Genomic DNA, 48,742 nt, shown 5'->3' with positions numbered 1-48,742 from the left:
GCAATGAACCAATTCGCGATCCTCTACGAAGACCGGTTCACCAAATCGAGCACGTAAGATCCTCAATCAGCTTCACGAAATCGGTGAAGGTTCAATGAGCCTCACACACGGAAACTCGGACAGGCCCGGAAACGGACGTACGCCCGCACAAAAACGCTCTTCCAACGGGCGCAGGCCATGCCAACTCCTTTGCGAAGAATGGAGGGGTTTTCACGTATGCCCGTGCACTACGAACTGGTAATATCCACCGTCTTCTCCAAGACGTGTTGTGCATGGGTGGTTTGGTAGCCCCTGTTCACCTCACCAAAGGCCCTTGAGTGTTAGCGCACTCCGGGGCCTTTTTCTTTGCTTATCAACTGGGTTGAGCGTGCTCCCGCAGTTGATCAGGAAACTGGCAGCGGACTTCAGCCTTGATGCTGCTGAGCAAGCGCCAGTTACCAGATTCAAAACGCACGCGCCCGGCCACGATGGTGGGATGGATGCGCAACTTGTCTGCCAAAGCAATAGCGGCATCCATCGTGGGCGAACTGATCAAATCTGACGCCAATAATTCGGCGCGAGGAATCAGGATTTCTCGGGCGCCTTCGTCGGCTTCGCATTCCTCTTTGGTCTGCTGACGGATCTTGTCTTCAAGGTTGTCCGCGATGAAAGAACGATCCGCGTCCAAATGCTCTTTCACGTGTATCAGTTCGTGCAACAAAGCAAACCAGAAGTTATCGAGTCGGTTATGTCTCAGCGTCAATGCCACAACGGGGCGATCCCCATCAAGCATGGCCGCACCATCAAGATAAGTCTTGTTGAAGTGGTTCTCGAACACCAGAGCAATGCCCATGTCAGCCAAGAACTCTTGAGCCAGCCGGGGCCCTTGCTCAAAGCGAGAAAGACGTGCCAACTCTTTCAGACGTTCGTCGGTCAAGCTACCCTTCACGTACACTGACTTGAACTTGTTTTGGCGAGCTTTCTTGAGCACAGCCACATGCCAAGCCAGCAGCCCATAGTCATCCATCAGACGGCTGCCGCTTTGGTGCATTGGTGCACGCAGCCTTGCTTGCTGGGTCGGGTGTAGCTGGATGCCGCGCATGAAGGAACGAATCAATTCCTCGGCGTTGTCTTTGGCTTCTCGAAGCGTACCCCGGAAGCCTTCGAAGTAGCCGCGATTGAGCATGTCCTTGATGGGGAACTTGGTTGTGTCGTACGGGAGCGGATCGGTCAGATCAAACGTATCTCCGGACTCAGCAAGCAGCACATCCGCTGGGATTCCCAAGCCTTGATGCAACTTGCGGATCATGGCGAGGGTGAGCGGGCGCTTTCGTGCCAACACCTCAGAAACCTTGGGCAGCGAGCCCATGTAGGGCACCAGATCGACCTTCTTGAGTCCTAACTGATCCATTCGAAACCAAATGGCCTCAATCGGATCAGGGGCCACGGGCTCAACTTTGCTGCGCTCGTAAGACTCAATGACCAAGGCCAACAACTCCAATTCCGCTTCCTTGCTGGAGCCCGGCGCCAATTCTTCGTCCATCAAAGCCGACAGACGAACGACAGCCGCATCGTAATCACGCTGCGTCTTGATCACTTTCACCTGTTGCTTCATACCCGTTCCTTTCATTTACCGAGTCCAACTCAAAACTCCACCTTGTCGTACTCGGCATGTGTGCCAACCCACTCAATCAAGACCAAGCCGTTTTGGTACTTTGCCTTTATGACTAGTCGGTAAGCATTCCCTTTGATGTTGAAAATCACCTTGTTGTCTGCCAGAAAGCTGGCACTGGGATATCGATTCTTAATGTCCTGCGGACCTGTCCATTGACTGCGTTCAGCTTCGATGCGCCAAGCGTCAAGCGGCCCACGTGCGTCAGCGTGTTTGAGTTTGAATTCGTCGAGCTTGATGAGACCAAGTAGTTGCATGATGAGTCATGACTGTTTCCTCAGCCATGAGAGATGATACTTCCCTTTTTTAAAAAATCAATTCCAAAAAAAATGGGAAGTATCGCTATACACCTCCTCACGGTAGCGGCCAAAGTCACCTGTATGCGCGGAACAAGCAAACGTAAGGTGCGAGAAATTGCGTGCGCCACAGCGCCCGACGCACAATAGATCCTCTCGCCAGCGGGCACATCCGCTGCAAAAATATTGGTCAGATTGGCCTTCAGCGCTTGATAGACAAGCGCAAGCAGCTATCAAATTTAGAGTACCCGCTTGTCTTCTCTTCCTTCTCCCGCGCTGCCTCTCGCCCCCTCCCCCGCCCACACCGTCCTGCAGGACGTCTTCGGCTACAAGCAGTTCCGTGGCCCCCAGCAAGCCATCGTCGAGCATGTGATTGGCGGCAGCGACGCCCTGGTGCTCATGCCCACCGGCGGCGGCAAGAGCCTGTGCTACCAGGTGCCCGCCATCGTGCGCCAGCAGCAGGGGCGCGGGGTGAGCATCGTGATCTCGCCGCTGATTGCGCTGATGCATGACCAGGTGGGCGCGCTGCACGAGGCCGGGGTGGAGGCGGCGTTCCTCAACTCCACACTGAGCTACGACGAGGCGCAGGACGTGGAGTTTCGCCTGCAGACGGGCGAGATCACGCTGCTGTATGCCGCGCCCGAGCGGCTGAACACGCCACGTTTTCTGGGCCTGCTGGACAGCCTGTACAGCGGCGGCCACCTGAGCCTGTTTGCGATTGACGAAGCGCACTGCGTGAGCCAGTGGGGCCACGACTTCCGGCCCGAGTACCGGGCGCTCACGCTGCTGCACGAGCGCTACCCGCAGGTGCCGCGCATCGCGCTCACGGCCACGGCCGACGCGCTCACGCGCGAGGACATCGTCGAGCGGCTGCAGCTGGAGGATGCGCGGCTGTTCATCAGCAGCTTTGACCGGCCCAACATCCGCTACCGCATCGAAGAGAAGAAGGACGCCACCACGCAGCTGCTGCGCTTCATCGAGCGCGAGCACGCGGGCGAGGCGGGGGTGGTGTATTGCCAGTCCCGCAAGCGAGTGGAAGAACTGGCCGCCACGCTGTGCGACGCGGGCCTGACGGCCCTGCCCTACCACGCAGGCCTGGACACCAAGGTGCGCCAGAAGAACCAGGACCGCTTCCTGCGCGAGGAAGGCATCGTGATGGTGGCCACCATTGCGTTCGGCATGGGCATCGACAAGCCCGATGTGCGTTTTGTGGCGCACGTGGACATGCCCAAGAACATCGAGGGCTACTACCAGGAGACCGGGCGCGCAGGCCGCGACGGGCTGAACGCCGATGCATGGATGGCCTATGGCCTGAACGATGTGGTCAACCAGCGCCGCATGATCGACGAAAGCCCTGCGGGCGAGGAATTCAAGCAAGCGCTGCGCGGCAAGCTCGACGCACTGCTGGCCCTGGCCGAGGCCACCGACTGCCGCCGGGTGCGGCTGCTGGCCTACTTCGGCGAGCAGTCCACCCCCTGCGGCAACTGCGACAACTGCCTGAACCCACCGGCGGTGTGGGACGGCACGGACGCCGCACGCAAGCTGCTGTCCACCATCTACCGCGTGCACGCCGCCAGCGGGCTGACCTTTGGCACGGGCCACATCATGGACATCGTGCGCGGCAAGGACACCGAAAAAGTCCAGCAGTTCGGGCACGACAAGCTCTCGACCTTCGGCGTGGGCAAGGACTATTCCGAAGCGCAGCTGCGCGGCGTGCTGCGCCAGCTGCTGGCCACGGGCGCCGTGGGCCTGCACAAGGTGATGTTGGAGAGCGGCCACAGTTTTGACACCCTGAGCCTCACCGAAGGCTCGCGCGCCGTGCTCAAGGGCGAGGTGCCGGTGCAGCTGCGCGAATCCACCGCCGCCGCGCCAGCCAAGCGCGCACGCACCCGCAAGGGCACGGGCAGCGCGCCCCCGGCGGCGGCCGCCAACCTGGGCCCGGATGCGCAGGTGCGCTTTATCAACCTCAAGTCCTGGCGCGCCGAAGTGGCGCGCGAGCACAACCTGCCCGCGTATGTGATCTTCCACGACGCCACACTGGCGGCGATTGCCGAACGCAACCCCGCGTCGCTGGATGACCTGCAGGGCATCAGCGGCATGGGGGCGAAAAAGCTGGAGGCGTATGGGGTGGAGGTGCTGAGGGTGTGCACGCAATAACGGCAAGGCGTCCGTGCCCAGAGCCTGTGGACGATCTCCCAGGGGTCGCGCAGCGAGATCGTCAACAGGCGCTCAGGCCCGCCGCAGTTCAAAGTGACCCAACCCTTGCCCCAAAGCCTGGAGCTGCGCAGGCACCAGGGGCCAGCCGTTGGCCCCTGAGGTACGGCATTCCTGCAATACCCAGCGCGCCACACCCTGGGCTGCCAGGCTGGTGGCCAGCGCTTGCAGGTCTTGCAGCCCAAAAAGCCCTGCATGCCAGGTCGTGCGGCACTCGTGTGCCACACCACTGGCCTGCACCTGCTGCAGCGAGGCACAGGCGCGTGCACCGCTGCCCGGCGTGCCAGTGATGGCGTCGTACCGGTGCACCGGCCCCTTGATGTCCAGCCCCACCCAGTCGAGCAGGGGCAGCACCGCAGACAGGCGCTCGGGGTACATGCCCCCCGTGTGCAGTCCGGTCGCAAAACCCATCGCCCGCACCTCGGCCAGCGCGGCGGGCAAGGCGGCCTGCAGCGTGGGTTCGCCACCGGAGAACACCACGCCATCGAGCAGGCCCCGGCGGCTTTGCAGGAACTGCAGCGCCTGGGACCACGGCAGCGATGGCGGTGCGGTGGCGTCCAGCAGCTCCGGGTTGTGGCAATAGCCGCAGCGCCAGGGGCAGCCCTGGCAGTAGAAAACGGCCGCCAGACGGCCGGGGAAGTCGATGGTGGTCAGCGGCGTGAGGCCGCCCAGCCGCAGCCCGGGGGCGGGCAACGGCTGCCCCTGGGCATCAACAAGCGTTGCCGCAGCCACGGCGGGGCGCTTCCGCGAAGAAGCGGCGCTCGGCATGCTCGCCCTGTTTGCCCGTGTTGAAGCTCGCCACCGGGCGGTGGTAGCCCATCACGCGGGTCCAGACCTCGCAGGGCTGGCGCTCGGCATCGGTAAGCTGCACGGCGGCCAGGGCGGTGTGTTCGGCAGACGAAAAGTAACTCATGGTGTGCTCCTTGGGTTGAAATACTATTGTTTTGATAGCTATCAGTGCTTGATGGACAGGCGCCAGTGGCCAATTTCACCTGAATAGCCACATGCCTCAGAGACCCTGCCATCCGTTCGGGCTCAGCCCGCACGGATGAAGGGACGTGAAGCCTGAGGTCAGTCGCTCATCAGGCAATTTCATTCAGATTCACGCCGCCAGCGCCGCACGCTTGGCGACCAGACGCTCCTCGTCGCAGCGCGGGCAGAACGGGTGCTCTCCCGCCAGGTAGCCGTGGGTGGGGCAGATCGAGAACGTGGGCGTGACCGTGATGTAGGGCAGGCGAAAGCGCGTGAGCGCGCGCCGCACCAGATCGCGGCAGGCCGCACCGCTGGACAAACGCTCTCCCATGTACAGATGCAGCACGGTGCCGCCCGTGTATTTGGATTGCAGCGTCTCCTGGCGCATCAGGGCCTCGAACGGGTCGTCGGTGAAGCCCACGGGCAGTTGCGAGGAGTTGGTGTAGTAGGGCTGCTGCTCCGTGCCGGCCTGCAGGATGGCGGGCCAGCGCTTTTTGTCTTCCTTCGCGAAGCGGTAGGTGGTGCCCTCGGCGGGTGTGGCCTCCAGGTTGTAGAGGTGGCCGGTTTCCTCCTGGAAGGCGGTCATGCGCTCGCGCACGTGGTCGAGCAGGCGCACGGCAAACGCGTGGCCCCACTCGCTGGTGATGTCGTGCTGGTCCGCCGTGAAGTTGCGCACCATCTCGTTGATGCCATTCACACCCAGCGTGGAAAAGTGGTTGCGCAAGGTACCCAGGTAGCGCTTGGTGTAGGGGAACAAGCCCTGGTCCATGAGGCGCTGGATGAGCTTGCGCTTGGTCTCCAGGCTTTGTTTGCCCAGTTCCATCAAGCGGTCGAGCGCGGCGAGCAGCCCCGCCTCATCGCCCGCATGCTGGTAGCCCAGGCGCGCGCAGTTGATGGTGACCACACCCAGGCTGCCCGTCTGCTCGGCGCTGCCGAACAGGCCGTTGCCGCGCTTCAAGAGTTCACGCAAATCGAGTTGCAGGCGGCAGCACATGGAGCGCACCATGTTGGGCTCCAGCTCGGAGTTGATGAAGTTCTGGAAGTACGGCAGACCGTACTTGGCCGTCATCTCGAACAGCAGCTGCGCGTTCTCGCTCTCCCAGGGGAAGTCCTTGGTGATGTTGTAGGTGGGGATGGGGAAGGTGAACACCCGGCCCTTGGCATCGCCCGTGGTCATCACGTCGATATAGGCGCGGTTGATGAGGTCCATCTCGGCCTGCAGGTCGCCGTACGCGAAGGGCATCTCTTTGCCAGCGATCACGGGCACCTGCTCGCGCAGATCGTCTGGGCAGGTCCAGTCGAAGGTGAGGTTGGTGAACGGCGTCTGCGTGCCCCAGCGCGAGGGCACGTTGAGGTTGTAAACCAGCTCCTGGATGCACTGGCGCACCTGCGGGTAGTCCATGCCGTCCTTGCGCACGAAGGGTGCCATGTAGGTGTCGAACGACGAGAACGCCTGCGCACCGGCCCACTCGTTCTGCAGCGTGCCCAGGAAGTTCACGATCTGCCCCACAGCCGAACTCATGTGTCTGGGCGGCCCCGCCTCCACCTTGCCAGGCACGCCGTTGAGCCCCTCGTGCAGCAGCGTGCGCAGCGACCAGCCCGCGCAGTAGCCGCTGAGCATGTCGAGGTCGTGGATGTGCAGGTCGCCGCTCCTGTGCGCCTCGCCGATCTCGGGCGTGTAGACGTGCGACAGCCAGTAGTTGGCCGTGACCTTGCCCGCCACGTTCAGGATCAGCCCGCCCAGCGAATAGCCCTGGTTGGCGTTGGCGTTCACGCGCCAGTCGGCACGCGTGAGGTATTCGTTGATGGAGCTTTCCACATCGACCAGCGTCTGCTTGTCCCCGCGCAGCGTGGCGTGCTGCTCGCGGTAGACGATGTAGGCGCGCGCCGTGGCGAGATGGTTAGCGGCGATGAGCGTTTGCTCGGCCACGTCCTGGATCTGCTCGACGGTGGGCGCTTCGCCATGGAAGCGGTGGATCAGCACCTTGGTGACCTGCGCGGTGAGCAACGCGGCTTCTTCGGCGCCATATTCGCCCGAGGCCTGGCCCGCACTGGCCAGCGCAGCGCGGATGCGTTCGGCATCAAAAGGAACGCGCTGGCCGCTGCGCAACACAACATCGCGGGGCAGGGTGACAAGGGTGGGCACCATGGGTTCGACCAATCTATGGAACGGTTTAGAAACACTACCTATGGTGTCCACGATACCCATCAAACACTATAGGTAGTTTGATTCAACACAATCGGGGCGGTAAGCAGGGGTAAAAAAATGCCGGCACAGGGGCCGGCAGAAAGGAAGGTGCCGTCAGGCCCTACCGATGGATCAGAGGTGCATGCGCAGGCATGCAGTGGGGTGCAGGAGGGTGCTGCTCAATGGCAGGCGGCGGTTTCTTCCTCCTCGATGCGGGGATAAAAGTCGTGGTCTTCGCGCTGCATGCGCTCGAACACCCGGCGCAGCACCACATTGGCCTCGTCCCGAAAGCACTGCGCATCGCGGCGCACGTTCTCGGCCGTATTCCAGCGGCGCGCAAAGGCGTCGTAGGCGCTGGCAATCGAGGCCATCTCGCTCTGGTACTGGCGGCCCAGGCGCGCCAGTTCGGGGTTGCCACCGCGCTGCAGTGCGGGGTAGAGCACCTGGTCTTCCACGGCCAGGTGCAGCTTGATGGTGCCGCTCATGGCCACGATGCCCTGCGCGATGGCGCGGGCATTGCCTTCCACGCCCGCCTGGGCCAGGGCGCGCAAGGTGGCGATGCTGCGCAGGATGTCGGTGTGCTGGTGCTTGAATTTGTCGAGGTTCATGCTCACTCCTTGTGGGATGAATGAAGGGCCTGCGCTGTCGCCGAGGGTAGTGGCAGCAACGCGCGGCGCGGATCAGCGGCGGGACTCCGCCAGGTAGACCCCTGCGGTGGCTGCAGGGGCACGCGAACCGAACACACCGCTCACCACCTGCCAGGCCATGGCCAGCGCGCCAACGATGAACACCACGTCGCCGAAGGTGCGCACCCAGCGCAGCGTCTGGATGAAGGGCTGTTGCATGAACTCTTCGCCCCGGGCGTACCACAGGCCTTCGCTCACGCTGGCATGGAACTGGAACAGGGCAATGGGGAACAGGCTGGTGGCGATCATCAGCACCAGGCCGGCGTTGAGCCACCAGAAGCCCGTCTTCATGAGCCGCTCGCTGAACACCAGCTGCGGCCGGATGTAGCGCAGCACCAGCAGCGTGAAGCCAAGCGCCAGGAAGCCATACACCCCGAACAGCGCGGCGTGGGCATGCACCGGCGTGGTGTTCAGGCCCTGCACGTAGTACAGCGAGATGGGCGGGTTGATCATGAAGCCGAAGACACCCGCGCCCAGCATGTTCCAGAAGGCGACGGCCACGAAGCACATCAGCGGCCAGCGCAGGCGAGCCATCCAGGGCGTGCGGTGCTGCAGGCGCCAGTGTTCCCAGGCCTCGTGGCCCAGCACGACCAGCGGCACCACTTCGAGCGCGCTGAAGGCAGCGCCCACCGCCATCACCGGGGTGGTGGTGCCTGCAAAGTACAGGTGGTGGAAGGTGCCGGGCACACCACCCAGCATGAACAGCGAGGCCGAGGCCAGGCTGGCCGTGGTGGCCATGCGCACCGACACCAGCCCCAGCGTCGAGAAGATGAAGGCCAGCGCCGTGGTGGCGAAGACTTCGAAGAAGCCCTCCACCCACAGGTGCACCACCCACCAGCGCCAGTACTCCATCACCGACAGGTGGGTGCGTTCGCCGTAGAAGAAACCCGCGCCGTAGAACAGGCCGATGGCCACCACCGACGCCGTCAGCAGAGCCAGCAGGTTCTTGTCGCCGCCGGGGGAGCGCAGCGCCGGCACGATGCCGCGCAGCATGAGCACCAGCCAGAAGACGATGCCGGTGAACTTGCCGATCTGCCACAGGCGGCCCAGGTCCACGTATTCATAGCCCTGGTGGCCCAGCCAGAAGTTCCACTCGGGCGGCATGATCTGTGCGATGGCCAGGTAGTTGCCGACGAACGAGCCCACCACCACCACGACCAGCGCCCAGAACAGGATGTCCACACCGAGCTTCTGGTAGGCCGGGTCCTTGCCACCGTTGATGAGCGGCGCGAGGAACAGGCCCGCCGCCAGGAAGCCCGTGGCGATCCAGAACAGCGCGCTCTGGATGTGCCAGGTGCGCACCAGCGAATACGGGAACCACTGCGACACGTTGATGCCGTAGAACTGCTGGCCTTCCACCGTGTAGTGGGCCGTGAAGCCGCCCAGCAGCACCTGGAAGCTGAACAGCGCCACGATGAGGAACAAATACTTGCCCAGCCCGCGCTGCGACGGTGTGAGCGGCACGCGCGAGAGCGGGTCGTGCTGGGGTGGCGTGGGTTCCACCTCGTCGTGCTTGCGCAGGAAGGACCAGCCCCACACGAGGAAGCCCACGCCCGCCATCATCACGACCACGCTCATCACCGACCAGACCATGTTCTCGGCCGTGGGCTTGTTGCCTATGAGTGGCTCGTGCGGCCAGTTGTTGGTGTAGGTGGCCGTGGTGCCGGGGCGCTCGGTGGCGGCGGCCCAAGCCGTCCAGAAGAAGAAACCCGTCATCTGCGCGCGCCGCTCGGCGCTGGGCAGGGTGTTCTCCTTCATGGCGAAGTGCTCGCGGGTCTTGTGCAGCGCAGGCACGTCGCTGAAAAGCTGGTCGTAGTACAGCGCGGTCATCGCGATCGCGTCGGCCCGCACCGAGGACACCGTGGCCACGCCCGTCTCGGGGTTGTAGGTGTTGGCGCGGTACTCGGTCTTCATGCGGTCGCGCAGCACGGCCTGGGCTGGGGCGTCGAGCTCGGCAAAGGGCTTGCCGTGCGCACGCTCGGCGGCGACGTCAAGCCAGTTGAGCAGCTCGCGGTGCAGCCAGTCGGCCGTCCAGTCGGGTGCCTGGTAGGCGCCGTGGCCCCAGATGGAACCCAGCTGCATGCCGCCCACCGATTGCCACGCGGTCTGGCCGTCGAGGATGCTGTCGTGGGTGAAAAGCACTTCACCCCCTGCCGTGGCGATCTTCGCTGGGATGGGCGGCGCGGTGCGGTAGACCTCGGCGCCGTAGTAGCCCAGCAGGCTGAAGGTGACGATGAGCACGCCGATCAGCGTGAACCAGAGCTTGCGGTAGTTACCCATGGCGGGCCTCCTGCTTCAACAGAACAACAACGAAGGGGCGGCGCCAGCGCGCGCTGGCGGCATGGGGTCGAGGTCTTGTGGTCATGACTTTTTGGAACGAGTGAATCGGTGTCACTGCCCACATTGCAAGCGCCGAGCCAGGGCGCAGGCCCATCAAATCAACCAATTACACCAGTCGTGGTCTTTTTTACCATCCACATATAGGGTCTAATTCACCCATTAAAGGTAAATATCACTATGGACCACCGCCCCCTGCTGGCCGATCTGGCCACCGATCTGCCCCAGGCCGTGCGCCTGCAGCGGCTGGCGGACCACCTGCGCACACGCTTTCACTGCGGCGCCGTGGCGCTGCTGCAGCTGGAGGAAGACCACCTGCGCCCCGTGGCCGTGGAAGGCCTGGTGCGCGAGGCGCTGGGCCGGCGCTTTGTGGTCAGCCAGCACCCCCGGCTCGCGGCCATCCTGGCGCGGCGCGAGGTGACCTGCTTTGACCACGACAGCACCCTGCCCGACCCCTACGACGGCCTGCTCGACACCCTGGTGGGCGAGCCCCTGCCCGTGCACGACTGCATGGGCGTGAGCCTGTGGGTGGACGGCAAGGCCTGGGGGGTGCTGACGCTCGACGCACTGCAGACCGGCACCTTCGGCGACGCCGCACGCGCCGCGCTGGCCGACTGCAAGGTGCTGGTGGAGGCGGCCGTGCGCATCTCGCGGCTGGAGCGCGAGGTGCAGGCGCTGCGCAGCGCCCCACACACCCGCAGCGCCGACGACGAGCGCACCACCCGCGCGGGCGATGGCGACATGGAGATCGTTGGCCAGAGCGAGCCCCTGCTGCGCCTGCTGCACGAGCTAGAGGTGGTGGCGGGCTCGGACCTGCCCGTGTTGTTGCTGGGCGAAACTGGTGTGGGCAAGGAGCTGTTCGCGCGCCTGCTGCACCGCCAGTCCACGCGCCGCACCAAGCCCCTGGTGCACGTGAACTGTGCGGCGCTGCCCGAGTCCCTGGCCGAGAGCGAGCTCTTCGGCCACGTGCGCGGCGCGTTCTCCGGCGCGGTGGCCGATCGGCCGGGGCGCTTCGAGGCGGCCGAGGGCGGCACGCTGTTCCTCGACGAGGTGGGCGAGCTGCCGCTGGCCGTGCAGGCCAAGCTGCTGCGTACGCTGCAGAACGGCGAGATCCAGCGCCTGGGCGCCGACCGCCCGCGCCGCGTGGACGTGCGCGTGATCGCCGCCACCAACCGCAACCTGCGCGAGCAGGTACGCGATGGCGCGTTCCGCGCCGACCTGTACCACCGGCTGTCGGTGTACCCCGTGCCCATCCCGCCGCTGCGCGAACGGGGCAACGATGTGCTGCTGCTGGCAGGCCGTTTTCTGGAACTGAACCGCGCGCGCCTGGGGCTGCGCAGCCTGCGCTTGTCTGCCAGCGCACAGGACGCACTGCGCCGCTACCCCTGGCCGGGCAACATTCGCGAGCTGGAGCATGTGGTCAGCCGCGCCGCCCTCAAGGCCCTGAGCCGGGGCGTGAACCGCTCCGACATCGTGACGCTGGAGCCCGCGCTGCTGGACCTGGATGCGGATGCCGTGCACACACAGGCCGCGCCGCCAGATGCCGCAGCGCACACCACAGAGGCGAGTGCCACCATGCCCACCGCCCCCACCGGCCCGCTGCGCGAGGCCGTGGACGCCTGCCAGCGCACCAGCATCACCACCGCCCTGGCACAGCACCAGGGCAACTGGGCGCAGGCCGCGCGGGCGCTGGAGGTGGATGCGAGCAACCTGCACAAACTGGCGCGCAGGTTGGGCATCAAGTAGCTACTATTATTTTGATAGCTATTAAGGCAATACCATCGCGCGGAAGGGCCGTTTTTTTGCTCTAGCAAGCGCCCCCCATGGTCGCCGCAGCGCCACACCACGCCCCCTGTGCAACCCTGTGGCGGCCAGCCACAAGCGTGGGCCACAATGGCGCCATGCTGACCCTCCAAGACATCCGCGACGCCGCCACCCGCCTACAAGGCCAGGTGCTGGACACCCCCTGTGTCGAATCCAAGACACTCTCGCAGATCGTGGGCGCGCAGGTGTTCCTCAAGTTCGAGAACCTGCAGTTCACGGCCTCCTTCAAGGAGCGCGGCGCCTGCAACCGGCTCACGCTGCTGTCCGACGACGAACGCGCCCGTGGCGTGGTGGCTATGAGCGCGGGCAACCATGCCCAGGGCGTGGCCTACCACGCGCAGCGCCTGGGCCTGCGCGCGGTGATCGTCATGCCCCGCTTTACCCCCGCCGTGAAGGTAGAGCGCACACGCGGCTTTGGCGCCGAGGTGGTGCTGCACGGCGACACGCTGGAGGAAGCCCGCGCCCATGCCTATGCCTTGGCCGACGCGCAGGGCCTGACCTTTGTGCACCCCTACGACGACGAGGGCGTGGCCGCAGGCCAGGGCACGCTGGGCCTGGAGATGCTGCAGGCCGTGCCCGACCTGGACACGCTGGTGATCGCCGTGGGCGGCGGCGGCCTGATCTCGGGCGTGGCCACGGCCGCCAAGGCCATCAAGCCCGGCATCGAGATTGTGGGCGTGCAGACCACACGCTTCCCGGCCATGGTGAACGCGGTCAAGGGCACGCACCACCCGCAGGGCACCTCGACCATTGCCGAAGGCATTGCCGTGGGCACACCCGGCAAGATCACGCAGGAGATCGTCAAGCGCCTGGTGGACGACCTGGTGCTGGTGGACGAAGGCGACATCGAGCAGGCCGTGCTGATGCTGCTGGAGATTGAAAAAACCCTGGTCGAAGGCGCAGGCGCCGCCGGGCTGGCCGCCCTGGTGCGTTACCCCGAACGCTTCAAGGGGAAACGCGTGGGCCTGGTGCTGTGCGGCGGCAACATCGACCCGCTGCTGCTGGCGGCCATCATCGAGCGCGGCATGGTGCGGTCGGGGCGACTGGCCCGCATCAAGGTCAGCGCGCGCGACGTGCCCGGCGTGCTGGCGCGCATCACGGCCACCGTGGCCGACGCGGGCGCCAACATCGGCGAGGTGCATCACCAGCGTGCCTTCACCATGCTGGCCGCGCAGAATGTGGAGATCGAACTGGTGCTGCAAACCCGCAGCAAGGCCCATGTAGACGAGGTGCTGGAGCGGCTGCGCACGGCAGGCATGGAAGCTGCGCTGATGTGAACCCCACGCCCTGCTGGTGGCCCTGGTTCAGTGGACCAGTACGCAGGCGGCTAGAATTGCGCAAGTTTTCAGCATCTGGAGCCCCACCATGTCCGACCACAACACCTCTCACGCCCCTCAGACCGCAGCGCACGACCCCGTGGAAAACGTCGTGCCCTTGATGCCCGTGGTGCTTCCCGTGGTCGGCGGTGTGCTGATTTTCCTGCTGGCCTTCATCGCCGTGTTCATGGCCTGATCCGCCCGCAAGGCTGCCAAACGCCCCGCGCTGCGGGGCTTTTTTTTGCCCCGGCCTTTCGGCCGCCCCTGTTTCCACCTTCTGACCAGGAGCCCCCATGCGACCCGGACACGCCCTTGTTCTTTTTTCTGGAGGCCAGGACTCCACCACCTGCCTGGCCTGGGCACTGGAAAACTTCGCCCATGTGGAAACCATCGGCTTCGACTACGGCCAGCGCCACCACATCGAGCTGCAGGCACGGCAGACGGTGCTGTCGTCGCTGCGTGCGCAGTTTCCGCAGTGGAACGCGCGGCTGGGCGAGGACCACATGCTGGACCTGGCCGTGCTGGGCCACATCAGCGACACGGCACTGACGAGCGACACCGAGATCCAGATGACCGCCGCAGGCCTGCCCAACACTTTTGTTCCAGGGCGCAACCTGCTGTTCTTCCAGCTGGCGGCCGCCGTGGGCTACCGGCGGGGCCTGCACACCCTGGTGGGCGGCATGTGCGAAACCGATTTTTCGGGCTACCCCGATTGCCGCGACGACACGCTCAAGGCGCTGCAGGTCGCGGTGTCGCTGGGCATGGGACAGCGTTTCACCTTCGATACCCCACTCATGTGGCTGGACAAGGCCGAGACCTGGGAACTGGCCCGGGCCCTCGGTGGGCAGGCGCTGGTCGATCTGATCGTGAACGACTCGCACACCTGCTACCACGGCGTGCGCGACACGCTGCATGCCTGGGGTTATGGCTGCGGCACCTGCCCGGCCTGCGCGCTGCGCAAATGCGGCTATGAGCGCTGGAAAGGCAGCCCGACCAGCCCGTGAGGGAGGAAATCCACAACGCATAACCCCATGCTTTTTTTGCATGGTTTTGACCCCTGTCTGACAGACAAACGGGCGGCAGATTCATAAAATTGACATCCCAGCCGACCCGCGGAATCCGTGGAATAGCCTCCACCCCGTGGGGCTGACACACGCTCCCGCCCGCCGACTGAGCAAGAAAGCCGTTTTTTCAAAGGCAGCGCTCAGCACCGCAACTGCGCCAGGCCTTGCCGCGTTCCGCCCGGTCCGCTTCCTTTGAAAAAACTGTTTTTCAACTTAGGAAGCTCCCCCGATGAACGCACCCACCATGCAGGGCCTGAATCTCAACGCCCCCAGTTACGTCAAAACCGCCCGGCTGCTCGCCTGGGTGGCCGACATGGCCGCCCTGTGCAAGCCCGAGAGCATCTACTGGTGCGATGGCACGAAGGAAGAGTACGACCGCCTGTGCCAGCAGCTGGTCGATGCCGGCACCTTCAAGAAGCTCAACCCTGCCAAGCGCCCCGGCAGCTTCCTGGCCTGGTCCGACCCATCGGACGTGGCCCGCGTGGAAGACCGCACCTACATCTGCTCGGCCGCCAAGGAAGACGCCGGCCCCACCAACAACTGGATGGCGCCCGCCGATATGCGCGCCACGCTGCAGCCCCTGTTTGACGGCTGCATGAAGGGCCGCACGATGTATGTGGTGCCCTTCAGCATGGGCCCGCTGGGCAGCCACATCGCCCACATCGGCGTGGAGCTGACCGACAGCGCCTACGTGGCCGTGAACCAGCGCCTGATGACCCGCATGGGCAAGGCCGTGTACGACGTGCTGGGTGTGGAAGGCGAATTCGTGCCCTGCATGCACACCGTGGGCGCCCCCCTGGCCGACGGCGAGAAGGACACCACGAGCTGGCCCTGCAACCCCAAGGTCAAGTACATCGTGCACTACCCCGAAACACGCGAGATCTGGTCCTACGGCTCCGGCTACGGCGGCAACGCGCTGCTGGGCAAGAAGTGCCTGGCCCTGCGCATCGCCTCCACCATGGGCCGCGACCAGGGCTGGCTGGCCGAGCACATGCTCATCCTGGGCGTGACCAACCCCCAAGGCAAGAAGTACCACGTGGCGGCGGCCTTCCCCAGCGCCTGCGGCAAGACCAACTTCTCGATGCTGGTGCCGCCCGAGGCTGGTTTTTCTGGCTGGAAGGTCACCACCATCGGTGACGATATCGCCTGGATCAAGCCCAACGCCGACGGCAAGATGGTCGCCATCAACCCCGAGGCGGGCTACTTTGGCGTGGCCCCCGGCACCAACATGCACACCAACCCGAACTGCATGCGCAGCCTGGACAAGGACGTGATCTTCACCAACGTGGCCCTGACCGACGACGGCGACGTGTGGTGGGAAGGTATGGAAAAGGACACCGGCAAGCTGCCGGACCATCTGATCGACTGGCAAGGCAAGGACTGGACGCCCCAGATCGCCAAGGAAACCGGCGCCAAGGCCGCCCACCCCAACTCGCGCTTCACTGTCGCTGCGGCCAACAATCCGGCGCTCGATGCGCAGTGGGACGACGCCAACGGCGTGGCGATCGACGCCTTCATCTTCGGCGGCCGCCGCTCGACCACCGTGCCGCTGGTGACGGAAGCCCGCACCTGGACGGAAGGCGTGTACATGGCTGCGACCATGGGCTCGGAGACCACCGCCGCCGCCTTTGGCGCCCAGGGCGTGGTGCGCCGCGACCCCTTCGCGATGCTGCCGTTCTGCGGCTACAACATGAGCGACTACTTCCAGCACTGGCTCAGCATGGAAGGCAAGATCGCTGCCACCGGCAGGTCCGTGCCCAAGGTGTTCTGCGTGAACTGGTTCCGCAAGGACGAGGCGGGCAAGTTCGTCTGGCCAGGTTATGGCGACAACATGCGCGTGCTCAAGTGGATGATCGACCGCATCGAAGGCCAGGCCCAGGGCCAGGAAACCATGTTTGGCGTGGCTCCGCAGTACGCCGAGATCAACTGGACGGGCCTGGACTTCAGTGCCCAGAAGTTCGAGGCCGTGACCAGCATCGACAAGGCAGCCTGGGCCGAAGAGTTCAAGCTGCACGATGCGCACTTCGAGCAACTGGCGTACCACCTGCCCAAGGCCCTGCTGGACACCAAGGCCGCTCTGGAAAAGCGCTTGGCTGCCTGATGCTGCTTTCCTGAGACCCGAGAAGCTTCCCCTTCAAAGCCGCTCCGCCCTCTGGCAGAGCGGCTTTTTTTGCGCTTGGCTTGCGGGGCACGACAAGTCCACACTCGCCAAAAAAGGGGCATAAAAAAAAGCCGTGGCAGGCCACGGCTTTCAATGGATTGCGTCCCCGCCGCCCACCAGTGCGGCGGGTTCGACGATCAGTAGTACTTGCGGATGTCGTCCACGGTGGGGATGCCCATCGCGTGGTTCAGCTCGGCCATGATGCGGGGGTCCTTCATGGCGACTTGCCAGGTGCGCTCGTCTTCGGCGGCGCGGCGACGGCTCTCGGCCCAGGCCTGCACACCAGCGCGCAGGGCCACGCCAGCGCGGCGTGCAGGGGCGGTGAGCAGGGCCAGGGCGGCAAAGGCCACCAGCCACAGCACCATCCAGGCGGCCAGCAGATGCCCTTCGCTCCAGGTGTCGATCACCTGGTTGGCCACCACCAGCAGTGCGGACACCACAGCGGCCAGCAGGAGGGAGGCAGCGCCACGGGCGCCGTCAAAGCGGGCGGCAGCGCCCTTCAGGGCTGCGGCGGCGTTTTCGGCGCGGACTACGCCGGGGTGTTCGGTGGGGTATTCAACGTGTGCAAAGGCGGTCATTTCGGTTTCCCTTTTCTAACGCTTGTGGCGAGATTGCCGGGCGATGGGGTGATATTAGGGTTTACCCTTTGCATGTTCAAGTTTATATTTTGAATCATGGATATTCATATCGGTGATAAATAACCATGACACCCCTGAACTTCCGCTCCCTGGACCTGAACCTGCTGCGCGTTTTCGACGAGGTGATGGCGGAGCGCAGCCTGACGCGCGCGGCACACAAGCTCTCAATCACCCAGCCCGCCGTAAGCAACGCCATGCGGCGCCTGCGCGAGGTGCTCGGGGATGAGCTGCTGGTGCGCAGCGGCCAGGGGGTGGAGCCCACCCCCCGGGCGCTGGCGCTGTGGCCGCCAGTGCGCGAGGCCCTGGCCCATTTACAGGATTCCCTGGCCCCGGGCCTGTTCGACCCGGCCACCGCCGAATCCACCTTTGTGCTGGCCATGGCCGACGCCACGGCCGCCACGCTGGTGCCTGCCCTGGTCGAAATCATTGAGCGCGAAGCGCCCGGCATCGCCATCCGCGTGCTGCCGCTGACCACGCGCGACCCACGCCGCCTGCTGGACGAAGAAGCCGCCGACATGGCCGTGGGCTACTTCCCGGCAGCGCTGGCCGACCTGACAGCCCGCGCCCAGTCGGGCGGCGTGGTGGCGTTTGAGAGCCGCCGCCTCTACGACGGCGAATATGTGTGTGTGATGCGCCAAGGCCATCCGCTGGCGGATGCCCCCCTCACGCTGGACGCCTACTGCCAGGCGCGCCATATGCTGGTCAGCTTCTCGGGCCGACCCTTCGGTTTCATTGACGAGGCCCTGGCCTCGCTGGGGCGTGAGCGCAAGGTGGTGATCACCGTGAACCAGTTCTTCACGGCGGGGCGGGTGGTGTCGGGCTCGGACCTGCTCACCGTGCTGCCGCGCCACTTTGTGCCCGTGACCGGCATTGCCGACAAGCTGGTGCAAAGGGCCCTGCCGCTGGATGTGCCCCCGGTGCACGTGGACGCGCTGTGGCGCCGCCGCGGCCCGCAGCAAGCGGCCATGACCTGGCTGCTGCACGCGCTGGCACGTTCCGCGCGGCGCACCTTCCCGGAACAGGAGAGCCCGTAGACTGTTTGCTGCATGAACATCCAGCTCCTGTCCGACCTCCACCTGGAGGCCCATCCCCACTTTGTTCCCGAACCCGCCCCCGGTGCCGACGTGCTGGTGCTGGCGGGGGACGTGGGCTCCTACCAGCCTGGCTCGCAGTTGGCCGACGAAGATTTCGGCCTGGCCCGTTTTTCGCCCCTGCCCCAGCACGCGGGCTGGCCCACCCCGGTGCTGTTTGTGCCCGGCAACCACGAGTACGACGCGCAGGACTTCGACGCCGCCCACCTGCGGCTGCGCCAGACCTGCAACCGCCTGGGCATTACCTGGCTGGAGCGCGAAACCCTGGTGCTGCAGGGCGTCCGGTTCGTGGGTACCACGCTCTGGAGCGACTTTGACGCCCTGGCCGACCACGAGGGCTGCACCGACCTGGGACGGCGGCTGAAGCTGCGCGACAAAGCCTTCCGCGCCGCCAACTTCTACCTGCGCAAAACCGGCGGCACGCGGCATGGCGGGCCCTTCCTGGCCGAACCCCTGCGCGAACAGGCCCTGGCCTGCCAGGAGTGGCTGGCCGCCGCCCTGCAGCAGCCGTTTGACGGCCCCACCGTGGCCGTCACCCACTTTGCGCCCAGCCTGAAAAGTGCCGACCCGCGCTATGGCCTCGTGCCCGGCACGGCAGGCTTCTGCAACGCCCTGGACCACCTGCTGCCCCACGCGCAGCTGTGGCTGCATGGCCACCTGCATGCGCCCAGCGACTATCTGGCCCAGGGCAAGCGTAGCGATGCTTCGGCATGGCAATGCCGCGTGGTCGCCAACCCGCTGGGCTATGCCCGCAAAGGCGAGCAAACCACCTTCCGGCCACGCTGGACGGTCACCGTATGATCGAACGCGCGGTTCTTGTGAATTCGCCACGCGCCGGACAAAAAAAGCATGACCCAGGTCAAGACAACAGGCACCTGCGCAGAGTAGTCTGCCTTATCCCTTTTTCGGAGAACACCATGAACATCCTGCTTGCTGTCGATGGCAGCGCCTACACCAAGAAAATGCTGGCCTACCTGGCCACCCATGAAGAACTGCTGGGTGGCACCCACACCTACACTGTGCTGACCGTGCAGGCCCCCCTGCCCGCCCGCGCCCGCGCGGCCCTGGGCAAGGAAGTGGTGGACGCGTACCACGCGGAAGAGGCCGAAAAAATCCTCGCCCCTGTGTGCAAGTTCCTGGCCCGCCATGGCGTGGATGCCAAGCGCAGCGTCAAGGTGGGCACCGTGGGCGAAACCATTGCCAAGGTGGCTGACACCGGCAAGTTCGACCTGCTGGTCATGGGCTCGCACGGCCACGGCGCGATTGCCACCCTGGTGATGGGCTCGGTCACCACCCAGGTGCTGGCCCACAGCAAGGTGCCGCTGCTGATCGTGCGCTGAGCACCTGCGTCGTCAGGCGCTGTCCCACCAAGCCCTGCATCTGCGGGGCTTTTTTTTCACCCCTAGTTACTGAATGGTTTCTAAATAACTAATTGGTTTACTCTGAAACCAATTAGTTATACATTCGCGCAACGCCCATCTTGGCGTGTCATTTCCATCGAAATCGAGAGGAACGACCCATGAAGAAGACCCTGATTGCACTGGCCCTGACGGCGGGTGCCACCTTCGGCGCCATGGCGCAGGACATCGTCGATACCGCTGTGAAGGCGGGCAATTTCAAGACCCTGGTGGCTGCCGTGCAGGCCGCTGGCTTGGTGGACACCCTCAAGGGCCCGGGCCCGTTCACGGTGTTTGCGCCCACCGACGAAGCCTTCGCCAAGATCCCCAAGGCCACTCTGGACGGTCTGCTGGCCGACAAAGCCGCACTGACCAAGGTGCTGACCTACCACGTGGTGTCGGGCAAGGTCATGGCCAAGGACGTGAAGGCCGGCAAGGTCAAGACAGTGCAGGGCCAGGAAATCACCGTGTCCACCAGCGCAGGCGTCATGGTGGACCAGTCCAAGGTCACTGCCACCGATGTGGCTGCCAGCAATGGCGTGATCCACGCCATCGACACGGTGTTGATGCCCAAGTAAGCGCCTGCTCACCCCTTCAGTCCAACCACCATCCATCCACGAGGAGAAGCCGCCATGAACACCGTATTCAACCGTCGCACCGTCCTGATGGCCGCAGCCCTGGGCGCCAGCACCACCCTGCTGCAAGCCTGTGGAGGCGGAGACGACGCGCCCCAACGCAACATCGTCGAGCTGGCGCAAAACACCCCCGACCTGAGCATCCTGGTCGAAGCCGTTACGGCCGCCGGTCTGGCCAACACCCTGAGCACCGGCACGCTGACCGTGTTCGCCCCCACCAACGCCGCCTTTGCAGCGCTGCTGACCGAACTGGGCGTGTCCAAGGACGCGCTGCTGGCCAACAAGCCCCTGCTGACCGCTGTGCTGACCTACCACGTGCTCGGCAGCAAGGTAATGCGTGCCGATGTACCCCTGGGCAAGGCCATCACGCCGGTGTCGGGCGGCTTCTTCAAGATCGAATCGAACAACGGCCTCAAGATCACTGACGGCCGCAACCGCGTGAGCACCATCACCAGCACCGGCATCCAAGCCAGCAATGGCGTGGTGCATCTGGTGGACACGGTGCTGCTGCCCGCCGACAAGGACATCGTGGCCACGGCCTCGGCCCTGCCGGACTTCAGCATCCTGGTCGAGGCCGTGGTGGCCGCAGGGCTGGTGACCACCTTGCAGGGCACCGGCCCGTTCACGGTGTTTGCCCCCACCAATGCCGCCTTTGCCGCCCTGCTGACCGAGCTGGGTGTGAGCAAGGCCGATCTGCTGGCCAATACCGCGCTGCTGACCAAGGTACTGACCTACCACGTGGTGCCCGCACGCGTGCTCAAGGCCGAGGTGCCCACCAACACCGCCATCACCACGGTGCAGGGCCAGAGCTTCACCGTGAGCACCAGCCTGGTGATCACCGACCAGAACATGCGCACCAGCAACATCACGGCCGCCGATGTGTTCACCAGCAATGGCGTGATCCATGTGGTGAACAAGGTGATCCTGCCCAAGTGATCTCCGGCGGGGACAACGGCCCCCACGCAAGAAAGCCCGGCATGCCGGGCTTTCTTTTTGTCGAGCGAGACCAGGAGTGGGCTACCGCGCCGCCAATCCGTCAAAACAGGTGCGCACCACCAGGTCCACGATCTCCGCGTCCGAATACTGGCCGCTTTCCTTGAGAAAACTCACCACCGGGTCGCAGGCGCGGGCATACAGGGTGTACAGCACCACGATGGGCGGCAGGCTGGGGCTGATCACGCCCTGGGCCTGGGCCTCGGTGATCCATTCGCCGATCTGGTCGCTCACGCCCACCAGGCCGTTGAGGTAGTCCTTGTTGGCCATCAGCACCGCACGCAGGGTGGAGTTGCGGCTGGGCAGCAGCGGCATTTCGTTGGTCAGCAGGCGCTCCAGCGACCAGCGCACCAGGGCGCGCAGCTTGTCCAGCGGTGGCATGTCGGCGGGCAAGCCCGCCAGATAGGCCTGCACGCGCCCCAGGATTTGCACCATGGCGGCGCTGCACAGTTCTTCCTTGCTGCAGAAGTGCTTGTACAGGCTGGCCTTCGCAATGCCCACGGCATTGGCGACGTCGTCCATGGTCATGGCGTCAAAGGCCTTTTCGCCCAGCAGGCGACAGGCCGACTGGAGGATGGCCTCCTCGCGCGCCTGGTGCATCTGCTCCTTGAACGAGACTTTGGGGGGCTGGGTTTGCATGGCCTATATTTTATACATTGCGGTAAAAAAATAAATGACTAAGTTGTAATGCAACTACGTCGTTCACGCTTTAACCAGCACAAAGCGTGCCTTCCGGCGTGCGCCCAGGGAGTGCCCGTGGGGTGCGTTCAGGACACCAACGACCGGGCGGCGGCGCCGGTCAGCGCGGCCGACAGGGCATCGAGCAGCTCGGATTCCAGGTTCCAGCAATGCCAGTAGAGCTGGATGGGCAGGGACCGGCCAGGCGCCAGGTCCACCATGCTGCCATCGGCAATCGGGCCGCGCGCGAGCAACTCGGGCACCACACCCACCGCCCAGCCCGCCGCCACGGCGCGCATCTGCGCCTCGGAGCCCGGCACAAACAGGTGGTTCAGCGCCACGCGCTTGAGCCCGAAGGCGCGCGCCACGAACTCGGCCGCCATGTCGTCCTTGCGGTTGAACGACAGGAACGACACGTCGCGGAAGTTGTGCGGCGTGAGCCCCTGCGGCAGATGCTGCTCGGCATAGCTGGCCGAGGCCACGGCCACGTAGTGCATGGCCCCGAGCGGCACCATCTTGCAGCCGCGCAGCGCTTGCTTGAGCGTGGTCACACAGCCCAGCACCTGGCCTGAGCGCAGCCATTCCTGCGTGAAGTCCTGGTCGTCCACGATGATTTCGAGCGGCAGACGCTGGCGCACCAGGTCGTGCAGCGCGCCCATGGCCCAGGTGGCGATGCTGTCGGCATTGATGGCAATGGAGATGCGCTCATCCTCGCGCGTGCCGCCGGGCGCGCTGGGCGCCAGCTCCTGCAGATCGCGCTCCAGGTCGGCGCGCAACAGGCGCATCTGCTTGGTGTGCTTGAGCAAGAGTTGCCCGGCCGACGTGGGCCGCAGCGGCCGGCTGCGCACGATGAGCACCGAGCCCACCTGCGCTTCGAGCGCACGCAGGCGCTGCGACACGGCCGACTGCGTGACATTGAGGCGCTGCGCAGCGCGCTCGAAACCGCCCTCTTCGACGATGGCGGCAAGGCATTCGAGGGCGGCGGGGTCGTAGGTGCTCATGGTTCTGGTCTCCAGCAAGGCAACGGCAGCAGGGCTATTTGCATTAGACGCCCTGATGTTTTTGGAGTAAGTTTAATTTTGCTTTTAGTAGAACGCAATGTCGCGCACACTGCGCCCTCATGAAAACCATTGTTTTGGGCGCCGGCATCATCGGCATCAGCACCGCGTGGCACCTGCTGGAGCGGGGCCATGAGGTCATCGTGATCGACCGCCAGCCCGATGCGGCGCTCGAAACCAGTTTTGCCAATGCGGCGCAGATTTCGGTGAGCTACTGCGAGCCCTGGGCCAACCGCGAGGCGCCGCTCAAGGCGCTCAAGTGGATGTTCGACAAGGAAGCCCCGCTGCTGTTTCGCCCGCAGATGGACTGGCAGCAATGGCGCTGGGGCTTGCAGTTCCTGGCGCAGTGCAACGACGCGGCGTTCGAGCGCAATGTGGCCCAGATCGTGGCGCTGGGCGCCTACAGCCATGCGGCACTCAAGGACCTGGTGAGCACCACCGGCATCGAATACAACCGGCTCGAACGCGGCATTGCCCACTTCTACACCGACCAGAAATCGTTTGACGCCGCAGGCCACGCGGTGGAGCTCATGCGCAAGCACGGCGTGCAGCGCCGCCTGGTGAGCCGCGACGAACTGCTCAAGATCGAGCCCGCCTTCAAGGCCTATGGCGACAAGATCACCGGCGGCACCTACACCAGCACCGACGAAAGCGGCGACGCCCGTGTCTTCACGCAAGAGCTGGCGCGCCGATGCATCGCACGGGGCGCACAGTTCCTGTACGGCCACGACGTGCTGCGCCTCAACAAGATTGGCAATGCTATTGATTCTGCAGCTGTCATGGCGCACCAGTCGGTCGGCGGAGGCAAAAAAGACTTCATATTGAAGGCTGATGCCGTCGTGGTGGCCTGTGGTTCCTACAGCGCGCCGCTGCTGCGCAGCGTGGGCGTGGATCTGCCCATCTACCCCGGCAAGGGCTACAGCGCGACCTTCCCGCTGCTGCGGCCCGAGGGTGCGCCCATGGTCTCCACCATCGACGACGGCAAGAAGATCGCCATGAGCCGCCTGGGCAACCACCTGCGCGTGGCGGGCACCATCGAGCTCAACGGCTGGGACCTGACACTCGACAGCTCCCTGGCCCGCGCCCGCTGCCACATGCTCTCGCGCCGCATCGAAGCCATCCTGCCCGGCGTGTGCGACACGCGCACGCCCGAGGAAGGCGGCGACCCGCAGTACTGGACCGGCCTGCGCCCCGCCACGCCCACCAACATCCCGTTCATCGGCCGCACGCGCGTGGGCAAGCTGTGGGTGAATGCGGGCCACGGCACGCTGGGCTGGACGCATGGTGCGGGCTCGGGCAAGGCGCTGGCCGAACTCATCAGTGGCCAGGTGCCCGCCATGAACTTCGGGTTTTGCGGCATGGAACAGGGCAACCGTACCTTGACGGCCAAGGTGGCCTGAGCCTCTTCCACGCAGCCGCCCTCAGCCAGCCACCAGTGCCATGCCGGGCCCGGTGGCCAGCAGGACTTCCAGGCCCCGGAAACCTCCCGCCAGCATCACCACCAGCGTGGCCGCCAGCAACACCCCCACCACCAGGGCCGCCGCCAAGACCGGCGCGCGCTGCCTTTCGGGCAGGTTCCAGTAGAGCGCACAGCCCACATGGGTGCACAGCGCCAGCACCGCCAGAAAGTAGTACGGCCCAAAGAACCACTGCCAGGGCGGCATGTGCATGCCTGCCGCCGCAAACTGCAGGTTGGTGTCCACGCCCTGCTGCCGCGCCACCAGCACCGCTGCCATGTGGATCAGCAGGAACAGCGACAGGTATGCCCCCGACACTGCCTGCGCCCATGCCACGGCACCCCGGCGCTGGCGCCAGCCGCGCCACAGCAGCGTGAGCCCGCTGCCCGCCTGGAACAGCACCCCCGCCAGCAGCAAGCCCTCGACCACGGGCCGACGATACACACTGCGCAGCGCCTCCAGCACCGCCTGGTGTGCAGCCGCCCCCGCGAGGCCTGCAAGGTGCCCCAGCACATGCGCCACCAGAAACAGGGCCAGCGCCAGGGCACTGGCCCGGTGCAGCGTGCGCAGGGCGGGGCGCTGGTGCCACACCCAGGTGCCCGCCAGGCCAATGGCGGCGGCGCCCAGGGCGAGCTGGCTGGTTTCCTTCATGGCTAGGTTCTCCGGGTGGCAAGTTGCTTGGATGGCGGCAGAATAGGTCGGTCCGGCCTTGCCGCCTACTCGCATTGCGCTCAGGTTTGCCCATGTCCAAAGCCGTTTCACCCACCAGGCGCACGCCCCGGCAGAAGCGCTCCCAGTTCACGGTGGATGCCATATTTGAAGCCGTGGCCCGCATCGTGGCCACGCAGGGCGAGGACGCCCTGACCACCAACCGCATTGCCGAACTGGCGGGCGTGTCCGTAGGCTCGCTCTACCAGTACTTTCCGAGCAAGGAGGCCATCCTGGTGGCCATGCTGGACCAGCACTGCGACCGCGTAATGCTGGAACTGGATGCACTGCTGGCCCAGGCGCGCACCGAGGGCTGGCCCCCCGAGCAGCAGGTGCACCGCTATGTGCGCCACTACCTGCAGGCGTTTGGCGGCGGGTCGCAGGAGCGACGGGCCCTGGCCCGCCTGTCATGGAAGCTGGACTACCGCGCGGCGGTGCTGGTTTCGGTGCGGGGCACCAGCGAACGCATTGCTCTGCACCTGCAGCGCATGGCCGACGAGCACCACCTGCAGGCGCCATCGGCCGCGCAGCTGTTTGTGCTCACGCGCGCCTTCATGGGCGCGGTGCGCTCCGCCTCGCTGGAGCAATCGCCGCTGCTGGACAGTGCGGAGTTCGAGGAGGCCCTGGTCGGGCTCTGCCTGGCCACCCTGCGGCCCGCGCAGGCCAGCGCTACGATGGCGTCATGACAACGCCCACTGCACCTCACTATCTGTTCCTCACCACCTCCACCCGCGAACCAGGCCATGTCGGCAACACCGAATGGCTGGCCCGCCAGGCCGCCGCCGCGCTGCCTGCGGGCACCGAGCAAACCTGGCACCACCTGGCCCGCATGGACCTGCCGCCTTTTGTGGACCAGCGCCACACCACCGGCACCTACGCGCCGCCCGAGGGCGACATGAAAACCCTGCTCGACGCCACCCTCGCGGCCACACACATCGTTTTTGTGGCCCCGGTCTACTGGTACAGCATCCCCTCGCCGCTCAAGACCTACCTGGACCACTGGAGTGCCTGGATGCGGGTGCCGGGCCTGGCGTTCAAGGAGCCCATGGGCGCCAAGACGCTGGCGCTCATCACCACCAGCGGCGACCGCACCAAGGCCCAGCCCATGATCGATTCGGTGGCGCTGTGCGCGCAATTCCTGTCGATGACCTGGGGCGGCGCCCTGTGGGGCAAGGGCGGGCCACCGGACGCGGTGCAGGGGGATACGCAGGCCGTGGCGGCGGCGCTGGAATTCTTGCGGGCGTGACCAGGACGTGGCACCGCGCGGCGAGCAGCTGCCACTCACCTGCCTGAAGAAAAAGCCTGGTCGGCCTACATCGCCATCAGCGGCAACGTCTGCACCGTAGTCGGCAAGGTCTGGTCCATGATCACGGCGCCCTGGGCATTGCGCACGGTGATCTGCCCGCCGGTGGCGGTGTTGGCAAACCGCAGCAGCACCGTGCGACCGTCGACCAAACGCAGCTCCACGCCGGTCTGGGTGGCGGTGTGCGAGGGTGAGGCCTGGGTGACGGACTGGTCCGTGGCCAGCACATTCAAGAACGCCGTGTCAGTGCCCACCGCGTGCTCGACCTCCAGCAAGGTGGCTGTGCTGCCCGCACGCAGTTCGGCTCCAGGCCCGCCCAGTGCCGCCCATGGCTGGGCACTCAGCGTGAGGTTGGCGGGGGCGATAGCAGTCACATCCAGCCGCTTGCCCGCCACAGTGAGCGCGGCTGTATTGCCTGCCAGGCTGGGCATGCCGGGCAGGTTCATGCTGAAGACGCGGCGCACGCCGCTGGCGGTGCTGACCCGATCGAACACCACCACGGTAGCGGGTTTGATGAACAGGTATTCACGCTCCCACTTGGCAACGCTGCCGGAAGCACCATACATGGGCGTGACACGGGCCAGGCCATAGCTGTAAGTGACGTTGTCGGCCAAGGCAAGCATGTCGCAGCTGCGATTCCAGCCTTGCCGCACCTCGGTGCTGCCATGGAAGAAACGCACCAGGTTGTGGAAGGCCTCGTCTTGCACGATGCCTGATCGGCTGTCGATGTTCGCGTCGTGCGCCAGCCAGGCTCCCCGGTAGAGGGTGAAGCTGCCTTGGTCCCGGTGGGCATGGCTTTCACTGTAAGGGCCGCAGACGAAGTTGGAGTACACCGCGTCACGGGTCCAGGCACCGCGCATGGAGAACTGCCCCGGCCCGCTGGTCCAGTACGCCGTGCTCAGAGCGGCCAGGGGCTCGGCCGCGATGTCGGTGGTGTCGTACAGGAAATCATTGAAGTACATGAATGGCTGCGACATCTGTTGCACGCTGGACGCGGCCAGCAGGCTCTTGGCGGCACCGCTCACCCGGTCGCTGGGGTACAGGCGCATCAGCGTTTGCAGATAGGCGCGGTGGTAGTCGAACAACTGGGCCGTCTCGTCGCGCGCATGGTCGCCTGTGGGAGTGAGACGATCGAGCGTGGGCACGATGGAGTGCAACATGGCGGGAATGGACGCACGGGTGTGGGGCGTCAGATCGGCAATGCGCTCGGTGGTGGACTTTTCCCACCAGTCATACAGCTGCCAGAGGTTCATCAAGGCCGTGCCGTAACCCGTTCCCTCGCGCGAGCCCCCGCCTTGCAGATCGCGGGTAAAAGTCGGCACCAGTTGGCCCTGAATCTTCTCGGTGCGGAACTTGTGGATCCAGTCCTGGGCCTGGGCGTTCTCGCCATGGGTAGCCAGACCGAGCAGCATGGTGGCCTGCAGGAACGAGTAGTAGTAATTGTTGGACGGGTTGTCCACCGACCACCCCGTCCACGCAGAGGGGGTGGCGCCCCAGCGGGCGCTCTGGTGGTTCCATACGTTCCAGACCGCCTGGTTGGCATAGGCGCGCCAGCGGGCACGCTGGGCGTCGGTCATGGCAGAGCGGCACCAGTCATAAACCATGGCGACATTGCCGATGGTGGGGCCGACCTCCAGGTAGCTGTCATACGCCACCGTGGCGCGCTGGTTGCTGTTGATCAGCGCTTCTTCCGAAGCGACAAAGTTGTCCGTCCGGCTGACGGCATAGGTGCAGTACGACGCCTGGCCCGTGATTTGGCCCATCAGCGCTGCATACCAGGGCGCAAAAGCGTAAATGCTGGCCCCACCCACCTGGCGGTCAACCATGGCCTTGAAGCGCACGGCCGATGGCGCGCCGGTATTGACCAAGCTCCGGTAGCGCGCCAGCGCAGGCGGGTGCGCGATGAGAATGCGTGGGCTGCCCAGCGGGGCGATCACCACCGGGCCGGTGGGTGGAGGTGGAGGTGGAGGTGGAGGTGGAGGTGGAGGTGGAGGTGGAGGTGGAGGTGGAGGTGGAGGTGGAGGTGGAGGTGGAGGTGGAGGGCTGGGTGCTGGCGCTGGCAACGGACCAGGCGTACCGGGCGTACCGGGGTTCATGCCGGGGTCCGGGGTGGGTACCGGGCCCGGAACAGGCAGCGGGTTAGCCACCGGTTCAGGAGCGGGGGGCTGGGATGGCCATGGCGCTGGCTGGTTGGGTGCGCCGCTGTTTTCGCCACCGCCGCAGGCCACCAGAAGCACCGCAACCATCAACACCTGTATGCGTGCGCTCGCAGCCAGAATCCGCAGGGTGGGGTCTTGAATCATCGTGGAGGTCTATTGCCCACCCTGCTTGCAGCAGTGGGTTCAAAAACATTCCATTGTCAAGACCGAGGCCGCCTTCAGCCACCCTACCAAGGTGGGGAATGGGCGGGAAACAAATGGCCCCGTATCCGTCTACCGATGAGTAGCACCCTGGGTCTTGCCAGCAACAGCCCAATGGCACAGGCATCCATACCGCTCTCGCCTTGGAGCGCCGCATGGCCCGGCATTTGGTGGGCCGCTCTTGAGGTTTATCTGCGGAATGGTGTCAAGGGTCCAGCGCCTGCTGCACCAGAATCCCCAGCCATTCGTGCAGCGCCAGGCTGCTGTCGGCCAGCGCGGAGGCCCGGGGCAGCAGCCGGTACAGCTTGCGCGCCTGCCCCCCCTTGAAGCCCGTGGGGGCGGGCAGCACCTGCAGCCCGGCGCGTTCAAAATCCCGCGTCGCGCGCACCATGTGCCAGGCATGGGTCACCAGCGCAATGCGCTCGATGCCCGCCGCCTTTAGCTGCACGGCCGATTTTTCGGCGTTGCTGCGGGTGTCGAGCGATTCCACCTCGGTCCAGCGCACCCGGCCCTTGAACTCGCGCTCCACCACGTCCTTCATCACCAGCGCCTCGGCGCGCATGCCACCCGCCGAGCCCCCCGTGGCCAGGATGGGCAGCCCCGTCTGCTGCTGCAGGTACACGGCGTAGCGCACCCGCTCGCGGGCGCCCCGGCTGAGCACGTCCACCCCATACTCAGGGGCCACGGTGTCGGCCCCGCCCCCCAGCACCACAATGGCCTGGACCTGCGCCTGGGGCAGCTGTTTGGGCGCCACGGCGGGGTGGCGCTCCAGGCTGCGCACCAGCGCATCGGCCACGGGCGGCCACGACAGCGCCAGCACGGACAACAACGACAGCACCACCACGGCCATGCCCGTGCGGCGGTGGTAGCGCGCGAGCCACAGGCCCACAAACGCGAGCAGGATGCTGAACACCGGCGGCATCAGCAGCGCAGACAGGATTTTCTTGAGGGCAAACAGCATAGGGGTCACATCCGAGGCGGCGATCATGCCAGCACACAGCGGCCGGCCCCGGCCCGGGCGGCGGCCACCCGCCGGTCAGTGCAGCCAGCGGCGCCGGGCCAGAAAGTCCAGCAGCGCGGCGTCAAACCCCTCGGGGTCCTCCAGCTGCGGCCAGTGCCCGACATGGGGCAGCTGCAGTGTTGCCGCATCGGGCAGCACCTGGGCCAGGGCTTCCAGGGCCACCGGCGGCGTGCAGCGGTCCAGGTCGCCACCCACCAGCAGGGCGGGCATGGTCAGCTGCGCCAGGGCGGCGGCGCCCCGGTCGAACGTGGGCAGGGCCGCCAGCGCGCGCCGGTAGGCCCCCGGGTAGACCTGGGCCAGCGCATGGCTGGCCAGCCGCACGCCTTCGGGCAGCGCGCCGGTGCCGATGAACTGGGGCACCAGCGTCTGCGCCAGCTGCTCCATGCTGCCACCGGCGTCCAGCGCCTCCAGGGCGCGCAGGCGGGGCGCCACCCAGTCATCCACCGCCTGTGCATCCAGCGCAGGCCCGCCCGCGCACAGCACCAGGCGGCGCACCTTGGACGGGTCGCGCACAGCAGCCTCCAGCGCCACCATGGCGCCCATGCCGTGGCCCACCAGCGCCACGGGACCGCCCTGCAACGCGTCGATCAAGGCCAGACAGCTCTGCGCCAGCGCCTTGAAGGTGTAGGGCTCCACCGGGGCGCTGCGGCCATAACCGGGCATGTTCCAGGCCACGGCACGGTACCCGGCGGTGGCCAGAGTCTCCACCTGGGGGGCGAATGTGAGGTGGTCGCCGTCAGCGTCGTGCAGCATGAGCACGGTGGGGCCCGAGCCCAGGGTGGTGAAGGTAGGAAGGACGGCCATGCGGTGGAACCAGTAAACCCCGCAACAGCGCGGTGGTGGGAGCCGCCTGATAATAGTTGCTCCCCTCCCTTGCCCCCAATTGCTGCCCCTGCGGGCGCCGCCCTTCGTGAACCCCTCGCCCCCACGCCCCGCCCTTGCCCTGCCTCCGAGCTTCTCCACGCGCGAGTTCCGCAATGCGCTGGGCATGTTTGCCACGGGCGTGACCATCGTCACCGCCCGCAATGCGGCGGGTGAGCTGGTGGGGCTCACGGCCAGCTCGTTCAACTCCGTGTCGCTGGAGCCCCCGCTGGTGCTGTGGAGCCTGTCGCATGGCGCCAGCTCCATGCCCGCCTTTGCCGATGGTTCGCACTACGCCATCCATGTGCTGGCCGCAGACCAAAGAACGCTGGCCGAGCGGTTCGCCACACGCGGCATCGACCGCTGGGCCGGGCTGGAGCACCGCCCCGGCATCAGCGGAGCCCCGCTGCTGGCCGGTGCCGCCGCCACCTTCGAGTGTTTCAACCGCAGCCAGTACAAAGAGGGTGACCACACCATCTTTGTGGGCGAGGTGGAGCGCTGCGAGCACCGCGAAGGCGCATCGCCCCTGCTGTACCACGGCGGCAAGTTCTACACCGAGCACCCGCTGTGACCGCCGCCAACGTGGTAGTGCGCCACGTGAACATCGGCGCAGCCCGGCGCCTGAAGATGGGTGAGCGGTCCATCCTCAGCGCCATCGGCAAAGCGCCCGTGACCGGCCCGGTGGCCGTGGGCCCGCTGGGGCTGACGGGCGACGAGCAGGCCGACCTGAGCGTGCACGGGGGCCTGGCCAAGGCGGTGTATGCCTACCCTGCCGCGCACTACGCGTTCTGGCAGGCCCAGCGCCGCGAGCGGGGCGTGAGCCTGTTCGACGAGACATTGCCGCCGGGTTTCCTGGGAGAGAACCTCACTATCGACGGCCCGCTGGAGCACGAAGTGTTTGTGGGTGACGAATGGCATTTTCCCGACTGCGTGCTGCGCGTGACGGCACCGCGCGAGCCCTGCTTCAAGTTCACCGCCATCATGGGCTTTGCCCAGGCGGGCCGCGCCATGGCGGTGGCGGGCTGCTGTGGCTACTACCTGGCGGTGGACCGGCCCGGCACCCTTGCCGCCGGGCAAACCGCCACCGTGGTGCCCGGGCAGCGCGGGCTGAGCATCGCCCAGGCGTTTGCGGGCAAGTTCGCCAAACACGCCCGCTGACAACAGCTGCCGGGCAGGCTCAAGCGTCGCCGTGGCAACAGACGCAGAGCTTGTTGCCCTCCGGGTCGCGAAAGTACGCCCCGTAGTAGTTCACGTGGTACTCGGGCCGCAGGCCTGGCGGGCCTTCGCAACGGCCGCCGTGCTGCAGGGCCAACGCATGCACCGCATCGACCGTGGCGCGGTCGGCAGCCAGCAGCGCATTCATCGCACCGTTGCCAGGCATCGCAGGCTGGCCATCAAAAGGCCGGCCGATGAGGAACAACGGGCGCGCCACCCCGGGGGTCTGCCACCCGGCCCAGGGGCGATCAGACTCGGTAAAACGCAGCACCAGACCGAGGCGCTCCAGCACGGGGCTGTAGAACGCCATCGCCCGGTCAAAGTCGTTCACGCCGATGAACACATGGGACAGCATGGCAGGGCCTTTCGCACGGCGCTTGACGCGCTGCGCTTCAACGCACCGTATCAGGCAGCTCGATCTTGACTTCGAGCACTTCGAGGTTGTCCTGGCGCTCCAGGTGCACCTTGAGGTCTTCCGGGTTGATCTTCACGTACTTCGAGATCACGGCCACCAGTTCGCGCTGCAGCGCGGGCAGGTAGTCGGGCTCGGAGGCATTGCGGCCGTTGCGTTCGTGCGCCAGGATGATTTGCAGACGCTCCTTGGCCACACTGGCCGTCTTTTTCTTTTCGCCGAGCAGGAAGGAGAGGAAAGAAGCCATGGCTTATTTGCTCCCGAAAAGGCGTTTGAAGAAACCAGGCTTTTCTGCCTCGATGAAGCGCAGCGGCTTGTCGGTGGCACCCAGGAAGCGGTCAATCACATCCTTGTAGGCCTCGCTCACATCACTGCCCTGTGAATGGATCGCTGGCGTGCCCTGGTTGGACGACTGCAGCACCACTTCCGATTCCGGGATCACCCCGATCAGCTTGATGCGCAAGATGTCCTGGATGTCCTCCAGGCTCAGCATCTGGCCGTCTTCCACGCGGCTGGGGTTGTAGCGCGTGATCAGCAGGTGCTCCTTGATCGGCTCGCCGCCTTCAATCGCACGCTTGGTCTTGCTGCCCAGCATGCCCAGGATGCGGTCGGAGTCGCGCACGCTTGACACCTCGGGGTTGGTCACCAGCAGCGCCTCGTCGGCAAAGTGCATGGCCATGAGGGCGCCGCTCTCGATGCCAGCGGGCGAGTCGCACACGATGTACTCAAAACCCATCTCGGCCAGGTCCTTGAGGATCTTCTCCACGCCGTCTTGCGTGAGCGCATCCTTGTCGCGCGTCTGGCTGGCGGCCAGCACGAACAGGTTGTCGCACTGCTTGTCCTTGATGAGGGCCTGGTTCAGGTTGGCCTCGCCCTGGATCACGTTGATCAGGTCATACACCACGCGGCGTTCGCAGCCCATGATGAGGTCCAGGTTGCGCAGGCCGACGTCAAAGTCGATCACAGCGGTCTTGTGGCCGCGCAGGGCGAGGCCGGAGGCGAAGCTGGCGCTGGTGGTGGTCTTGCCCACGCCACCCTTGCCGGAGGTCACGACGACGATTTTGGCCATGTGTTGCTGATTCTCTGTGGGGTTGGTACGAATGAAATAGGGGCTCAGGCCAGCGGCTCGATGAGGAGCTTCTCGCCTTCCAGCCGCACCTGGGCGGGTTTGCCACGCACATCGGCGGGCAGCTCGGTCTCGGTGGTGCGGTAGATGCCCGCGATGGAGACCAGCTGGGGCTCCAGGCAGGTCGAAAAAATGCGCGCTTCGGTGTTGCCCCGCGCGCCGGCAATCGCACGGCCGCGCAGCGGGGCATAGACGTGGATGTTGCCGTCGGCAATCACCTCGGCGCCAAAACTCACCACGGCCATCACCACCAGGTCGGCGCCGCGCGCATACACCTGCTGGCCAGAGCGCAGGGGCTTGTCCACCACCACGGTGCCGGGGCCAGGCATGGGCACCTGCACCGGGACTTCACGCACCACTTCCACCTCGACCTCGCGGATCACCTCGCGCACCACCTCCTGGACCGGCGCGGGCGCCTCGGCACGCGCGGGGGGCGCATCGGGCGCTGCGGCCAGGCCCACAGCGCGCGCAGCCTCCATCTGGACAGGGCTGCCGCCGCGCACGGCCACGGGCAGGGTGCTGTGGCGACGCAATTCGGCCACGATGGCACCAAAATCGATGGGCGCTTCAGCCTCGCGCACAGGGGCCAGGTCGATCAGTACCGGGTCGTTGTCAAAAAAGCCCGGGGCGTCGGCCACGCGCTCGGCCAGGTCGGCCGCAAACTGCACGGCGTCAGTGGTCTTGAGCAACACGGCCACCACGGGCAGCGAGGCGCTCTTGAGGTCAAAGCTGGTGCGGGCCTGGGCCGCCGTCGTAAGGGCCATGAATGAAGGGCGTGGAAAGGGGCGCGGGAAGCTGTTTCAGAAGGCGCAAAGTGTACCGTGGGCCCGTGTAAGCGCCTGTTCCGGCGCTATGGGTGCGCAGAAGCGGGGTTGCAACCGGCCGCGCCACGCAGGCGACCACCCGCGCGCACCACCCCTTTGATAATCCCCCGATGCCTTCGACCCGCAAAACACACCTCGACGCCCTCGCCATCTCCCTGCTGCTCGCCTGCTGCATGTTCTGGGGCTTCCAGCAGGTGCTGGTCAAAGCCACGGTGGCCGAGGTGGCGCCCGTGTTCCAGGCGTTTGTGCGCTTTGCGCTGGCCACGGTGGCGGTGGCTGCGTGGTGCCTGTGGCGCGGCGTGCGGCTGTCGGCAGCGGCCGAGCCCGCCGGGGCGGCCCGCGCCGGGCTGCTGGCGGGGGCGCTGTTTGCGGGCGAGTTTGCGTGCATTTATCTGGGCCTGCAGTACACCACCGCCTCGCGGCTCACGGTGTTTTTGTATGCCTCGCCTTTCTGGGTGGCGCTGCTGCTGCCGCGCTTTATCCCGGGCGAGCGGTTGCAAGGCTGGCAATGGCTGGGCCTGGCTGCCGCGTTTGTGGGCGTGGGGCTGGCGCTGGGGGACGGGTTGCTGGGCCCTGCCAATGCCGCCCTGCCCCAGGCCTGGCTGGGCGATCTGCTCGGGCTGGCAGCCGGGCTGATGTGGGCGCTGACCACGGTGGTCATCCGCACCACGCCGCTGGCGCGTGTGGCCCCGGCCAAACAGCTGCTCTACCAAGTGGGTGTGAGCACGGCGGTGCTGCCGGTGTTGTCGCTGGGCCTGGGCGAGGTGTGGGTCTGGCAGTTCAGCGGCTTTGCCTTGGGCTCGCTGCTAGTGCAGGCGCTGGTGGGCGCGTTTGTGAGCTATCTGGTCTGGATGTGGATGCTGGCGCACTACCCGGCGACCAAGATCTCGGTATTCGTTTTCCTCACGCCCGTGTTTGCGCTGCTGTTTGGCGCGCTCTGGCGGGGTGAGCCCGTGACGCCCGGGCTGGTGGCAGCGCTGGTGCTGGTGACGGCGGGCATTTTGCTGGTGAACCACAAGCAAGCGGCTGCATAGGACCACAAATTACCCTCCCAAGCCGAGGTAGAGGAAGGCCAGCAGGGAGGCGATTGCGAACGCTGCACCGATTCGCAGAACAAGCCAGCGAAAAGCCTCGTACTCCTTGGCATTGCCACCTTGGTGCAGGCTCTGCACCGGGACGGATAGCAACGCCACCACACCGCACGCCATTGCTGCCAGCATCAGCAACAAGGGGCCTCCAGTCAACACCACCAAGGTGTTGCGCCGACCCGCAGGTATTCTCAATCGCCCCGCGCTGGCTGCCAGCACACAAACCACCAGCAGACCGAATGCGTACCGCAAACTCGACGCGCGTTCTTTTTCATCCGGCCTACTGCGGCGCTCCTTCCCTGCTCTATCCCGTCGTTCACGCTCAGACTTGGTCATATGCAGAGCCAAGGCAAAACGCTGTCGATCAAAACTTCGGGATCTTGATCCGGCTGATCATCAACGACCCCGACACCGCAAACACCAGCACCAGCGGGTGCAGCGTGAAGCCGCCAATCAGCACCTTGCCAAACCACAGGTGCTCGCGCACCGCGCCCATCGCACCTGCCAGCGCCATCAGGCCTACCAGCACGATGGAGGTGGGGATGGGTGTGCCCTCGAAATACTTCACCTTGCCCGTGCCTTCGGACAGCGTTTCGGCCGTGACGTTGTAGCGCGCCAGGCGCGAGACGCCGCAGGCCACGAAGTAGGCCAGCACGATGCGGTCATACAGGCCCTGCATGCCGCAGCCGTAGGCGATGATGGCCGGGGCCACGCCGAACGAGATCACGTCGGCCAGCGAATCCAGTTCGCGGCCCATGGCCGAGCTTTTCTGGCGCCAGCGGGCGATGCGGCCGTCGAGCACGTCAAACACCAGCGCGGCCAGCACCAAGGCGCAGGCGAAGTAGATGTGCACGATGTCGCCGGTCTCCAGGTACGACATCACCGAGAACAAAGCCCCCACGCCGCAGAACGCGTTGCCCAGCGTGAACCAGTCCGCCAGGTGGAACTCACGGATCATCGAAAAACGCTTGGGGGGGTTGGGTGTGTTCATGAAAGGGGCGCTGGGATGCGCGCAGTGGACATCAGCGGCATTATGGGCGCGCCGCCGGGGTGGGCTGCGTGGCCCTCGCCCACCTTGGCCAGGATGAAATCGATCAGGGTGCGCACCGAACTGGTCTGGTAGCGATTGGGCATGTAGAGCAAGAACATCTGCGTGCCGAACACGCTCAGGCGGTAGTCGTCGAGCGCGGTCACCAGCTGGCCCTGGTCCACCAGGTCCTGCACCACATAGTCGGGCATCAGGCCCACGCCCAGGCCCGCCAGCACCGCGTCGCGCAGAAACAGCATGTTCTCGGACAGCAGCGTGGGCCGGGGCAGCACCTCTTCGCGCTGGCCGTTGCGGTAGGCGGCCACGCGCAGCTCGCGGCCGATAAAACCTGCCGAGATGAGGGGCACCGCCCCCAGGTCGCTGAGCTGCCGGGGCAGGCCCTGCACCTGGGCATAGCCGCTGGAGGCGCAGACCACATACCGCACGGCCCCCAGGGGGCGGGCTACCAGCGCGGGCGGAGGCTCGGTCATGATGCGGATGGCGATGTCCACGTCCTCGCGCACCAGGTCGCTCACGCGGTTCTCGAACATCACCTCCAGCAGGATGCCGGGGTAAAGGCGCTTGAACTCGATCAGCCACCCGGCCATGACCACCTGGCCGTAGCCCACGGGCATGCTCAGCCCCACGCGGCCCTGCAGGCTCTTGCCCAGGGTGGCGATGGTCTCCTGCGCAGCCAGGATCTCGTTGACGATGCTGCGGCCATGGTCGTACAGGCGCAGCCCCACCTCGGTGGGCTCCACGCGCCGGGTGGTGCGGCGCACCAGCTGCACGCCCACCGATTTTTCGAGCTGGGCGAGGTGGTAGCTCACGTTGGCTCGGCTCATCTTGAGCTTGCGCGCCGCCAGGCTGAGGTTGCCCGCGTCCAGGATCTCCACCAGCAGGGTCAAGGCCGAGAGGTCCAGGCGGTCGGCAGCCGACGGTTTGTCAAAGTTTTTCATACAGAGTGTCAATGCTTCATGGGATTGTCAAGAAATCCTGTCGCTACAACAATGGATGTTCTGCTCCCCTCCTGCGCCCATGGCCACCACCCCTGCTCTTCACCCTCCTTTCACCCGGTCCTTTCTCATCTGCAGCCCAGAGGACGTTGAACGGCTCGAAGCCCGGCCTCTGGCCGAGGCGCTGCCGGTGCAAAGCACCTACGAGATCTTCGTGAACTCTGCAGCGGCGTTTGGCGACAAAACGGCGCTGAGCTTTTTGCCCACGGCCGACCCGGCGGACGAACCCATCCGCTGGTCGTATGCGCAGCTGCTCACCGGCATCCACCAGACGGCCAACCTGCTGCACCACCTGGGCGTGGGCACACAAGACGCCGTGGCCGTGCTGTTGCCCGGCTGCCTCGACTACCACCTGGCCCTGTGGGGCGGCGAGGCGGCGGGCATCGTGCAGCCGCTCAACCCCATGCTCACCGACGAGAAGATCGCTGCCATGATGACCTTGGCACGCGCCAAGGTGCTGATTGCCTATGGCGCCGAAGGCGATGTGGGCTATTGGAGCAAGGCCCAGCGCCTGATGGGCATGGTGCCCACGCTCACCACCGTGCTGCGCGTCGCCCCCCACGACGAAGCCCCTGGCGCGGCAGGCCCGCTGCCCAACGGCGTGGTGGACCTGGCCGAGCGCCACCAGCACCCCGGCGACCACCTGATGAGCGGCCGCCACATTGCCGCCACCGACACCGCTGCGTACTTTCACACCGGCGGCACCACAGGCGCGCCCAAGCTGGCGCGCCACAGCCACGGCGCGCAGGTGTTCACGGCCTGGGGCAGCGTGCAGATGCAGGGCATCACACCCGAGGATGTAGGCATCAACGGCTACCCGCTGTTCCATGTGGCGGGGGTGCTGCCGGGCTCACTCGCGGCGCTGTCGGCGGGGGTGGAAACCATCATCCCGACCACCGGCCTGTTCCGCAACCGGCAGGTGATTGCCAACTACTGGCGGCTGGTGGAGCGCTACCGCTGCACCTACCTCTCGGCCGTGCCCACGGTGCTGGCGGCGCTGGCCAACGTGCCGCTGAATGGGGCGGACATCTCCACCCTGCGCTACTGCCGCACCGGCGCGGCCATCCTGGCGCCCGAGCTGGCGGCGCGGTTTGAGCGCCTGTTTGGCCTGCACATCCACGAAAGCCTGGGCATGACGGAGATGGCGGGCATTTCCACCATCACCCCGCCCGGCGTGCACGCGCCTGCGGGCTGCGTGGGCTGGCGGTTGCCCTACACGCAGCTGCGCGTGGTGGCGCTCGATGGGCAGGGCAATGCGTCCGACCAGGACATGCCACCCGGCCAGCCGGGCATGGTGCTTTTCCAGTCGCCCAACCTGTTCTCGGGTTTTCTCGACGCAGCCGACACGGCCAAGGCCTTCACGCCCGATGGCTGGCTGGCCACCGGTGACCTGGGTTTTATGGACGACCAGGGCCGCCTGCACCTGAGCGGCCGCTCCAAGGACCTCATCATCCGCAGCGGCCACAACATCGACCCCAAGGTGATCGAAGACGCGCTGGGCGCCCACCCCGCCGTGCAACTTGCTGCCGCCGTGGGTGCGCCCGACGCCTATGCGGGCGAGCTGCCCGTGGTCTACGCCACGCTGGTGCCCGGTGCGCAGGCCGTGACCGAGGCCGAACTGCTGGCCTACACCGCCGAGCGGGTGGACGAAGCCGTGGCCCGCCCGCGCTGGGTGCAGGTGCTGGAGACCATGCCCGTGACCAACGTGGGCAAGATCTACAAGCCTGAGCTGCGCCAGCGCGCGGCATGCCACACAGTGCAGGCGCTGGTGGATGGCGTGTGCGCCACCGAAGCCCCGGGCCAGCCCCGTCCCCAGGTACTGCCCGAAGGCGACAACGCAGTGCGTGTGGCCGTAGCCCCCGGCTCGCAGGCAGACGCACTGGCCGCCCGTCTGCGCGAGGTGCTCGCGCCCCTGCCCATCACCGTGCGCATCACCACCGCACCCGCCGCTGGGAGCCCCCAGGCCGCATAAGCCTATGGCGTGACAGCCAGGCCCCGACCCGCCACCATGCATGGCGCAGCCCGCTGAGTGAGTTTATATATCCATGACAGGAGACAAACCGATGCCCTTCCACCCCATGATGTCTCGCCGCACCTGGCTCGGCGCCGCCGCGCTGGCCGTCGCCTGCACTGGCACGTCGGCCTTCGCGCAGGCCTACCCCAACAAGCCCATCAAGATCGTGGTGCCCTTTGCCGCTGGCGGCGCCACCGACGTGCTGGCGCGTGTGCTGGCCGAAAAGATGGCCGTGGGCCTGGGCCAGCCCATTGTCATCGACAACAAGCCCGGCGCGGCCGGCATCATCGGCACCGACGCGGTAGCTAAAGCCGCGCCCGACGGCTACACGCTGCTGCTGGGCCTGAGCAACTCCATGCTCACCAACCAATTCCTCTATACCAAGCTGCCCTACAACCCCGAGAAGGACATCGCGCCCGTCTACCAGATCGCGATTGCGCCGCTGGTGCTGGTGGCACACCCCAGCGTGCCCGTGGCCACGGGCCCCGAGCTGCTGAAATATGTGGCCGCGAACAAGGGCAAGGTGGCCTACGGCTCGTACGGCACGGGCGCGTACCCGCACCTGGCCGGGGCCTACATGAGCCTCACGCAGAACGCCGACATGAGCCACGTAGCCTACCGGGGCGAGGCGCCCATGGTGCAGGACCTGCTGGGCGGGCAAATCCAGATCGCGTTTGCCAGCGCACTGCAAGCCAAGCCCCACATCGAGTCGGGCAAGCTCAAGGCCATTGGCGTGAGCGGCCAGCGCCGCATGGGCACCCTGCCCAACGTGCCCAGCCTGACCGAACAGGGCCTGAACGACGAGGCCTATCGCGTAGCCGGCTGGCTGGCGTTTGGCGCACCCGCTGGCACGCCGCCCGCCATCCTGGAGCGCATTGCACAAGAAGTGCGCAAGGCCACGCAGCTGCCCGACGTGGCCCAGCGCATTGCGGCCATGGGCTTTGATGTGCAGAACAGCTCGCCCGCGCTGTTCTCCGCCGCGATTGCCAAAGAGCGGCCGGTGTGGGAGCGCTTGATCAAGGCGTCGGGGGCGAAGCTGGATTGACGGATTGACGGATTGAGGGGCGGGGCAGCTTTCTACCGCCCCCACCGGTCATGGCGCCCCTGAACACTCCCTCTCCCCTCGCGGGAGAGGGCCGGGGAGAGGGGGTGGTGCGGCACTGCCCCTTGGCACAGGCCCCCTCTCCCCCACCCTCTCCCACGGGGGGAGAGGGAGTCACACCGCGGCGCCGCTGGTGCTCAGATGTTTTTGGCCTGTACCAACAGTGTGGTGATGCAAAAATTCAAGCAAAAATGGTCGCTACCACGCTCCCAGCATACGCGAATAGCTATGGATTTTGTAGCTTTCCAGCCCGCTCCGCAGCAAACGCCACATACCAGTCCAGGCACCCCGGATTCGCCATCGCGTCCTTGTTCACCACCTTTTCGATCGGCTGGCCCAGCAGCAGCTTCTTGATGGGCAGCTCCTGCTTCTTGCCGCTCAGCGTGCGCGGCACCTCGGCCACGGCAAAGATGTCGTCGGGCACAAAACGCGGGCTTAAAGCGATGCGCACCGCGCCGTTGATGCGGGCGCGCAGGGCATCATCGAGCACGCTGCCGGGGCGCAGCACCACAAACAGCGGCATGTAGCTCTCGCGGCCCAGGTACTCCAGGTCCACCACGAGGCTGTCGAGCACTTCGGGCAGCGCTTCCACCGCGCTGTAGATCTCGCTCGTGCCCATGCGCAGGCCGTGGCGGTTGATGGTGGCATCAGAGCGGCCGTAGATGACGCAGCCGCCATTGGCGCCGATCTTGAGCCAGTCGCCATGGCGCCAGACCGCGCCCATGCTGGCGGGGCCGTCGCCACCGCCGGGCTGGCGGCCGTGGCCTGCGGGGTACATGTCGAAATAGCTCGACAGGTAGCGGCTGCCATCCTTGTCGCCCCACAGAAACAAAGGCATCGACGGAATCGGCTGCGCGCAGACCAGCTCGCCCACCGCGTCCTGCACGGGTCGGCCCTCGGCGTCCCAAGACTCCACGGCAGCGCCCAGCATGCGGCACTGCATCTCGCCAGCGACTTGTGGCATCTCGCGGTTGCCGCCGATGAAGGCGCCGCAAAAATCCGTACCGCCCGAGATGTTGTTCCACCAGATATCGTGCGTACCAATGGCCTCGAACTGCGCCGTGCCCCACTCCTGCACCTCGGGCGACAGCGGCGAGCCGGTGGTGCCCAAAGCGCGGATGCGCGTGAGGTCGCCGTAGTCGGTGAGCGTAATGCCCGCCTTCATGCAGTTGGCAAAAAACGCCGCGCCCGCGCCGAAGAAGGTCACCCCCGTCTGGGCCGCAAAGCGCCACAGCACGCCCCAGTCCGGGTGCTCCTTGCTCCCGCCGGGGTTGCCGTCGTAGATCACGCAGGTGGTGCCCGAGAGCAGGCCGCTGAGCTGCGCGTTCCACATCACCCAGCCGGTGGAGCTGTACCAGTGGTAGCGCTCGCCAAAGCTGTTGGTCTCGTAGCTGCAGCCGATGTCGTTGTGCAGCACCTTGAGCTGCAGCGCCACCAGCACCGTGCCGCCATGGCCATGCACGATAGGTTTGGGCAGGCCTGTGGTGCCGCTGGAGTAGACGATCCACAGCGGGTGGTCAAACGGCAGCCACATCGGCTCGAAGGCCTCAGTTTCAGCATCATCTTGGGCTGTTGCGCGCGTCCAGCTTGCCCAACCAGCTATCGAAACAGAAGCATCGAGGTTGCCCAGCAGTACGGTGTGCCGCAGGCTGGGCAATGCCGCGCGCAACTCGGCCAGCACGCCGGTGCGGTCGTGGTCGCGGCCACCGTAGCTCACGCCATCCACGCCGATCAGCACCTTGGGCTCGATCTGGCGGAAGCGGTCGAGCACGGCGTGCGTGCCCATGTCGGGCGCGCAGATGCTCCACACGCCGCCAATGCTCACCGTGGCCAGGAAGGCGACCATCGCTTCGGGCACGTTGGGCAGGTAGGCGGCCACGCGGTCACCGGGCTCAACCCCCTGCGCCTTGAGGTGCAGCGCCAGGGACGCGACCTGGCGGCGCAGCGCGGGCCAGCTCAGCTCGCGGTGGTTGCCTTTTTCATTGCGGCTGATGATGGCGGGCAGGCCTGCGGCGTGGGCGGCATCCACATGCCGCAGCGCCTGGCGCGCGTAGTTGACCTGAGCGCCAGGAAACCACAACGCACCGGGCATGGTGTTCTTGCCCAGCACGGCGGTGTGGGGCGTGGGCGATTCGATCCGGAAATAGTCCCACACGCTTTGCCAGAATGCATCCAGCTCGGTGGTGGACCAGCGCCACAGCGCGTCGTAGCTGTCGAACTGAAGCCCGCGCTGGTCGCGCAGCCAGTTCTGGTACAGGCGGATCTGGGGGATGTAGGGGGGGGTTTGGTGTGTTGTCTCCATGGCGACGCAGCGTACCAGTGGCACGGGGTGCAGGCCAGCCAACCCCGTCACCCGGTTGACAGCAGGGTGAAATGCATATTTCGCACATTCGTGCTAAATTCCACCCCATGGATGCCAAGACCCAGAAAGCAGAACTCACCCGCGCCGCCATCGTCGGCGCGGCGCTGGACCTGGCTGCGGCCGAGGGGCTGGAGTCGATCACGCTGCAGGCCGTGGCCGACCGCGTGGGCCTGTCCAAGAGCGGCGTGTTCTCGCGTGCCGGCTCGCGCGAGGCGCTGCAAAAGGCGGTGATCGAGGAGTTTGGCCGCCGCTTTCTGGCCGATGTGTTTGTGCCCGCCATGCAGCACCCCAAGGGCCTACCGCGCCTGCAGGAGATCATGCGCCGCTGGATTGCCCGCACGCGCGATGTGGAGGCCTTCACCGGCTGCATCTACACCGCAGGCGCCTTCGAGCTGGACGACCGCGAGGGCGAGCTGCGCGACCTGCTGCATTCCGAAATCACCCGCTGGCGCGCCGCTTTGCGCCGTACGGTGCTGCAGGCCATCGAGGCCGGGCACCTGCCCCCCGACACGCCGCCCGACCAACTGGTGGCCGAGATGTATTCCCTGATCATGGGCCTGTTGCACGACGTTCGCTTCCTGCGCGATCCGCAGGCGGCGCAGCGCACCGAGGCGTCCTGGGCGCGCCTCGTCAAGAGTTACCTCCCCTCCCCCGCCTGATGCGCGGTGGTGTGCTATGGAGACCTCTTGTTTTTTTATGCCCCAATTTCGCACAACCGTGCGAAGAAAGGAAACACCATGTTGATCATCCTGGGCATTGCCGCCATTGCGGCCGCAGCGGGCGCCATCCGGGCGCTGCGCAGCACCCTCACCAGCCTCCCGCGCAGCAACCGGGACTGGGTTTTTTACTGAGCCACCCACCGCGCCCGCCCCATTCCATTTCTTCAGGAGCCCCACCATGAACGCCTCCTCCCCCTCCGCGCTGCAGGCCACCGCTGGCTACTACGGCGAACACCCCGGCATGCGCCTGCTGCGCCTGGCGCTGGGCACCACCGAGCGCCTGTGGCCCGCACTGGCTGTGCGCGTGGCCTCGCGCCTGTTTGGCACGCCCCTGCCCCTGCGCAAACCCGGCCGCCATGCCGTGCCACCTGGCCCATGGCGCACCGAGCGCTGGGCGTTTGAAGACGCCGAGATCACGCTCTACCTGCCCCAGGCGCAGCCGCACGGCCCCACGGTGCTGCTGCTGCACGGCTGGGGCGGCCATGCGCGCCAGATGCTGCCGCTGGCCGATGCCCTGACCGCGCGCGGCCTGCGCCCGGTGCTGGTGGATATGCCCGCCCACGGCGGCAGCCGAGGCCGCGTGAGCAACCTGCCGCAGTTCGCCCGCGCCATCGAATACACCACCGCCCGCCTGCACGCGCAGGACGCGGCACCCCACGCCGTGGTGGCCCATTCGCTAGCGGCCAACGCTGCGGCCCATGCGGCCAGCCGGGGCCTGGCCACCGGGCGGCTGGTGCTGCTGGCGCCGCCCGCTTCGCCGCACGAGTACACGCGCCTGTTCGCGCAGGTGTTTGGGCTGGCCGAACGCACGCGCGCCGCCATGCAGCGGCGCATCGAGGCGCGCGAGGGCATCCTGATGCGCCAGTTCGAGCCCCCGGCCGTGGGCCCGCGCATCACCTTGCCCACGCTGGTGGTGCACGATCGGGGCGACCGCATCAACCGCTTTGTCGACGGCGAGGCCTACCGCGACCACATCCCCGGCGCCACGCTTCTGGCCACCGAGGGACTGGGCCACCGCAAGATCCTGCAGCAGGCCGAGGTGCTGCAGGCGGTGGCCGACTTTGTGGCTGCCTAGCCCACCGCCCCCTCCATCGCATCGCCGCCCATCCGGTCCCGGCGGGCCATGGCACGCGGCCTGCAGCGGGCCGCAGGGGAGGTGGCACGCGCAGCCTCTATCATCGGCACCCACACCGGCAAGGGTGGTGTGCGCCAAGGCCTCCCGTCTTGGCGCGGCGTCCTGCTGGTGCCCCTGCTTGCTGCCACCTGGTGCCCTCTCCGATGCCCCTGCTCCTGTCCGCCTGGCCCGCCGTGGTCCTCCTGCTGCCCGCCCTGGTGCTGGTGTCAGCCATCGTTTTTCTGGCCAAGGGCAACCGCCGGGCGTTTGCGCAGCTGCTAGCCCTGGCCGCGTGTTTTCTGATTGGTGCGCTGCTTATGGAGTTTTTCACCTTCATGGGCGCACTCATGGCGCGCTCGGGCAGCCAGCACACCACGCCCGAGGTGGGCACGGGCACACGCCAGCTGCTGGCGACCATCGCCAACCCCCGCTCCATCACCGCACCGCCGCTGTCGCTGGCCGCCTTTGCCGCGTACAGCATCCCCGCGTCTTACCTGTGGCTGCTGGTGACCTGGGGGCTGCACCTGCGCGGCAAGAAGGCTGGCACGGCCAAGAAGAAACCGGCCAGGGGCACACGCAAGGCCGCCAAGGACTGAGCGGCTGAGCGGCTGAGCGGCTGAGCGGCTGAGCGATGGTGACGGTGGGAGCCAGCCCACCGCGCGCAGCGCAGGGCCGGGGGCCAGAAATTTGAAGGTTTTTTGGCCGTTACCGCGCGCTGGTATTGCCTTGATAGCTATTATTTGTATAGCAATTACCTGCGCAGCCGCTTGACCCAGGGCAAAACCCGCCGCGCAGGCCGCGCCCACAATGGCAGGCGCTCCAGATGCGATGTCTGGGCAGGCCCGGCACTGTTCGGCCGACTTCGATTTCTCCCTGCCATGACCACCACCCACCACAGCGACGTGCTCATCGTCGGCGCAGGCCCGGCGGGCCTGTCGCTGGCCATCTCCCTGGCCCAGGCCGGTTTCACTGCCACCGTGGTCGAGCAGCAGAGCGACAACGCCCTGGCCCAACCCGCACCCGATGGCCGCGAAATCGCCCTCACCCACCCCAGCCGGGCCACGCTGCAGCGGCTGGGCAGCTGGGCCCACCTGGCCGACCACGAGGTGGGCCAGATCGCCGAGGCCCAGGTGCACGACGGCCCACTGGGCCGCCACAGCGCGCTGCAACTGAACGCGGCCAGCGGCGCACACAGCGGCGATGCGGCGGCTCCCGGCGCCCTGGGCTTTATCGTTCCCAACCACGCGCTGCGCCGCACGGCCCACACCGTGGCAGCTTGCACGCCGGGCGTGCGCCTGCTCACCAGCACCCAGGTCACCCGCGTTGCCACGCTGCCCGGCCATGCCGAACTGGACTGTGTGCCCACCGCCCCCGGCGACCACACCACGCCCCAGCGCCTGACGGCCCCGTTGTTGGTGGCGGCCGACAGCCGCTTCTCGGCCACGCGCCGCCAGCTGGGCCTGGGCGCGCAGATGACCGACTTTGGCCGCACCGTCATCGTCTGCCGCATGCGCCACACCCTGCCCCATGGCGGCGTGGCGCACGAGTGTTTTGGCTACGACCGCACCCTGGCCGTGCTGCCGCTGCCGGACGACCCACACGAAGGGCATGCGCTGTGCTCGGTGGTCGTCACCGCCGGTGCTGCCGACGCCGCCGCGCTGATGGCACAAAGCCCCGAAGCCTTTGCCTCCCAGGTGCAGGCGCAGTTCAGCGACCGGCTGGGCCCCATGGTGCTGGTGGGCGAACGTTATGCCTACCCGCTGGTCGCCGTGTTTGCGCAGCGCTTTGCGGGCCACCGCTGCGCGCTGCTGGGCGACGCCGCCGTAGGCATGCACCCCGTGACGGCCCATGGCTACAACCTGGGTCTGGCCGGGGTGGAGCGGCTCACGGCCGCGCTGGTCAGCGCCCGCCAGCGCGGGCAGGACATTGGCAGCGCCGACGCCCTCGCCCCCTACGCCCAGGGCCACCACCGCCACGCCTGGCCCATCTACCAGGGCACCAACGCCATCGTGCGCCTGTACACCGACGCCCGCCCGGTGCCGCGCCTGCTGCGCCAGCTGGTGCTGCAGGGCGCGCGGCGCCTGCCGCCGCTGCAGGCGGCCATCGTGGGGCAGCTCACGGGCCAGGCCCCCGCGTGGATGCGCATGCTGGCGCCCGGGCAGGCGGCGGGGCTGCGCAACGGCTAGCGGCTAGCGGCCAACGCCAAGCTCTACGGGCTTTCGGATAGTTGTCCCTCAATATTGAAGCGGACAGCTACTTTTCAGCTGCACAACCTCTGCCACTGGCGCGTCCCAGGCCACTGCTACCCGTGGAACTGGCTTTGCCAGGCCACGGGTGGCGCCCCCCTGCAGGGGAAGGCGCCAAAGGCGACTCAGAGGGGCTTCAATCCGTCACCGCCAACGTGGCCACCCCATACACCGGCGCGCCCAGCCAGGGCCGCCACAGCGCATCCAGCGCAATGCCCGCCCAGCCATAGCCCTCGGCCGCGCTCTGCTCACGCAGCAGCCGCAGGCGCGGGTGCACGGCAGCCAGCTCGGCCATGCGGCCCACGCCCCAGCAGAACTCGGCCCCCGTGGGCCCCACGCCGGGGTGCCGGGCGGCCCGGCCCACGGCCTGGCGCGTCAGCACATCCAGCACCATGCGCGAGCCCGGGGGCGCACACTGCGCAAACTCGGCCAGCACCGCCTGCACCTGCGCGGGCTGCAGGTACATCAGCACGCCCTCGCACACCAGCAGCACCGGCTGCGCGCTGCTGCGCGATGGCAGCCCCAGGCGCTGCCACCAGCCAGGCTGGGTCAGGTCCACCTCGGCCTGCTGCATGCGCGGGCCCAACACCAGCAGCAGCTGCTGGCGCAGCGCCATCACCTCGGGCAAGTCGGCATCGAGCCACTGGTTGGCGCCCGCATCCAGCCACTGGAAATGCTGCGTGAGCCCACACCCCAGGTTGGCCCCCAGGCCCTGCGGGTGCGCCGCAAAAAAGGCACGCCCCGCATCCTTGACGGCCCCGGTGCGCCACAGCACCTGGAACACCGTGGGCAGGTCGTCCAGCAGCGCATCCACATCGGCACCCAGGCGCTGCAACAACTCACTCGCCACGGCGTCGCGGCAGTCCAGCCACGGAAAGTAGCGCGCCCCCCGCGCCCGCGCCGCCAGCGGGATCAGCAGGGTGCTGGGCACGGGGGGCAGGTGGGCGCGCTGCAGCAGGCTGCTGGGGCGGCTGGCCGGGGCCACACGCGGCACAGGGCTGCGCAGCGGTCGAACACGGCGTCGGGCGGGGGTCTGCGGCACGGGCGCTCCTCCTGTGGCGGCGGGCGCCACGGTGGGGTGGGATGCGGGAGGCCCGGAATCTGGGCCTGCGCCATTGTGAACGGATTGTGGCTGGGTGCGGTGGCCTGCAGCGTTACACGGACTTACAACGCCGCGGCCGGAATCCCTTGCCCCGTGACTGAGTGGTCCCTACAGTCTGGCGCACCAAAGGGAGGAGAGGGAATGCAACGCTTGATTGAGTCGGTGCTTGTCAAACGCGTCAATGTTTCGCCACGTTCTGTGGGGCAAACCCATTGGCAGAGCTTGTTTCAAGTACTGGTGTTGATCGTGCATTGCGAGCCTGTCAGAAATTTTGTGTGTGATGCATAGCATGTCAACAAGGAGCATGAATGCCACGCAAGACGAAGACAACCGCAGCGACGGACAAGGCGGCGCAGCCGCAATTCTCAGCCGCAGCGCTTGAGCAACTGATCCCCGGGCCGGTGACGCCAGCCGAGCTTGAGGGCATCTTCCAGCAGTTCAAGAAGGCCGTATTGGAGCGCGCACT

The 48,742-nt window shown here is 66.4% G+C and carries 47 protein-coding genes and 1 pseudogene; 25 read left to right on the top strand and 23 right to left on the bottom strand.

What is annotated here, in order from left to right:
* Window positions 1-352: 352 nt before the first annotated feature.
* Entirely contained in the window at window positions 353-1,594 is a 1,242-nt protein-coding gene (locus ACYZGB_RS19485) for an ImmA/IrrE family metallo-endopeptidase (protein ID WP_462390504.1), read from the bottom strand.
* A 29-nt stretch (window positions 1,595-1,623) separates the two neighbouring features.
* The gene (locus ACYZGB_RS19480; protein WP_010465329.1) at window positions 1,624-1,908 is read right to left on the bottom strand and encodes a type II toxin-antitoxin system HigB family toxin; all 285 of its coding nucleotides are present in this window, start codon (window positions 1,906-1,908) and stop codon (window positions 1,624-1,626) included.
* Between the two features lie 291 nt (window positions 1,909-2,199).
* Between ACYZGB_RS19480 and recQ the strand changes: the two genes are divergently transcribed.
* The gene (gene recQ, locus ACYZGB_RS19475) at window positions 2,200-4,104 is read left to right on the top strand and encodes a DNA helicase RecQ (RefSeq protein WP_462390503.1); all 1,905 of its coding nucleotides are present in this window, start codon (window positions 2,200-2,202) and stop codon (window positions 4,102-4,104) included.
* Between the two features lie 72 nt (window positions 4,105-4,176).
* Here the strand turns inward: recQ and ACYZGB_RS19470 are convergent, their stop codons facing one another.
* The 5 genes from ACYZGB_RS19470 to ACYZGB_RS19450 form a co-directional block, all read right to left on the bottom strand.
* Window positions 4,177-4,893 (bottom strand): anaerobic ribonucleoside-triphosphate reductase activating protein, encoded by a 717-nt coding sequence (locus tag ACYZGB_RS19470; protein WP_462390502.1) that lies wholly within the window; start codon window positions 4,891-4,893, stop codon window positions 4,177-4,179.
* On the bottom strand, window positions 4,871-5,074 hold the full coding sequence (nrdD, locus tag ACYZGB_RS19465; protein ID WP_462390501.1) for an anaerobic ribonucleoside-triphosphate reductase: 204 nt from the start codon (window positions 5,072-5,074) through the stop codon (window positions 4,871-4,873). Before nrdD ends, ACYZGB_RS19470 begins: the two co-directional genes overlap by 23 nt.
* Window positions 5,075-5,263: 189 nt before the next feature.
* The gene (locus ACYZGB_RS19460; protein ID WP_462390500.1) at window positions 5,264-7,282 is read right to left on the bottom strand and encodes a ribonucleoside triphosphate reductase; all 2,019 of its coding nucleotides are present in this window, start codon (window positions 7,280-7,282) and stop codon (window positions 5,264-5,266) included.
* A 218-nt stretch (window positions 7,283-7,500) separates the two neighbouring features.
* Window positions 7,501-7,929 carry a hemerythrin domain-containing protein gene (locus ACYZGB_RS19455; protein ID WP_462390499.1) on the bottom strand — a complete coding sequence of 143 codons (429 nt, stop codon included), beginning with the start codon at window positions 7,927-7,929 and terminating at the stop codon, window positions 7,501-7,503.
* 72 nt (window positions 7,930-8,001) lie between these two features.
* Window positions 8,002-10,287: a nitric-oxide reductase large subunit gene (locus ACYZGB_RS19450; RefSeq protein WP_462390498.1), complete on the bottom strand. Its 2,286-nt coding sequence runs from the start codon at window positions 10,285-10,287 to the stop codon at window positions 8,002-8,004.
* A gap of 237 nt (window positions 10,288-10,524) precedes the next feature.
* Between ACYZGB_RS19450 and norR the strand changes: the two genes are divergently transcribed.
* From norR to ACYZGB_RS19425, 5 genes are all read left to right on the top strand, one after another.
* The gene (gene norR / locus ACYZGB_RS19445) at window positions 10,525-12,090 is read left to right on the top strand and encodes a nitric oxide reductase transcriptional regulator NorR (RefSeq protein ID WP_462390497.1); all 1,566 of its coding nucleotides are present in this window, start codon (window positions 10,525-10,527) and stop codon (window positions 12,088-12,090) included.
* A 155-nt stretch (window positions 12,091-12,245) separates the two neighbouring features.
* The gene (locus ACYZGB_RS19440) at window positions 12,246-13,445 is read left to right on the top strand and encodes a threonine ammonia-lyase (RefSeq protein ID WP_462390496.1); all 1,200 of its coding nucleotides are present in this window, start codon (window positions 12,246-12,248) and stop codon (window positions 13,443-13,445) included.
* A gap of 88 nt (window positions 13,446-13,533) precedes the next feature.
* Window positions 13,534-13,680 carry a hypothetical protein gene (locus tag ACYZGB_RS19435; RefSeq protein ID WP_252660653.1) on the top strand — a complete coding sequence of 49 codons (147 nt, stop codon included), beginning with the start codon at window positions 13,534-13,536 and terminating at the stop codon, window positions 13,678-13,680.
* A 97-nt stretch (window positions 13,681-13,777) separates the two neighbouring features.
* A complete protein-coding gene (queC, locus tag ACYZGB_RS19430; protein WP_462390495.1) occupies window positions 13,778-14,488 on the top strand; it encodes a 7-cyano-7-deazaguanine synthase QueC in 711 nt (236 codons plus the stop codon).
* A gap of 289 nt (window positions 14,489-14,777) precedes the next feature.
* Window positions 14,778-16,649, top strand: coding sequence for a phosphoenolpyruvate carboxykinase (GTP) (locus tag ACYZGB_RS19425; protein ID WP_462390494.1), 1,872 nt, complete (start codon window positions 14,778-14,780; stop codon window positions 16,647-16,649).
* 197 nt (window positions 16,650-16,846) lie between these two features.
* On the opposite strand, the gene ACYZGB_RS19420 is transcribed toward ACYZGB_RS19425, so the two are convergent.
* Window positions 16,847-17,287, bottom strand: coding sequence for a hypothetical protein (locus ACYZGB_RS19420; RefSeq protein ID WP_462390493.1), 441 nt, complete (start codon window positions 17,285-17,287; stop codon window positions 16,847-16,849).
* 125 nt (window positions 17,288-17,412) lie between these two features.
* Here ACYZGB_RS19420 and ACYZGB_RS19415 point away from each other — a divergent pair, with 125 nt between their 5' ends.
* The 5 genes from ACYZGB_RS19415 (at window position 17,413) to ACYZGB_RS19395 (ending at window position 21,406) form a co-directional block, all read left to right on the top strand.
* Entirely contained in the window at window positions 17,413-18,381 is a 969-nt protein-coding gene (locus tag ACYZGB_RS19415; protein ID WP_063462137.1) for a LysR family transcriptional regulator, read from the top strand.
* Window positions 18,382-18,393: 12 nt separating this feature from the next.
* Window positions 18,394-19,239: a metallophosphoesterase gene (locus ACYZGB_RS19410; RefSeq protein WP_462390492.1), complete on the top strand. Its 846-nt coding sequence runs from the start codon at window positions 18,394-18,396 to the stop codon at window positions 19,237-19,239.
* A gap of 116 nt (window positions 19,240-19,355) precedes the next feature.
* Window positions 19,356-19,778 carry a universal stress protein gene (locus tag ACYZGB_RS19405; RefSeq protein WP_462390491.1) on the top strand — a complete coding sequence of 141 codons (423 nt, stop codon included), beginning with the start codon at window positions 19,356-19,358 and terminating at the stop codon, window positions 19,776-19,778.
* A gap of 179 nt (window positions 19,779-19,957) precedes the next feature.
* Window positions 19,958-20,413: a fasciclin domain-containing protein gene (locus tag ACYZGB_RS19400; protein ID WP_462390490.1), complete on the top strand. Its 456-nt coding sequence runs from the start codon at window positions 19,958-19,960 to the stop codon at window positions 20,411-20,413.
* Between the two features lie 54 nt (window positions 20,414-20,467).
* Window positions 20,468-21,406 carry a fasciclin domain-containing protein gene (locus ACYZGB_RS19395; RefSeq protein WP_462390489.1) on the top strand — a complete coding sequence of 313 codons (939 nt, stop codon included), beginning with the start codon at window positions 20,468-20,470 and terminating at the stop codon, window positions 21,404-21,406.
* Between the two features lie 81 nt (window positions 21,407-21,487).
* On the opposite strand, the gene ACYZGB_RS19390 is transcribed toward ACYZGB_RS19395, so the two are convergent.
* Window positions 21,488-22,102, bottom strand: coding sequence for a TetR/AcrR family transcriptional regulator (locus ACYZGB_RS19390; protein ID WP_291469848.1), 615 nt, complete (start codon window positions 22,100-22,102; stop codon window positions 21,488-21,490).
* Window positions 22,103-22,230: 128 nt separating this feature from the next.
* Window positions 22,231-23,142: a LysR family transcriptional regulator ArgP gene (locus ACYZGB_RS19385; protein ID WP_462390488.1), complete on the bottom strand. Its 912-nt coding sequence runs from the start codon at window positions 23,140-23,142 to the stop codon at window positions 22,231-22,233.
* A 119-nt stretch (window positions 23,143-23,261) separates the two neighbouring features.
* Here ACYZGB_RS19385 and ACYZGB_RS19380 point away from each other — a divergent pair, with 119 nt between their 5' ends.
* Complete coding sequence (locus tag ACYZGB_RS19380; RefSeq protein ID WP_462390487.1) at window positions 23,262-24,599, top strand: D-amino acid dehydrogenase; 1,338 nt, start codon at window positions 23,262-23,264, stop codon at window positions 24,597-24,599.
* Window positions 24,600-24,620: 21 nt separating this feature from the next.
* On the opposite strand, the gene ACYZGB_RS19375 is transcribed toward ACYZGB_RS19380, so the two are convergent.
* Window positions 24,621-25,307, bottom strand: a complete 687-nt coding sequence (locus ACYZGB_RS19375; protein ID WP_462390486.1) for a hypothetical protein — start codon at window positions 25,305-25,307, stop codon at window positions 24,621-24,623.
* 92 nt (window positions 25,308-25,399) lie between these two features.
* On the opposite strand from ACYZGB_RS19375, the gene ACYZGB_RS19370 reads away from it, so the two are divergent.
* Together ACYZGB_RS19370 and ACYZGB_RS19365 are read left to right on the top strand one after the other, a co-directional pair.
* On the top strand, window positions 25,400-26,050 hold the full coding sequence (locus ACYZGB_RS19370) for a TetR/AcrR family transcriptional regulator (RefSeq protein ID WP_462390485.1): 651 nt from the start codon (window positions 25,400-25,402) through the stop codon (window positions 26,048-26,050).
* Complete coding sequence (locus tag ACYZGB_RS19365) at window positions 26,047-26,610, top strand: NAD(P)H-dependent oxidoreductase (protein ID WP_462390484.1); 564 nt, start codon at window positions 26,047-26,049, stop codon at window positions 26,608-26,610. Before ACYZGB_RS19370 ends, ACYZGB_RS19365 begins: the two co-directional genes overlap by 4 nt.
* Before the next feature lie 65 nt (window positions 26,611-26,675).
* On the opposite strand, the gene ACYZGB_RS19360 is transcribed toward ACYZGB_RS19365, so the two are convergent.
* The gene (locus tag ACYZGB_RS19360) at window positions 26,676-28,604 is read right to left on the bottom strand and encodes a hypothetical protein (protein WP_462390483.1); all 1,929 of its coding nucleotides are present in this window, start codon (window positions 28,602-28,604) and stop codon (window positions 26,676-26,678) included.
* On the opposite strand from ACYZGB_RS19360, the gene ACYZGB_RS19355 reads away from it, so the two are divergent.
* A complete protein-coding gene (locus tag ACYZGB_RS19355; RefSeq protein ID WP_462390482.1) occupies window positions 28,580-28,810 on the top strand; it encodes a hypothetical protein in 231 nt (76 codons plus the stop codon). The genes ACYZGB_RS19360 and ACYZGB_RS19355 overlap by 25 nt on opposite strands.
* Window positions 28,811-29,232: 422 nt before the next feature.
* Here the strand turns inward: ACYZGB_RS19355 and ACYZGB_RS19350 are convergent, their stop codons facing one another.
* On the bottom strand, window positions 29,233-29,988 hold the full coding sequence (locus ACYZGB_RS19350; protein ID WP_462390481.1) for a YdcF family protein: 756 nt from the start codon (window positions 29,986-29,988) through the stop codon (window positions 29,233-29,235).
* A gap of 75 nt (window positions 29,989-30,063) precedes the next feature.
* Window positions 30,064-30,852, bottom strand: coding sequence for an alpha/beta fold hydrolase (locus tag ACYZGB_RS19345; RefSeq protein WP_462390480.1), 789 nt, complete (start codon window positions 30,850-30,852; stop codon window positions 30,064-30,066).
* A 106-nt stretch (window positions 30,853-30,958) separates the two neighbouring features.
* Here ACYZGB_RS19345 and ACYZGB_RS19340 point away from each other — a divergent pair, with 106 nt between their 5' ends.
* Both ACYZGB_RS19340 and ACYZGB_RS19335 read left to right on the top strand, forming a co-directional pair.
* On the top strand, window positions 30,959-31,480 hold the full coding sequence (locus tag ACYZGB_RS19340) for a flavin reductase family protein (RefSeq protein ID WP_462390479.1): 522 nt from the start codon (window positions 30,959-30,961) through the stop codon (window positions 31,478-31,480).
* Window positions 31,477-32,067 carry an MOSC domain-containing protein gene (locus ACYZGB_RS19335; protein ID WP_462390478.1) on the top strand — a complete coding sequence of 197 codons (591 nt, stop codon included), beginning with the start codon at window positions 31,477-31,479 and terminating at the stop codon, window positions 32,065-32,067. The genes ACYZGB_RS19340 and ACYZGB_RS19335 overlap by 4 nt, the downstream gene beginning before the upstream one ends.
* Before the next feature lie 19 nt (window positions 32,068-32,086).
* On the opposite strand, the gene ACYZGB_RS19330 is transcribed toward ACYZGB_RS19335, so the two are convergent.
* From ACYZGB_RS19330 to minC, 4 genes are read right to left on the bottom strand one after another with little or no spacing between them, the layout of a single operon-like run.
* The gene (locus ACYZGB_RS19330) at window positions 32,087-32,479 is read right to left on the bottom strand and encodes a VOC family protein (RefSeq protein WP_462390477.1); all 393 of its coding nucleotides are present in this window, start codon (window positions 32,477-32,479) and stop codon (window positions 32,087-32,089) included.
* A 37-nt stretch (window positions 32,480-32,516) separates the two neighbouring features.
* Complete coding sequence (gene minE, locus ACYZGB_RS19325) at window positions 32,517-32,783, bottom strand: cell division topological specificity factor MinE (protein ID WP_056163087.1); 267 nt, start codon at window positions 32,781-32,783, stop codon at window positions 32,517-32,519.
* 3 nt (window positions 32,784-32,786) lie between these two features.
* A complete protein-coding gene (gene minD / locus ACYZGB_RS19320; RefSeq protein ID WP_063462148.1) occupies window positions 32,787-33,605 on the bottom strand; it encodes a septum site-determining protein MinD in 819 nt (272 codons plus the stop codon).
* 44 nt (window positions 33,606-33,649) lie between these two features.
* Window positions 33,650-34,426 carry a septum site-determining protein MinC gene (gene minC / locus ACYZGB_RS19315; protein ID WP_462390476.1) on the bottom strand — a complete coding sequence of 259 codons (777 nt, stop codon included), beginning with the start codon at window positions 34,424-34,426 and terminating at the stop codon, window positions 33,650-33,652.
* A 170-nt stretch (window positions 34,427-34,596) separates the two neighbouring features.
* Here minC and ACYZGB_RS19310 point away from each other — a divergent pair, with 170 nt between their 5' ends.
* Window positions 34,597-35,520 carry a DMT family transporter gene (locus ACYZGB_RS19310; protein WP_462390475.1) on the top strand — a complete coding sequence of 308 codons (924 nt, stop codon included), beginning with the start codon at window positions 34,597-34,599 and terminating at the stop codon, window positions 35,518-35,520.
* 9 nt (window positions 35,521-35,529) lie between these two features.
* Here the strand turns inward: ACYZGB_RS19310 and ACYZGB_RS19305 are convergent, their stop codons facing one another.
* Genes ACYZGB_RS19305 through ACYZGB_RS19295 form a run of 3 tightly spaced genes read right to left on the bottom strand, consistent with a single transcriptional unit; the run spans window position 35,530 to window position 37,560 of the window.
* A complete protein-coding gene (locus ACYZGB_RS19305) occupies window positions 35,530-35,910 on the bottom strand; it encodes a hypothetical protein (protein WP_462390474.1) in 381 nt (126 codons plus the stop codon).
* A 28-nt stretch (window positions 35,911-35,938) separates the two neighbouring features.
* Window positions 35,939-36,565 (bottom strand): CDP-diacylglycerol--serine O-phosphatidyltransferase, encoded by a 627-nt coding sequence (gene pssA, locus ACYZGB_RS19300; protein ID WP_462390473.1) that lies wholly within the window; start codon window positions 36,563-36,565, stop codon window positions 35,939-35,941.
* A complete protein-coding gene (locus tag ACYZGB_RS19295; protein WP_462390472.1) occupies window positions 36,562-37,560 on the bottom strand; it encodes a LysR family transcriptional regulator in 999 nt (332 codons plus the stop codon). The genes pssA and ACYZGB_RS19295 overlap by 4 nt, the downstream gene beginning before the upstream one ends.
* A 79-nt stretch (window positions 37,561-37,639) precedes the next feature.
* On the opposite strand from ACYZGB_RS19295, the gene ACYZGB_RS19290 reads away from it, so the two are divergent.
* Window positions 37,640-39,589 carry an acyl-CoA synthetase gene (locus tag ACYZGB_RS19290; RefSeq protein WP_462390471.1) on the top strand — a complete coding sequence of 650 codons (1,950 nt, stop codon included), beginning with the start codon at window positions 37,640-37,642 and terminating at the stop codon, window positions 39,587-39,589.
* 91 nt (window positions 39,590-39,680) lie between these two features.
* A complete protein-coding gene (locus tag ACYZGB_RS19285; RefSeq protein WP_462390470.1) occupies window positions 39,681-40,676 on the top strand; it encodes a Bug family tripartite tricarboxylate transporter substrate binding protein in 996 nt (331 codons plus the stop codon).
* Window positions 40,677-40,959: 283 nt separating this feature from the next.
* On the opposite strand, the gene ACYZGB_RS19280 is transcribed toward ACYZGB_RS19285, so the two are convergent.
* On the bottom strand, window positions 40,960-43,035 hold the full coding sequence (locus ACYZGB_RS19280; RefSeq protein ID WP_462390469.1) for an acetoacetate--CoA ligase: 2,076 nt from the start codon (window positions 43,033-43,035) through the stop codon (window positions 40,960-40,962).
* A 107-nt stretch (window positions 43,036-43,142) separates the two neighbouring features.
* Here ACYZGB_RS19280 and ACYZGB_RS19275 point away from each other — a divergent pair, with 107 nt between their 5' ends.
* The 4 genes from ACYZGB_RS19275 to ubiM all read left to right on the top strand — a co-directional run bounded on the left by ACYZGB_RS19275 (window position 43,143) and on the right by ubiM (window position 47,114).
* The gene (locus tag ACYZGB_RS19275; protein WP_094290006.1) at window positions 43,143-43,754 is read left to right on the top strand and encodes a TetR/AcrR family transcriptional regulator; all 612 of its coding nucleotides are present in this window, start codon (window positions 43,143-43,145) and stop codon (window positions 43,752-43,754) included.
* Window positions 43,755-43,992: 238 nt separating this feature from the next.
* Window positions 43,993-44,889: an alpha/beta fold hydrolase gene (locus ACYZGB_RS19270; RefSeq protein ID WP_462390468.1), complete on the top strand. Its 897-nt coding sequence runs from the start codon at window positions 43,993-43,995 to the stop codon at window positions 44,887-44,889.
* Window positions 44,890-45,092: 203 nt separating this feature from the next.
* Window positions 45,093-45,524, top strand: coding sequence for a hypothetical protein (locus tag ACYZGB_RS19265; RefSeq protein ID WP_462390467.1), 432 nt, complete (start codon window positions 45,093-45,095; stop codon window positions 45,522-45,524).
* Between the two features lie 282 nt (window positions 45,525-45,806).
* Window positions 45,807-47,114 (top strand): 5-demethoxyubiquinol-8 5-hydroxylase UbiM, encoded by a 1,308-nt coding sequence (gene ubiM, locus ACYZGB_RS19260; RefSeq protein ID WP_462390466.1) that lies wholly within the window; start codon window positions 45,807-45,809, stop codon window positions 47,112-47,114.
* 196 nt (window positions 47,115-47,310) lie between these two features.
* Here ubiM and ACYZGB_RS19255 read toward each other — a convergent pair whose 3' ends face one another.
* Entirely contained in the window at window positions 47,311-48,216 is a 906-nt protein-coding gene (locus ACYZGB_RS19255; RefSeq protein ID WP_462390465.1) for a class I SAM-dependent methyltransferase, read from the bottom strand.
* Between the two features lie 368 nt (window positions 48,217-48,584).
* Between ACYZGB_RS19255 and ACYZGB_RS19250 the strand changes: the two are divergent.
* Window positions 48,585-48,742: pseudogene (locus tag ACYZGB_RS19250) on the top strand (IS256 family transposase); the annotation flags it as partial.

The organism is Acidovorax sp. Q11, from assembly GCF_054950075.1.
The sequence above is the reverse complement of the archived record's forward strand: the minus strand, read 5'-3'. Positions and strand labels throughout refer to the sequence as shown.

Bases quoted from the DNA above. Each gene is read 5' to 3' on its own strand.
- ACYZGB_RS19485 (WP_462390504.1), bottom strand. From the start codon at position 1,594: ATGAAGCAACAGGTGAAAGTGATCAAGACGCAGCGTGATTACGATGCG.
- ACYZGB_RS19480 (WP_010465329.1), bottom strand. From the start codon at position 1,908: ATGCAACTACTTGGTCTCATCAAGCTCGACGAATTCAAACTCAAACAC.
- nrdD (WP_462390501.1), bottom strand. From the start codon at position 5,074: ATGAGTTACTTTTCGTCTGCCGAACACACCGCCCTGGCCGCCGTGCAG.
- ACYZGB_RS19460 (WP_462390500.1), bottom strand. From the start codon at position 7,282: ATGGTGCCCACCCTTGTCACCCTGCCCCGCGATGTTGTGTTGCGCAGC.
- ACYZGB_RS19455 (WP_462390499.1), bottom strand. From the start codon at position 7,929: ATGAACCTCGACAAATTCAAGCACCAGCACACCGACATCCTGCGCAGC.
- ACYZGB_RS19450 (WP_462390498.1), bottom strand. From the start codon at position 10,287: ATGGGTAACTACCGCAAGCTCTGGTTCACGCTGATCGGCGTGCTCATC.
- norR (WP_462390497.1), top strand. From the start codon at position 10,525: ATGGACCACCGCCCCCTGCTGGCCGATCTGGCCACCGATCTGCCCCAG.
- ACYZGB_RS19440 (WP_462390496.1), top strand. From the start codon at position 12,246: ATGCTGACCCTCCAAGACATCCGCGACGCCGCCACCCGCCTACAAGGC.
- ACYZGB_RS19435 (WP_252660653.1), top strand. From the start codon at position 13,534: ATGTCCGACCACAACACCTCTCACGCCCCTCAGACCGCAGCGCACGAC.
- queC (WP_462390495.1), top strand. From the start codon at position 13,778: ATGCGACCCGGACACGCCCTTGTTCTTTTTTCTGGAGGCCAGGACTCC.
- ACYZGB_RS19425 (WP_462390494.1), top strand. From the start codon at position 14,778: ATGAACGCACCCACCATGCAGGGCCTGAATCTCAACGCCCCCAGTTAC.
- ACYZGB_RS19420 (WP_462390493.1), bottom strand. From the start codon at position 17,287: ATGACCGCCTTTGCACACGTTGAATACCCCACCGAACACCCCGGCGTA.
- ACYZGB_RS19415 (WP_063462137.1), top strand. From the start codon at position 17,413: ATGACACCCCTGAACTTCCGCTCCCTGGACCTGAACCTGCTGCGCGTT.
- ACYZGB_RS19410 (WP_462390492.1), top strand. From the start codon at position 18,394: ATGAACATCCAGCTCCTGTCCGACCTCCACCTGGAGGCCCATCCCCAC.
- ACYZGB_RS19405 (WP_462390491.1), top strand. From the start codon at position 19,356: ATGAACATCCTGCTTGCTGTCGATGGCAGCGCCTACACCAAGAAAATG.
- ACYZGB_RS19400 (WP_462390490.1), top strand. From the start codon at position 19,958: ATGAAGAAGACCCTGATTGCACTGGCCCTGACGGCGGGTGCCACCTTC.
- ACYZGB_RS19395 (WP_462390489.1), top strand. From the start codon at position 20,468: ATGAACACCGTATTCAACCGTCGCACCGTCCTGATGGCCGCAGCCCTG.
- ACYZGB_RS19390 (WP_291469848.1), bottom strand. From the start codon at position 22,102: ATGCAAACCCAGCCCCCCAAAGTCTCGTTCAAGGAGCAGATGCACCAG.
- ACYZGB_RS19385 (WP_462390488.1), bottom strand. From the start codon at position 23,142: ATGAGCACCTACGACCCCGCCGCCCTCGAATGCCTTGCCGCCATCGTC.
- ACYZGB_RS19380 (WP_462390487.1), top strand. From the start codon at position 23,262: ATGAAAACCATTGTTTTGGGCGCCGGCATCATCGGCATCAGCACCGCG.
- ACYZGB_RS19375 (WP_462390486.1), bottom strand. From the start codon at position 25,307: ATGAAGGAAACCAGCCAGCTCGCCCTGGGCGCCGCCGCCATTGGCCTG.
- ACYZGB_RS19370 (WP_462390485.1), top strand. From the start codon at position 25,400: ATGTCCAAAGCCGTTTCACCCACCAGGCGCACGCCCCGGCAGAAGCGC.
- ACYZGB_RS19365 (WP_462390484.1), top strand. From the start codon at position 26,047: ATGACAACGCCCACTGCACCTCACTATCTGTTCCTCACCACCTCCACC.
- ACYZGB_RS19350 (WP_462390481.1), bottom strand. From the start codon at position 29,988: ATGCTGTTTGCCCTCAAGAAAATCCTGTCTGCGCTGCTGATGCCGCCG.
- ACYZGB_RS19345 (WP_462390480.1), bottom strand. From the start codon at position 30,852: ATGGCCGTCCTTCCTACCTTCACCACCCTGGGCTCGGGCCCCACCGTG.
- ACYZGB_RS19330 (WP_462390477.1), bottom strand. From the start codon at position 32,479: ATGCTGTCCCATGTGTTCATCGGCGTGAACGACTTTGACCGGGCGATG.
- minE (WP_056163087.1), bottom strand. From the start codon at position 32,783: ATGGCTTCTTTCCTCTCCTTCCTGCTCGGCGAAAAGAAAAAGACGGCC.
- minD (WP_063462148.1), bottom strand. From the start codon at position 33,605: ATGGCCAAAATCGTCGTCGTGACCTCCGGCAAGGGTGGCGTGGGCAAG.
- minC (WP_462390476.1), bottom strand. From the start codon at position 34,426: ATGGCCCTTACGACGGCGGCCCAGGCCCGCACCAGCTTTGACCTCAAG.
- ACYZGB_RS19310 (WP_462390475.1), top strand. From the start codon at position 34,597: ATGCCTTCGACCCGCAAAACACACCTCGACGCCCTCGCCATCTCCCTG.
- ACYZGB_RS19305 (WP_462390474.1), bottom strand. From the start codon at position 35,910: ATGACCAAGTCTGAGCGTGAACGACGGGATAGAGCAGGGAAGGAGCGC.
- pssA (WP_462390473.1), bottom strand. From the start codon at position 36,565: ATGAACACACCCAACCCCCCCAAGCGTTTTTCGATGATCCGTGAGTTC.
- ACYZGB_RS19295 (WP_462390472.1), bottom strand. From the start codon at position 37,560: ATGAAAAACTTTGACAAACCGTCGGCTGCCGACCGCCTGGACCTCTCG.
- ACYZGB_RS19290 (WP_462390471.1), top strand. From the start codon at position 37,640: ATGGCCACCACCCCTGCTCTTCACCCTCCTTTCACCCGGTCCTTTCTC.
- ACYZGB_RS19285 (WP_462390470.1), top strand. From the start codon at position 39,681: ATGCCCTTCCACCCCATGATGTCTCGCCGCACCTGGCTCGGCGCCGCC.
- ACYZGB_RS19280 (WP_462390469.1), bottom strand. From the start codon at position 43,035: ATGGAGACAACACACCAAACCCCCCCCTACATCCCCCAGATCCGCCTG.
- ACYZGB_RS19275 (WP_094290006.1), top strand. From the start codon at position 43,143: ATGGATGCCAAGACCCAGAAAGCAGAACTCACCCGCGCCGCCATCGTC.
- ACYZGB_RS19270 (WP_462390468.1), top strand. From the start codon at position 43,993: ATGAACGCCTCCTCCCCCTCCGCGCTGCAGGCCACCGCTGGCTACTAC.
- ACYZGB_RS19265 (WP_462390467.1), top strand. From the start codon at position 45,093: ATGCCCCTGCTCCTGTCCGCCTGGCCCGCCGTGGTCCTCCTGCTGCCC.
- ubiM (WP_462390466.1), top strand. From the start codon at position 45,807: ATGACCACCACCCACCACAGCGACGTGCTCATCGTCGGCGCAGGCCCG.